General features: G+C 51.3%; 53 protein-coding genes and 1 tRNA gene (2 of these 54 running past the window's edge). 37 read left to right on the forward strand and 17 right to left on the reverse strand.

Annotation, left to right across the window (positions count from 1 at the left end; all coding sequences use genetic code 11):
* A protein-coding gene (locus RIC29_11315) for a Fur family transcriptional regulator (protein ID MEQ8735504.1) crosses the window boundary here: on the reverse strand, positions 1 to 267 show its 5' portion. It extends 165 nt beyond the left edge of the window; only the first 267 of its 432 coding nucleotides appear in the window; the start codon lies at positions 265 to 267; its stop codon lies off the left edge, out of view.
* Between the two features lie 306 nt (positions 268 to 573).
* Here RIC29_11315 and RIC29_11320 point away from each other — a divergent pair, with 306 nt between their 5' ends.
* Positions 574 to 888 (forward strand): hypothetical protein, encoded by a 315-nt coding sequence (locus tag RIC29_11320; GenBank protein MEQ8735505.1) that lies wholly within the window; start codon positions 574 to 576, stop codon positions 886 to 888.
* Between the two features lie 77 nt (positions 889 to 965).
* Positions 966 to 2,120, forward strand: coding sequence for an MFS transporter (locus RIC29_11325; protein MEQ8735506.1), 1,155 nt, complete (start codon positions 966 to 968; stop codon positions 2,118 to 2,120).
* A 6-nt stretch (positions 2,121 to 2,126) separates the two neighbouring features.
* On the opposite strand, the gene RIC29_11330 is transcribed toward RIC29_11325, so the two are convergent.
* The 6 genes from RIC29_11330 to RIC29_11355 form a co-directional block, all read right to left on the reverse strand.
* The gene (locus RIC29_11330) at positions 2,127 to 2,624 is read right to left on the reverse strand and encodes a cold shock domain-containing protein (GenBank protein ID MEQ8735507.1); all 498 of its coding nucleotides are present in this window, start codon (positions 2,622 to 2,624) and stop codon (positions 2,127 to 2,129) included.
* A gap of 197 nt (positions 2,625 to 2,821) precedes the next feature.
* The gene (gene glpK, locus RIC29_11335) at positions 2,822 to 4,315 is read right to left on the reverse strand and encodes a glycerol kinase GlpK (GenBank protein MEQ8735508.1); all 1,494 of its coding nucleotides are present in this window, start codon (positions 4,313 to 4,315) and stop codon (positions 2,822 to 2,824) included.
* 28 nt (positions 4,316 to 4,343) lie between these two features.
* Positions 4,344 to 4,958, reverse strand: a complete 615-nt coding sequence (gene mobA, locus RIC29_11340) for a molybdenum cofactor guanylyltransferase MobA (protein MEQ8735509.1) — start codon at positions 4,956 to 4,958, stop codon at positions 4,344 to 4,346.
* A gap of 84 nt (positions 4,959 to 5,042) precedes the next feature.
* On the reverse strand, positions 5,043 to 7,049 hold the full coding sequence (locus tag RIC29_11345) for a cyclic nucleotide-binding domain-containing protein (protein ID MEQ8735510.1): 2,007 nt from the start codon (positions 7,047 to 7,049) through the stop codon (positions 5,043 to 5,045).
* Positions 7,050 to 7,247: 198 nt separating this feature from the next.
* Entirely contained in the window at positions 7,248 to 7,718 is a 471-nt protein-coding gene (locus tag RIC29_11350) for a MarR family winged helix-turn-helix transcriptional regulator (GenBank protein ID MEQ8735511.1), read from the reverse strand.
* Between the two features lie 54 nt (positions 7,719 to 7,772).
* Positions 7,773 to 8,033 (reverse strand): hypothetical protein, encoded by a 261-nt coding sequence (locus RIC29_11355; GenBank protein MEQ8735512.1) that lies wholly within the window; start codon positions 8,031 to 8,033, stop codon positions 7,773 to 7,775.
* Between the two features lie 169 nt (positions 8,034 to 8,202).
* Here RIC29_11355 and RIC29_11360 point away from each other — a divergent pair, with 169 nt between their 5' ends.
* The 13 genes from RIC29_11360 to RIC29_11420 all read left to right on the forward strand — a co-directional run bounded on the left by RIC29_11360 (position 8,203) and on the right by RIC29_11420 (position 19,662).
* Positions 8,203 to 8,976, forward strand: coding sequence for a hypothetical protein (locus tag RIC29_11360; protein ID MEQ8735513.1), 774 nt, complete (start codon positions 8,203 to 8,205; stop codon positions 8,974 to 8,976).
* 117 nt (positions 8,977 to 9,093) lie between these two features.
* On the forward strand, positions 9,094 to 9,393 hold the full coding sequence (locus RIC29_11365; protein ID MEQ8735514.1) for a DUF1330 domain-containing protein: 300 nt from the start codon (positions 9,094 to 9,096) through the stop codon (positions 9,391 to 9,393).
* A 4-nt stretch (positions 9,394 to 9,397) separates the two neighbouring features.
* Positions 9,398 to 10,426, forward strand: coding sequence for a TRAP transporter substrate-binding protein DctP (dctP, locus tag RIC29_11370; GenBank protein MEQ8735515.1), 1,029 nt, complete (start codon positions 9,398 to 9,400; stop codon positions 10,424 to 10,426).
* A gap of 2 nt (positions 10,427 to 10,428) precedes the next feature.
* Positions 10,429 to 10,827: a RidA family protein gene (locus tag RIC29_11375; protein MEQ8735516.1), complete on the forward strand. Its 399-nt coding sequence runs from the start codon at positions 10,429 to 10,431 to the stop codon at positions 10,825 to 10,827.
* A gap of 64 nt (positions 10,828 to 10,891) precedes the next feature.
* Positions 10,892 to 11,524: a TRAP transporter small permease gene (locus tag RIC29_11380; protein MEQ8735517.1), complete on the forward strand. Its 633-nt coding sequence runs from the start codon at positions 10,892 to 10,894 to the stop codon at positions 11,522 to 11,524.
* A 2-nt stretch (positions 11,525 to 11,526) separates the two neighbouring features.
* Positions 11,527 to 12,843 carry a TRAP transporter large permease gene (locus tag RIC29_11385; GenBank protein MEQ8735518.1) on the forward strand — a complete coding sequence of 439 codons (1,317 nt, stop codon included), beginning with the start codon at positions 11,527 to 11,529 and terminating at the stop codon, positions 12,841 to 12,843.
* 36 nt (positions 12,844 to 12,879) lie between these two features.
* On the forward strand, positions 12,880 to 13,719 hold the full coding sequence (locus RIC29_11390; protein ID MEQ8735519.1) for a fumarylacetoacetate hydrolase family protein: 840 nt from the start codon (positions 12,880 to 12,882) through the stop codon (positions 13,717 to 13,719).
* Between the two features lie 26 nt (positions 13,720 to 13,745).
* Entirely contained in the window at positions 13,746 to 15,341 is a 1,596-nt protein-coding gene (locus RIC29_11395; protein ID MEQ8735520.1) for an ABC transporter substrate-binding protein, read from the forward strand.
* Positions 15,342 to 15,475: 134 nt separating this feature from the next.
* Positions 15,476 to 16,411 carry an oligopeptide ABC transporter permease OppB gene (gene oppB, locus RIC29_11400; protein ID MEQ8735521.1) on the forward strand — a complete coding sequence of 312 codons (936 nt, stop codon included), beginning with the start codon at positions 15,476 to 15,478 and terminating at the stop codon, positions 16,409 to 16,411.
* Complete coding sequence (locus RIC29_11405; GenBank protein ID MEQ8735522.1) at positions 16,404 to 17,339, forward strand: ABC transporter permease subunit; 936 nt, start codon at positions 16,404 to 16,406, stop codon at positions 17,337 to 17,339. Before oppB ends, RIC29_11405 begins: the two co-directional genes overlap by 8 nt.
* Positions 17,340 to 17,344: 5 nt before the next feature.
* A complete protein-coding gene (locus RIC29_11410) occupies positions 17,345 to 18,319 on the forward strand; it encodes an ABC transporter ATP-binding protein (protein MEQ8735523.1) in 975 nt (324 codons plus the stop codon).
* Positions 18,316 to 19,299, forward strand: coding sequence for a dipeptide ABC transporter ATP-binding protein (locus tag RIC29_11415; protein ID MEQ8735524.1), 984 nt, complete (start codon positions 18,316 to 18,318; stop codon positions 19,297 to 19,299). Before RIC29_11410 ends, RIC29_11415 begins: the two co-directional genes overlap by 4 nt.
* Positions 19,300 to 19,323: 24 nt before the next feature.
* On the forward strand, positions 19,324 to 19,662 hold the full coding sequence (locus RIC29_11420; GenBank protein MEQ8735525.1) for a (2Fe-2S) ferredoxin domain-containing protein: 339 nt from the start codon (positions 19,324 to 19,326) through the stop codon (positions 19,660 to 19,662).
* Between the two features lie 10 nt (positions 19,663 to 19,672).
* Here the strand turns inward: RIC29_11420 and RIC29_11425 are convergent, their stop codons facing one another.
* From RIC29_11425 to RIC29_11450, 6 genes are all read right to left on the reverse strand, one after another.
* A complete protein-coding gene (locus tag RIC29_11425) occupies positions 19,673 to 20,149 on the reverse strand; it encodes a hypothetical protein (GenBank protein MEQ8735526.1) in 477 nt (158 codons plus the stop codon).
* Positions 20,149 to 20,622: a nuclear transport factor 2 family protein gene (locus RIC29_11430; protein MEQ8735527.1), complete on the reverse strand. Its 474-nt coding sequence runs from the start codon at positions 20,620 to 20,622 to the stop codon at positions 20,149 to 20,151. The genes RIC29_11425 and RIC29_11430 overlap by 1 nt, the downstream gene beginning before the upstream one ends.
* Positions 20,619 to 22,190 (reverse strand): ABC transporter substrate-binding protein, encoded by a 1,572-nt coding sequence (locus RIC29_11435; protein MEQ8735528.1) that lies wholly within the window; start codon positions 22,188 to 22,190, stop codon positions 20,619 to 20,621. Before RIC29_11435 ends, RIC29_11430 begins: the two co-directional genes overlap by 4 nt.
* 95 nt (positions 22,191 to 22,285) lie before the next feature.
* Positions 22,286 to 24,694, reverse strand: a complete 2,409-nt coding sequence (locus RIC29_11440; GenBank protein MEQ8735529.1) for a patatin-like protein — start codon at positions 24,692 to 24,694, stop codon at positions 22,286 to 22,288.
* A 74-nt stretch (positions 24,695 to 24,768) separates the two neighbouring features.
* On the reverse strand, positions 24,769 to 27,930 hold the full coding sequence (locus tag RIC29_11445) for an efflux RND transporter permease subunit (GenBank protein MEQ8735530.1): 3,162 nt from the start codon (positions 27,928 to 27,930) through the stop codon (positions 24,769 to 24,771).
* 74 nt (positions 27,931 to 28,004) lie between these two features.
* Entirely contained in the window at positions 28,005 to 29,138 is a 1,134-nt protein-coding gene (locus tag RIC29_11450) for an efflux RND transporter periplasmic adaptor subunit (protein MEQ8735531.1), read from the reverse strand.
* Between the two features lie 250 nt (positions 29,139 to 29,388).
* Here RIC29_11450 and RIC29_11455 point away from each other — a divergent pair, with 250 nt between their 5' ends.
* The gene (locus RIC29_11455; protein ID MEQ8735532.1) at positions 29,389 to 30,543 is read left to right on the forward strand and encodes a hypothetical protein; all 1,155 of its coding nucleotides are present in this window, start codon (positions 29,389 to 29,391) and stop codon (positions 30,541 to 30,543) included.
* 8 nt (positions 30,544 to 30,551) lie between these two features.
* On the opposite strand, the gene RIC29_11460 is transcribed toward RIC29_11455, so the two are convergent.
* A complete protein-coding gene (locus RIC29_11460; GenBank protein MEQ8735533.1) occupies positions 30,552 to 31,178 on the reverse strand; it encodes a DUF1007 family protein in 627 nt (208 codons plus the stop codon).
* A 161-nt stretch (positions 31,179 to 31,339) separates the two neighbouring features.
* Between RIC29_11460 and RIC29_11465 the strand changes: the two genes are divergently transcribed.
* On the forward strand, positions 31,340 to 32,491 hold the full coding sequence (locus RIC29_11465; protein MEQ8735534.1) for a class I SAM-dependent methyltransferase: 1,152 nt from the start codon (positions 31,340 to 31,342) through the stop codon (positions 32,489 to 32,491).
* 194 nt (positions 32,492 to 32,685) lie between these two features.
* Here the strand turns inward: RIC29_11465 and pip are convergent, their stop codons facing one another.
* Positions 32,686 to 33,666 carry a prolyl aminopeptidase gene (pip, locus tag RIC29_11470; GenBank protein MEQ8735535.1) on the reverse strand — a complete coding sequence of 327 codons (981 nt, stop codon included), beginning with the start codon at positions 33,664 to 33,666 and terminating at the stop codon, positions 32,686 to 32,688.
* Positions 33,667 to 33,774: 108 nt separating this feature from the next.
* Positions 33,775 to 34,101 (reverse strand): hypothetical protein, encoded by a 327-nt coding sequence (locus tag RIC29_11475; protein ID MEQ8735536.1) that lies wholly within the window; start codon positions 34,099 to 34,101, stop codon positions 33,775 to 33,777.
* Between the two features lie 155 nt (positions 34,102 to 34,256).
* Between RIC29_11475 and RIC29_11480 the strand changes: the two genes are divergently transcribed.
* The 18 genes from RIC29_11480 (at position 34,257) to RIC29_11565 (ending at position 54,823) form a co-directional block, all read left to right on the forward strand.
* A complete protein-coding gene (locus RIC29_11480; GenBank protein MEQ8735537.1) occupies positions 34,257 to 35,420 on the forward strand; it encodes a mechanosensitive ion channel family protein in 1,164 nt (387 codons plus the stop codon).
* Positions 35,421 to 35,501: 81 nt separating this feature from the next.
* On the forward strand, positions 35,502 to 36,680 hold the full coding sequence (locus RIC29_11485; protein MEQ8735538.1) for an MFS transporter: 1,179 nt from the start codon (positions 35,502 to 35,504) through the stop codon (positions 36,678 to 36,680).
* Positions 36,681 to 36,786: 106 nt separating this feature from the next.
* Positions 36,787 to 37,488, forward strand: coding sequence for an ABC transporter ATP-binding protein (locus RIC29_11490; protein MEQ8735539.1), 702 nt, complete (start codon positions 36,787 to 36,789; stop codon positions 37,486 to 37,488).
* A 23-nt stretch (positions 37,489 to 37,511) separates the two neighbouring features.
* Positions 37,512 to 39,047, forward strand: coding sequence for a hypothetical protein (locus RIC29_11495; protein ID MEQ8735540.1), 1,536 nt, complete (start codon positions 37,512 to 37,514; stop codon positions 39,045 to 39,047).
* A gap of 74 nt (positions 39,048 to 39,121) precedes the next feature.
* On the forward strand, positions 39,122 to 40,816 hold the full coding sequence (locus RIC29_11500; protein ID MEQ8735541.1) for an alpha/beta hydrolase: 1,695 nt from the start codon (positions 39,122 to 39,124) through the stop codon (positions 40,814 to 40,816).
* Positions 40,817 to 40,827: 11 nt separating this feature from the next.
* Positions 40,828 to 42,507, forward strand: coding sequence for an alpha/beta hydrolase (locus tag RIC29_11505; protein MEQ8735542.1), 1,680 nt, complete (start codon positions 40,828 to 40,830; stop codon positions 42,505 to 42,507).
* Between the two features lie 139 nt (positions 42,508 to 42,646).
* Positions 42,647 to 43,114, forward strand: a complete 468-nt coding sequence (locus RIC29_11510) for an Hsp20 family protein (protein MEQ8735543.1) — start codon at positions 42,647 to 42,649, stop codon at positions 43,112 to 43,114.
* Positions 43,115 to 43,136: 22 nt separating this feature from the next.
* Entirely contained in the window at positions 43,137 to 43,361 is a 225-nt protein-coding gene (locus RIC29_11515) for a hypothetical protein (GenBank protein MEQ8735544.1), read from the forward strand.
* Positions 43,362 to 43,458: 97 nt separating this feature from the next.
* Positions 43,459 to 43,535, forward strand: a tRNA-Arg gene (locus RIC29_11520).
* A gap of 120 nt (positions 43,536 to 43,655) precedes the next feature.
* On the forward strand, positions 43,656 to 44,534 hold the full coding sequence (locus tag RIC29_11525) for a DUF1838 family protein (protein ID MEQ8735545.1): 879 nt from the start codon (positions 43,656 to 43,658) through the stop codon (positions 44,532 to 44,534).
* 116 nt (positions 44,535 to 44,650) lie between these two features.
* Entirely contained in the window at positions 44,651 to 45,352 is a 702-nt protein-coding gene (locus tag RIC29_11530) for a hypothetical protein (protein MEQ8735546.1), read from the forward strand.
* A 365-nt stretch (positions 45,353 to 45,717) separates the two neighbouring features.
* On the forward strand, positions 45,718 to 47,196 hold the full coding sequence (locus RIC29_11535) for an NAD(P)/FAD-dependent oxidoreductase (GenBank protein ID MEQ8735547.1): 1,479 nt from the start codon (positions 45,718 to 45,720) through the stop codon (positions 47,194 to 47,196).
* Positions 47,193 to 47,777, forward strand: coding sequence for an RNA polymerase sigma factor (locus tag RIC29_11540; GenBank protein ID MEQ8735548.1), 585 nt, complete (start codon positions 47,193 to 47,195; stop codon positions 47,775 to 47,777). The genes RIC29_11535 and RIC29_11540 overlap by 4 nt, the downstream gene beginning before the upstream one ends.
* On the forward strand, positions 47,770 to 48,870 hold the full coding sequence (locus RIC29_11545; GenBank protein ID MEQ8735549.1) for a FecR domain-containing protein: 1,101 nt from the start codon (positions 47,770 to 47,772) through the stop codon (positions 48,868 to 48,870). The genes RIC29_11540 and RIC29_11545 overlap by 8 nt, the downstream gene beginning before the upstream one ends.
* Positions 48,871 to 49,056: 186 nt before the next feature.
* Positions 49,057 to 51,783, forward strand: coding sequence for a TonB-dependent receptor (locus RIC29_11550; protein MEQ8735550.1), 2,727 nt, complete (start codon positions 49,057 to 49,059; stop codon positions 51,781 to 51,783).
* A gap of 327 nt (positions 51,784 to 52,110) precedes the next feature.
* The gene (locus tag RIC29_11555) at positions 52,111 to 53,283 is read left to right on the forward strand and encodes an FAD-dependent monooxygenase (protein MEQ8735551.1); all 1,173 of its coding nucleotides are present in this window, start codon (positions 52,111 to 52,113) and stop codon (positions 53,281 to 53,283) included.
* Positions 53,284 to 53,518: 235 nt separating this feature from the next.
* On the forward strand, positions 53,519 to 53,779 hold the full coding sequence (locus RIC29_11560) for a FliM/FliN family flagellar motor switch protein (protein ID MEQ8735552.1): 261 nt from the start codon (positions 53,519 to 53,521) through the stop codon (positions 53,777 to 53,779).
* A gap of 183 nt (positions 53,780 to 53,962) precedes the next feature.
* Positions 53,963 to 54,823: a universal stress protein gene (locus RIC29_11565; GenBank protein ID MEQ8735553.1), complete on the forward strand. Its 861-nt coding sequence runs from the start codon at positions 53,963 to 53,965 to the stop codon at positions 54,821 to 54,823.
* A 20-nt stretch (positions 54,824 to 54,843) separates the two neighbouring features.
* Here RIC29_11565 and RIC29_11570 read toward each other — a convergent pair whose 3' ends face one another.
* The gene (locus RIC29_11570) at positions 54,844 to 56,043 is read right to left on the reverse strand and encodes a serine hydrolase domain-containing protein (GenBank protein ID MEQ8735554.1); all 1,200 of its coding nucleotides are present in this window, start codon (positions 56,041 to 56,043) and stop codon (positions 54,844 to 54,846) included.
* Positions 56,044 to 56,158: 115 nt separating this feature from the next.
* On the opposite strand from RIC29_11570, the gene RIC29_11575 reads away from it, so the two are divergent.
* Together RIC29_11575 and RIC29_11580 are read left to right on the forward strand one after the other, a co-directional pair.
* The gene (locus RIC29_11575; protein ID MEQ8735555.1) at positions 56,159 to 56,914 is read left to right on the forward strand and encodes a glutathione S-transferase family protein; all 756 of its coding nucleotides are present in this window, start codon (positions 56,159 to 56,161) and stop codon (positions 56,912 to 56,914) included.
* Positions 56,915 to 56,919: 5 nt separating this feature from the next.
* Positions 56,920 to 57,671 carry the 5' portion of an NAD(P)-binding protein gene (locus RIC29_11580; GenBank protein MEQ8735556.1) on the forward strand. The gene runs 1,201 nt beyond the window's last position, so 752 of the gene's 1,953 nt are visible here — the first part of the coding sequence; its start codon is at positions 56,920 to 56,922; its stop codon lies beyond the right edge, outside the window.

The following is a 57,671-nucleotide window of genomic DNA, read 5'->3' on the forward strand; positions in this document are numbered from 1 at the left end:
CCGTGTTGAATCAATTGAGATTTCCCGCAACAACCCCTTTGCGGTGAACGTGTGCAGCGCATTGTAAACTGTGGCCAGGGATACATTTACCCCTTGCGCCACAGCATCCGTATACAGAGTTTCAGCCGTGATATGCCGGTCACCCTGCCGAAACAGGATTTCTGCCAATGCCATACGCTGCCGCGTCGGACGCAGACCAACCTTGCGCAAGTGCAAGGCTAAGTCATTGTCTGAAGGAACAGTCTCTTTTGGGGTCGATTTTGTCATGATGATGAACATCACCTAATTGTGAATTGGAAGCATTCTAACAAATAGGGCCTGAGACATGAAGTGCAAATATGAAGCTTGGTCATTCGCGGGTTTGGTGGGGGTGTAAGGCGACGGATCAGCAACACGCTTGAGGACGGGGGAGGGGAAGAGGGCGCGTGCCACTGATCCGTCTAACTTACCTTACATTCTCATGTAAGCGCTTAATTGTGTCGAATTTCGGGCCAATGCCTAACATAATTGTCATAATCGTTGGTATTGGAGAGTGACTTGCCACACCGGCGGAATCAGGTGTAATCCAACACCATGTACCGAACATCATATATTAAGCGCTTGCTGATAGGTTCCGTGGTCGCCGTTGGAGTCACGGTGGCTCTGACCGTCCTTGTGATGTGGATGAACGGCCTAATCGTTGAAGATAAGCCCAGCCAGATTGCCTACACGCCCTGCGTCTTTGGTGAAAAAGCGAGCGCAGCTCCAAAAAACCCATATGCAAAAGACCCGCTCGTTTTGGATTGTATTCCTCCTGAAGACGCCAAGCCCCTGATTACGCAGTGGTTTGACAGTATTTTGTCGCGCCGCAGTCCGGAAGAGCGTCGCACGGGGCCGTCAGACGGGTGAATGAACCCTCTCACTTAACCCCGGAAACAGTCAGTCCAGCCTCCGATTATTCTCGTGGGCTCCGCTCCGTCCTCGTTCTGACGTTCGCCCAGGCATTGTCAATGACCGGCGCTGGAATCGTCATGTTGGTGACAGCCCTGGCGGGCGACTATCTCGCGACGGACCCGCGTTTGGCGACCTTGCCCCTTGCGATCCAGTTTGTTGCAACCATGCTGGCCACCTTTCCGGCAGCGCTTTGGATGCGCCACGCGGGTCGTCGCCTCGGTTTCACTATCGGGCAATGCATTGGCATTGCTGGTGCCCTGCTAAGTTGTTTTGCACTACTGCAAGGCAGCTTTGGTTGGTTCATTGCTGGGGCTGCTTTGCTGGGCGCGCACAATGCATTCTGGGGCTACTACAGATTTGCGGCGGCGGAAGCGGCGCATCCGGAGCGCCGTGCGCGCGCCATCTCTTGGGTTATGTTGGGGGGAATAGTTTCCGCCTTGCTTGGCCCTGAGTTGGCGAAAGCAACGCGAGATTTATTCTCACCAATTCTATTTGCAGGATGCTACGCCGCTATCGCTGGCTTGTGCGTTTTTACGGCTTGTTTAATTCAGGGCGCATCTTTGCCACCGGCACGTCCGCGCGTCTCAAAGTCTGATGATCAAACACGTCCCTTAAGTGAGATTGTCCGGCAGCCTACCTTTATCGTTGCAGCTGTTGCTGCAATGGTTGGCTACGGCGTTATGATTTTGGTCATGAGTGCAACACCGCTGTCTATGGTGGATTGCGGTTTCGCCTTTGACGATGCCGCCTTTGTTATTCAATGGCACGCGCTCGCCATGTTTGTGCCGAGCTTTTTTACTGGCTCGTTGATTAAACAGTTTGGGCCTTTGAAGATCATACTGACCGGTGTGTTTTTAAATATCGCGTGTATGGCGTTTAATTTGTCTGGCATTGAATTTATCAATTTCTGGCTCGGCCTTGTCGCACTGGGGTTGGGCTGGAACTTTATGTTCATCGGCGGCACGGCGCTATTGACCGAAACATACCGGGAGGGGGAACAGGAAAAAACACAGGCGGCAAATGACTTCCTGGTGTTTGCAGCCATATCCGTTGCAACCTTTTCCTCAGGCGCATTGCAAAACGGTTTTGGGTGGGCTGCTGTTAATGGCGTGATGGTCTTGCCGTTGTCTGCTGCGCTGTTCGCCATCATTTGGCTGAGCTCTAAACAACGGCGTGGCTTAGCTTAGCTCAGCTTAATCTGGTTCAATAATGACTTCGACCTGAGTCGCCATTGGCCCCTTGCTGCCATCCTGGACATGCATACGCACATGCTGGCCAGATTCTAAACGATCTAAGTTCGAGCGTTGCAGAGCGCCGATGCCGATGAAAATATCGTGTCCCCCGCCCATAGGCACACCAAAGCCATAGCCTTTGTCGGCAGCAAAGAATTTGATTTCACCAACGATTACGGTTTCATTACCTTCCGGAACGTCATCGACAACAGTTGAGTTGTCGACCGTTTCTATTTCAGTAACTTGAGGTCCCTTGGGACCGCCACCCAAAGCGCAGACGATCGTTGCGCCTTGGCGCAAGGTTCTTAAATCCGCCTTGTGCACAACAGAGACGTGAAGAAATGCATCCGGGCTTCCGTCTGTCGGGGCAACAAAGCCAAAACCCTTTGCAGGGTTAAACCATTTAACTTTTGCCGTAACACCCGATTTTTCGGTCCCGGCCTGGGAAGACGATTCCATAAACACCCATAACTTTATCGAACCCGGGCCGCGTTCAAATTCTATCCCAAATTATGGAGACCGCCAATTCGGGCGAGGCAAAGGGATTGTTTACAGACACTTATAGGGTTTCAGGTCTTTCAATTGTGCACCGCAATAGCTGTCAAAGCTTGGCGACTCCAAATCTGATCAAAAGACTTTGGGCTTTTTGCCGCGCGCTATGGGCTCGACCGGGTACGCAAAACAGCGTTGGTCCACGTCTCTATTTTGGCAGCGCGCTGGTCAGCAGAAATGGATGGTACAAACACACGCTCAACGCTTCGTAAGGTTTCTAACTCCTCCAAGGAGGAAACAACGCCTGCCCCTAAGCCTGCCAATACTGCGGCCCCCCAGACACTGGCTTCAAGATTAGTTGGCCGTTCAATGGCAACGTCTAGGACGTCGGCCAGGCTTTGCAGAAGCCAATCATTCGCCGCCATGCCACCGTCGACCCGAAGCAGCGAAAGGTGATCACCGGTGTCTGCGTGCATAGCGTCCATAAGGTCTTTTGTTTGAAAGCACACAGCTTCCAATCCGGCGCGCACAATATCAGCCTGTGTTGTGTCGCGCGTCAGACCATATAACGCACCGCGCGCATCCGGGTCCCAATGTGGCGCACCGAGTCCAGTAAATGCGGGCACAAAAACCACCTTATTATTTGTGCTCGCCCGTGCGTGTTTATCTGAGTCGGCCGCATGGTTTAGCCACCCCATTTCGTCGCGCATCCATTGTACAATCGTGCCCGCGTTGAACACGCTGCCTTCAACGGCGTAGGCCGTTTTGTTGTTTAGGCGATACCCAATCGTGGTCAGAAGTTTGTTTTGTGAGAGCGCGGCTTCCTCTCCGGTGTTTAACAACACAAAGGCACCTGTGCCAAAGGTACTTTTTGCGAGACCGGGCTGAAAACAACTCTGGCCCGCCAAGGCACCTTGTTGGTCACCAACCATGGCTGTGATCGGAAGCGCACGCCCAAACAATGAGGGCGCAGTTACACCGAACACGCTGGCTGTGTCTTGCACCTCCGGTAACAAAGAACGAGGAATATTGAAGTGATTGAGTAACTCTTCATCCCACTTTTGCGTGTGAATATTAAACAGCATTGTTCTGGAGGCATTTGTGGCGTCAGTTTTATGTGACTCGCTACCCGTCAGGCGCCAGAGGAGAAAAGTGTCTATGGTGCCGAAGGCGAGTTCGCCGTGTTCAGCGCGTTCCCGAATCTCGCGTGAGGCGTTTAAAATCCATTGAAGCTTCGTTGCAGAGAAATAGGAGTCTGGAATAAGGCCCGTCTTCTGCTGAATGACATCGGCATAACCCGAAGCAAATAAATCACGACAAATATCTGCTCCCCGCCGATCTTGCCAAACAATGGCGTTGCCAATGGGGTCACCACTTTTACGATCCCAGACAACAGTTGTTTCACGTTGATTGGTGATGCCCAGGGTGGCGACGCGGCTCACATCACCGATCTCAGACAACACGGACCGAACACAGTCTTTGACAGTTTGCCAGATCTCTTCCGGATTATGCTCTACCCAGCCATCTTTCGGATAAATCTGCGAGAACGGGCGTTGTGCGGTCGCGATGGGAGATCCATGCAAGTCGAAGACGATGGCGCGGCTGGACGTTGTGCCTTGGTCAATGGCCAGCAAGAGTTTTTCTGAAGACAGAGTCATCGCGACCAAGTCACGGCTTTCGGCGTGGTCATGTTCTTTTTGCCATTATGTTTTTTTCAATATCTTCTGCGGTCGAAAGATCTTGCGGTGTATTGATATTGAAGAACGGGTCAAACGCCGAGGTCTCCCAATTCACGATTGCTACGCCATACCCAGACTGAAAGTCTTGCACAGACTGAGTTCCATTGTTCAAAAAATTCTCCAATGGAGCGCTAAGTGATGGCGTCCATGCTGCGACAGGGTAATGCGTTTGCCTTCCAGAGCTGGCCACCGCCACATCAGCCTCTTGGCCTGTCAGTCTTTCAATCAGATCTGTTGGAATAAAGGGTAAATCCACAGGTGTTGTGATCACCCAGTCCGGTTGCGGGTCTTGTTCGCTGGCCCAGTGTAAGGCCGCCGCAATGCCGCCCAAAGGCCCCATTTTTGGTGACGGGCGATCATAGAGTAGTGGTAAACCATAATCTTTCGCCCAAGAATTTTCTGGCTGCACACTTAGCGCAATGTGCTGGCAGTGCGGTTTAAGAGCGGCAATGCATCTGTCGATCAATCGTCTGCCATGAACAGATATGAGGGCTTTATCGCGACCGCCCAAACGACGCGCCCGACCACCGGCAAGAACAACGGCAACGACAGAGATCTTCATGTCATGAGGATGCGGCTGCGTTGTTCCCGCGTCAACGTTGAAGCCAAATTCAGCGGCGATACAATGGCGTCAGTTATCTAGATATTATGCAACTTGACCGATACCAGCCTCTTCTTCCGAGGTTTCACCGTTGAGGAAGGCATCCCAGTCAAAATCATCTTCCGAGTCTGTAATGTTAAAGCTCTGAGCCCACACGGGATCAAATGTCTGTTTGTCGCTGGCGTCTTTCATCTGCTTTTCCGCCCGCACCAAATTGCGCTCGGTCACCGTGGCCATGCGACCTGCGCCATGCTCACCGTAGACAGTCAAGGCGGCCCGGAAAGCTTCGGATGACTGACGCATGTACTCCCACTCGCCTGTATGCTTGGCCAGCAGAAACAACGCAGAGCCGAGGGTATTCTGAATGGCAGCCCATTGCAGGGGTGCGGTATCTGGGGTGCGCACTTGCAGCGCGCTCACACAGGATCTGACTGAGTGTTGCAGCACCGGCACGCTGCGGACGTTGTCGCCATAGACCTGAAGAATTTGTGCCAGCGTATTCATGATCTCAGACCAGCGAATAGGATGAGCATATTTGTCGAACACTTGGCGTGCGGCTTGGCAGGATTGGATGGCTTCGCGCAAGACTTCGTCATCGCCTTCGGCCATGTCAATTTTGTAAAGCACGCCGCCAAGGCGATACTTCATCATGCCCCACTCAAAGGCTTGAGTGCGCCTGGAAATATGCATCAAGGCTTTGCGGTAGGCGGTCGCCGTATCTTTAAGGGTGTCTAGGTCGTTGTCGCGTTCGGCGACGATTTGTAGCGTCAAACCCAGTTGCTGGTGCAGGTGGCCGAGGGCGCGTTCATCTTCAGAAGGTGTTTTCTCAATTGCCGCGCGCCAACTTTCAATTGCTGTGTGAAACCAGGTGCGATCGCCACTCAGTTGCGCCGCGATCGCTGCCGCATTGCCATAGCAAGATAAAATGCTGGCCTGTTCATGGCTGTCCATTGCCATGGAGGGTTCAAGACCCAATGTGCGTCCGGATGTCGCCAGCGAAGGGAGGGCAGATTTAAGAATGCGGCCTTGTGCGATGCTACGCGGGTCCACCGCGGAGAGCACGACGGACCGGATCAGCGCTGTCCATTCCGTATAAAAATCGACCGGGATTGTCAGGGCGTGATGAGGCTTAAAGCGGCCTGGCCGCTCACCCGGGCTAGAGGCCATGGCGACGAACCGAAGTTGAATTGACCGTCCCGTTTCGTCCACAAAGGCCCAAACCAAAAGGTCTGCATTCTTTTCGGTCAGCCAGCGGCGGCCTTCCCGGGTGGCTCTAACCAGGACATCATCATTTGGTCCGGTTGGGCCACTGTCGGCCAGCCCGGGGACCATGCGGGCCAGATCTCGATCAACAGACTCAACGCGCACTCCAGGAACTTCGCTCAAGGCTTCAACGATCATGCCGTGCTGCATATCTTCGTAATCGTCGTAAACTTTTCCAACCAGAATCAGGATGTCCTGAGGGGGGGGTGCTTTACGGGTTTTCCCTGGGCGGCGAGTCGGATCTTTGACGACAGCATCGACAATGCGTTCGAAGAGATTTGGTTTGCGCTCTCCTACCAGATTAACCGGCATGGGTCGCCCCATACCTGCTGGTCTAATGGCTGGAGCGGACTCTTCAGGGGATGTCACCACGACCGGTAACCGCGCCCCTTGTACCGCAGCTTTAATCGCGTCGCCGCGGGTGAGCGGGTCGTCATTGTTGCGTAGGGTTTTGGCAAGCTTAGACATCACCTTAAAAGCTGTATCCGGCTCTAGCTCGACCCGACGGAGAAACTCTGCCCGTGGAATGGCATGAACGGTGACCTCGGTCTTTGCGCGGGCAGAGTTATGCCGTGGGCTTTTGTCCAGAATTCCCATTTCGCCAAACAGCTCCCCATCACCCAAAATGGCGTGAGTGACCGGGCCTTCAGGTCCTGCACCAAAAAGTTCGACGGTTCCGTTGATAATTTCGAAAGCCCAACGGCTTTCTTCGCCTTCAGAATAAATTATGCTGTTTGCGTTGTATGTTTTGGTAACGGTCTGCACCGCGTCGCCTCCGTGCATGGGCATTTAAGCCCTATCAAGTGTTGGCGACAGTCTCAGGCAAGGGCTGTTAACAAGCCCTTAAATGAAGGCATCAAAATGCCTGAGTCCGTGAGAAAAGTGTTTGGCATTTCGGAATGCTGTTGATTCCCAAGGCAGATTCAGTTTTTGCTAATTACTGTATGTATATGCATCTTAATCTGCATCAATAAGGTTCATTTACCCCTAATCGGGGTTAGCAGGTCCCAGGTAAGAGGCTTTTTCGAGGGCCGTCAGCATGTTCTGGACGGTTTCTCCGCCCAGTTGCTTGGCCACCAGGCTTTGCGCCTGTTGCCATAAGGGTAACGCGTGATCCAAAGCGACCGCACCCTCGACTGTAAGCTCTATGAGCTTAATCCGCCCATCTTCAGGGCTTGGGGATTGTGAAATTAAACCAGACTTTAGAAGCGGTTTAATGGTGCGGGAGATTGTCGTGGAGTCGCTCACCAGGGCATCAGAGAGCTCCCCAATCCGAATCGGCCCACGGCTGTTTACCACCATTAAGAGGCTGAGTTGCGTCGCTTTCAGACCTGTGGGAGCCAGAAGTTTATCGAAGATCTGGGTGATCGCGCGCGACGCTTTGCGGGTGTGAAAGCACAGACAAACCTCAATAGCTTGTAGCGCGAGGTCGGACTTTGGAGTGTTATCGTGGCTCATTTAAGTGCATATACACCTTAAAACACTAAGACGGAACCATTCACCGCTGTTTCATTAGTGATTTGCGACAGTTTCTTGCTTGATGGCGCCTGAGTATAACCGGGCCGTCTTTTCGCCGTGGGTTGCTAAAACGTATGGGTTTCCGTTGGAGTCGGTTTCAAAGGACATTTGAATCTCGCCGGACTCGACAGCAGCAATCGCCTGTCCTTCATCTAATTCAAATGCTTTTGAGATTCCTCCCATAAGAGCAGCAATCTCTTCAAACATTTCTCTGTTCGCTTGGTCTTCGTTTTGCTGATCAATTGTTTCGCTCATCACGACTCCATTTTAGCAGAGTTTATTCAGGCCAGAGAGGTTGCCGCTTAAACGTTGCAGATATTCACCCGCCGGACAGTCCACCCTTTTGATACGCTCTGTTCAATTCAATCCGCACTATATTGAATTTAAACACGATATACAGGTTTCAAACGATACAGGGGAGCGCATGCCTGATACTGTAATAACTCAAGAGTTAAGCGACGTTCTTGGATACCGCGCCAAAGTCGGCATTCTGGTTCCAGCCAGCAATACAATTGTGGAGCCTGAAATGGCGGCCATGCAGCCTCCGGGGGTGACGAATCATGTCTCCCGTATGAGCCGCGTTAACCGCCCCGCCCATGATCTTGAAAAGTATAAAAAGTTCCTTGGCGCTTCCGTCGATATGGATCTCGCGATTGATGTTCTCACGGCTTGCGCGCCAGACGTTATCGTCCATGGCCACTCAGTTGACAGTTTAGCTAAGGGACTCGCCGGGGCTGCGGCCATGCGGGCACACATGGAGGCCCTCAGCGGCGGCATTCCAGCGGTTTTGCCCGCTCATGCTCTGCTCAAGGCCCTCGATGTTCTGGGTCAGCCAAAGAACCTTGGCATTCTGACTCCATGGATGCCACCAGCCGATGAGGCTTGTCAGGCGTTCTTCAATGAGGCGGGCTATAATGTGCTTGCCATCAAAGGCCTTCAGCATCCAACGCCATTGCATATCGCAACGGCGACGCCAAAGACCCTCAACGCGGCTGTGGACGAAATCAACGTCGATGGTGTCGATTGTATCATTAAGGTGGGCACCAACTCTTCGATGTCCTTTCTTGTTGAGGAGATGGAGCAGCGTCTGGGCAAGCCGGTGTTAACGGTGAATGTTGTCACGTACTGGGCTGGTCTGCGTCACATTGGTATTGAGGACCGTCTTAAAGGGTTCGGTCAACTGGCCGCAAACCATTAGCTCTGATACATAGGAAGTCCTTAACGCCCTCTTGTCCAAAAATTTGGGCAAGCACCTTCAAGCTTCGTCCTGTCACATATCCGGCGGGGCGAGGGTATTCTCAGTCAAAGGAGAGACATGATGGCAGGTTACATCGTTGCGGTTGCGCGTATTGATAAAATGACCGATGGACTCAAATCGTACATTGAGAAATCTGCAAAACTGTCGGCTGAATATGGCGCAGAATATGTCGTTCGCGGCCCAGCCAAAGAAGTGGTGGAGGGCGATTACCTGACAGGCCGCAGCGTCGTGGTCTCAAAGTTTGAGACCCTTGAAAAAGCGGAAGCCATGTACAAGTCTGATGCCTATCAAAACGAGATTAAGCCGCTGCGTGAAGGTTCAGGTGTTTACGACATTGCTATCTTTGAAGGGCCGTAAGCCTGTGACACATAGACGACGTTTATCTCTGGGCGCGGCGTGTTTTGTTGTGCTTTCCAGCCTACCCGCAGTTGCAGAAACGCAATGGAATGTCTCAATGTGGGGTGCCAGCCGTGCTGTAACGGTTGCCATAGAATACTTAGCGGATCAGGTTCAAGCGCGTACCGATGGCGATTTCAAAATGGTTGTCCATTTTGGTGAGGCGATTTCTCCTGCCCGTGAAAACATTGATGGTATAGCCATTGGTGCTTTTGAAGCGGCGCATATTTGTCCATCTTATCATCCCGGTAAAACGCCAGCCCTGCTTGCTTTAGAGTTACCGTTCTTGCCCTTTGATACCGTGCGGGCAGCGCACAAGGTGGCTTTAAAAACCCACAGCCATCCAGTTATTGAAGAAGAATTGAGCCAGTTTAATGCCAGGGTTCTCCAGCATGTGATTGCCCCCCGGTATGAGTTCATGGGTCGCGGTGAACCTCCTGAAACTTTCGATGCTTGGCAGGGTATGCGTGTCCGCGCGCCTGGAGCCATTGGTGATGGCGTCCGTGCGCTCGGTGCGCGCCCAACCTCTGTGCCAGCGCCTGAGATTTATACCAGTTTAGAACGTCGTCTGTTCGATGCCGCAGCGTTACCATTTTCCTATACCTTCGCGAGCTATCGCATTCATGAAGTGTCCGATTGGTATACCTTCAATATGAATATCGCGATCCCCAGTTGCGTCATTCTGGTGAGTCGTGATGCCTGGGCCGCCTTGCCCAATGAGTATCAGGTATTGATTGAGGAGATTAACGCTGCAGCATATGAGCTGCAATTTGAGGCGCTGGCAGATGCAGATACTGCTTGGATCCCTGAGTTTGATCAACGCGGTCTGAAGCGGGTGATTTATGATGAGCAGGCGCTGCATGCATTCAAAACCGAAACCGCACAGCCGTTGTGGGCGGATTGGGTCAAGCGCTACAGTCGGCGTTTTGCGTCTCAAGAATATCTGGATTTCATCATCGAAGAAGCCACTCTGGCCAATACGATGGAGAACTGATCTTGCCGCGTCAGTCTATTGGCCCTGTAGGCCAACTCCCTGACGGTGCAACAAATCCTATCAGCCCTGCTGTGCGTGCGGGTGACTTTGTATTCATTTCTGGCCTTATGCCTAAGGGTCCAGATGGTCAGATTGCGCCGGGTGGCATTACAGCACAAACAAAGATCGTCATGGAACGACTCCGTACAGTTCTTGAAACTGTAGACTGTAGTTTTGAGGATGTTGTGAAGTGTACGGTTTGGATTACAGACGCGAAAAATTTTAAAGCGTTTAACAGCCTCTATGAGTCCTACTTCTTAGGTGCGCCACCAGCAAGGTCCGCGGTGCGCTGCGATCTTCTGTTGGAGGGAGCCCTCCTCGAATTGGAAGCGCTCTGCTATAAGCCAGTGTTAACGGATTAAGTTAACGTCTCTTCGACCGCATTCAATTGAGGCGGATTCATCTTAATATAGGAAAGTTAGAGTAGTGCGATCTCAAGAAGTTCCGATCGGTTCTCTTGCCAGTGTTCATCGGCTTTGGTCCCGCCTTGAAGACGTCTGTGCCGCAGCGGCTGGGGTACTGATAGCAATTGCTATGTGCCTCACGGTTGTTGAGGTCCTCAGCCGTAAACTGCTCAATGCCCCACTCCCTGGTGTTATTGATATGTTTGATTTGGGCATGGCGGCCGTTGCGTTCTTGGGCGCGTCCCAGTGTCAAAGATTAGGCGGCCATGTTCGCATGGAGCTCGTTGTCCGCCGTCTGAACGGACGCTCCCTGTGGTGCGTAGAATCACTCACTGCGTTGTTGGCGCTTTGTTTCATCTTAGCTGTCTGTATTGCTAGTTATGAAGCTGTAACGCGAGCATACCGTGTTTCTGATTCGACCATGGATTTGTTGCTTCCGGTCTGGCCAGCCAAACTGCTCGTGTCCATTGCGTTGACGGTGCTGTCAGGCCGCCTCGCTTTGCAGTTTATCGACTCCCTGCGTCTAATCGTAAATCCCGACGCTGTGCCGATTGCCGCGTTGAAAGTTGCCTCTGTTGAAGACCATGCTCGCGAAGAAATAGAAGAAGCGATTGGGCCGCTCGAGTCAGATGCCTCCAACGGCAAGGGACAATAGGCATGGATCCGTTCTTTATTGGCGTGATTGGCGTCCTGATTCTCTTCGTTCTTGTGATCGCTGGAATGCGTGTGGCCTGGGCCTCTGGCATTGTCGGTCTTGGCGGCTTGGTGGTGTTGCGGGGCTGGGACCCGGCTGTTGGTCTTGCCGGTATCCTGACTTATGCGGAAACTGCGCGGTATTCTTTGTCCGTTCTTCCAATGTTTATTCTCATTGGCCTACTCGCCTTTCATGCTGGCCTTACGCAGAAAGCCTTCGCTGCTGCCCGCGCTTGGGCCGGCCGCCTTCCCGGCGGCTTGGCGGTTGCGACCGTGTTTGCAACGGCAGGGTTTGCGGCGGTCTCTGGGGCAAGCACAGCAACGGCCGCCGTCTTTACGCGTGTTTCTGTCCCTGAAATGTTGAAGGCTGGCTATGATCCGAGGCTCGCCGCAGGGGTTGTCGCTGCGGGTGGCACGCTGGCCTCGCTTATTCCTCCCAGTGCCATTCTTGTGCTGTATGGAATTATCGTTGAAGAGTCCATTGGTGCATTGCTCTTGGCCGGTTTCCTCCCGGGCATTCTGTCTGCCGTTTTGTACGCCGGGTTCATTGTTGCGCGGGTAAAAATCAGCCCAGAATTGGGGCCGCCATCAACCGTCGCCATTCCTATGTTGGACAAGTTCAAAGCGCTTGGCCAAGCTTGGGGTATTCTCGCAGTCATCGGGATCGTGATCGTCGGCTTGTACACAGGGTGGATGACCCCGACTGAGGTTGGGGGCATTGGTGCTGCTTTGGTCTTGTTGATGGTGCTGTTCAATCGAGAGTCCAAAAAATCGCAAATCTTTGAGGCATTTGTCGATACCGCACGCTTAACCGCTATGGTGCTGGCTATCGTCTGGTGCGTTCTTGTTTTTGTCAGATTTCTTGGGTTTACCGGTTTGCCTGGAGTCTTGGCAGATTGGATTGGTAATCTAGATGTCCCACGCATTGTCATTCTGCTGGCCATCCTCGGCATCTATATGGTTCTTGGCATGTTTCTGGATGGTCTCGGCATGCTTTTGCTGACCATGCCGGTTGTCTACCCCGTCATCATTTCATTGGGTTACGATCCGATTTGGTTTGGTATATTGGTCGTTAAAATGATCGAGATCGGACTTGTTACACCGCCAATCGGACTTAATTGTTTCATAGTGAACGGCGTCAGGCCTGACATTAGTCTGGAGACGGTTTTTAGGGGCGTAGGTCCTTTCGTTATAATTGATCTGCTCACCGTTGGCGTCTTGATCGCTTTGCCGGACATCGTATTGTGGTTGCCCAGAACCATGAATATGGGCGGTTACTGAGGGGCGGCCTCACAAGAATTGGATGCAAGACACGCGATGAAATTCGTTTCTTACGAATACAATGAAGGCATTAAGTTCGGAGCGATCGTTGAAGACGGCATCATCGATTTATCTGATGCTGGGCCGAGTCTGAAATCTGTTCTGCTGACAGGCCCGCTCGACAATTTGATCGCGGTTGCAGAGAGCCGCTCGCCAACGGTTAAACTCGATCATGTTATTTTGCACCAGGTCATTCCTGATACGACCCGCATTATTTGTGTCGGTAAGAACTATCAAGATCATGCCAAAGAAATGGGCGGTGAGGCTCCGACTAATCCCAATTTATTTATGCGCACCGCGCAGTCCTTAGTTGGCCACCGGCAGTCAATCATCGCTCCTCGTGTTTCGGATCAGTATGACTATGAAGGCGAATTGGCCGTGATTATCGGCCGAGGCGGCCGGCATATTTCGGCTGAGAAAGCGCTGTCTTATGTGGCGGGGTATAGCTGTTTTCTCGATGGAACTCTGAGGGATTATCAGAAGCATTCGTTTACGGCGGGCAAAAACTTCGATTCTTCTGGGGCTTGTGGCCCATGGTTGGTTCCTGCCGCTGAAATCGCCGATCCGCAATCTCTCACGTTGGTTACTCGTGTGAATGGCGAGGTCATGCAGAACGCGAGCACCAAAGATATGATTTTCACAGTCACGGCTCTGATCGAATATGTTTCAGCGTTTACCCATCTGGAGCCCGGCGATGTGCTTGCGACTGGAACGCCAGCAGGCGTGGGGGCGGGACGTTCACCACCTGTTTGGTTGAAGCCAGGCGATGTCGTTGATGTCGAAATTGAAAATATTGGTGTCTTAACCAACACCGTTAAGGCGGAGTCCGAGGTCTGATCTTTCTGCTCCTGATCTCTCAGCGCATGATTTCTCTGCGTCTGGCAGTTATCTGGCTTTTTGTGGCGAGCCAGAGTTTTTTTTCTCCTGCCGCGAGGAGTGAGACACCGCAAAATATTACGGTCTTCGTTAGTTCATCTGTTGAGAGTGTTGATCCACACCATGCAGTGTCGTTTGCGGAACATGCCGTTGTTAACACGCTTCATGTTGGTCTTACAGATTACGGTGAAGATGGCCGACTGCGCCCGGGTTTGGCCAAGAATTGGGTCGTTTCTGAAGATGGCCTGACGTACACTTTTACACTCGAGAAAGATTTAACGTGGTTCGATGGCCAGCGTCTTATCGCACAGGATGTAGTTGCCGGAATCAAGCGGGCTCTTAATCCAGATCGCCTGTCACCCTTCGCGGCAAAGCTGTTTTCCATCACGTCTGCTGAGGTCTATGCCCTGGGACAGATGACGGAGAATGACGTGCTCGGTGTTGCGGCGCTGGATGACGAAACGGTTGCCTTTAACTTAAGCCGCAGAGACTATAACTTTTTGCATGTGCTTGCTCATCCTGTCGCAAAGCCAGCGCCAGTTAACACTCCGGACTCGGTTGCGACAGGTCATATGACGTCCGGCTCGTATAGGGTTGCAGACGATGGAGACATCACGCATCTCGTCAGCCGTGACAAAACACGTACGTTGATCTTTGAAGTTGTTGCGTCAGCCCAAGAGGCTTGGTCTCGCTCTGAAGATGTAGGTCCGTTTGTGACCGCAGAGATGCCCATCATATCAACACCCTCAGTTGGTGAGCGCGCCTCAGACATTAAACCGAGTGGTGGAGAACAACTTTACGCTTATGCCGTCAACATGGCACGCGCGCCTTTGGAATCTCTGGAAGTTCGGCATGCTCTTGCCATGTCGATTGATCGAGCAGCAATCCTTGAGTCTCTTGGGGTTCCCGGTCTTGCGACGGCTACCCAATACGTTCCGAAGACAGCCATGACATATAGCGCCTCTTATAAAGTTCCCTTTGGTTCTCTCACCTTTGAAGAGCGTGAGGCCGTGGCTGCCGCTTTGTTAGCGGAACATGGATATGGCTTGTCTAACAGATTAGCACTTCGTCTCCGCATTCCTTTGGGCGACATACATGCTGATGTTGCCCGGCGTGTCGCAGAGATGTGGGAGATCGCAGGCGTTGATACAGAGATTATTGCTGCGCCTTTTTCAGAGCATTGGCAGGCTTTGGAACAAGGTGACTTTGACGCTGCATTCGCTGCCTGGCCCGGTGCGCGGGATACACCGCGCGCATTCCTTGAACCGTTGAGTCAGTTCGGAGGGCCTTGGAACTTTCCCCAGTATCAATTTCCCGGATTTAGCGAGCGTTTGATGCGCGCGGCTGAGGGGCGGGATGAAGACCCTCGCGCCGGCCAATACCGTGAGGCGGAAAAAGCTCTTATTGAAGACCAAAGTTTGTTGGCTTTGTTCTTTTATAAACCTGCAACCTTTGTCTCGTCTTGGCTTCAGGGGTGGCAAACTAATCCTGCTGGCATCCATCCGTTACATACATTCAGGGTAGTGGAGGAGAGAAAGGTGCTCGGTTTGTCGCCTCCCGCTTTACCAAATACGGCCCCCTAGAATCGTGAAAGTGATTTTTGAATCGTCCTATCATAAGCTTTGTCGGTGCAACTTGGTCTGGTACCAATGAATTAGGCCCGTTATGGTCAGTCCCTAAATTGTCACACGCCGAACTCTGGAACTTTATCTGATCCATGTGGGCTTTTATTCTCCGTCGTATCTTGATTGCCATTCCGACTTTGTTGGTTGTCATTACGGTTGCCTTTTTTCTGATGCGCTTGGCCCCTGGCGGCCCCTTTGATCAGGAAGCGCCTCTGCCGCCCGAAATCATGGCCAATCTCAAAGCGGCGTATGGCTTGGACCAGCCGCTGTGGTGGCAGTACACCAACTATCTCGGCAATCTGCTGCAGGGAGATTTTGGGCCGTCATTCAAATACAAAGACTTCTCGGTTACGGAATTGATCGGCCAAGGCTTGCCCGTAAGTGTGCAGAATGGCTTGGCCGCGTTAATTCTCGCAATCTCTTTGGGGATACCGCTAGGAGCGATGGCCGCGTTGCGTCAGAACAGCGGCGCAGACCACGCGGCGATGACGGTAGCGATGACAGGAATTGTGGTGCCAAATTTTGTTGTCGGTCCGCTGCTGGCATTGGTTTTTGGCATCTGGTTGAAGGAGACGGCTTTTGCATTGCCCGTTGCCGGATGGAACAATGGTGCTTTGCCAAACCGTATTCTTCCGGTTGTTTGTTTGGCGTTACCGTTTATCGCTTATATCGCGCGCATCACCCGTGCCAGCTTGATTGAAACTTTGCGCACCAATTATGTGCGAACAGCCCGTGCCAAAGGCTTGCCCTTTCGGTTGGTGGTCCTGCGCCATGCCTTCAAAAGCGCGATGATTCCGGTTGTCACTTATCTCGGCCCTGCGACAGTATTTCTTCTGACAGGCTCGATGGTAATTGAAACTATTTTTGGGCTTCCGGGGATTGGCCGCTACTTTGTGCAAGGGGCTTTGAACCGGGATTATACGCTCGTCATGGGAGTGACCATTCTCGCGGCATCTATGGTGATTGCGCTCAATCTTATCGTTGATATCGCTTACGCCTGGCTCGACCCAAAGGTGCGCTATGAGTGAGACACCGTTGAGCAAGCCATCTCGTGTTAACCTCAGTGTGCCGCGCGCCGACGCGTTGGATAAAGCCGCAGATGTTGAAGGGCGCAGTCTTTGGCAAGATGCATTTAGTCGCCTGCGGGCCAATCGGGCCTCTATGATTAGTGCGATTATGCTGATTTTGCTTGCCGTTGTCTGCTTTGCAGGACCTTACTTTGTCCCGTGGTCATATGAAGAAATTGATTGGGATATTCTAGAGGCGGCCCCTCCAAATTTTGAGACGGGCCATTATCTGGGCACGGATTCACTTGGGCGTGACATGCTGGCCAGAATTCTGCAAGGAGGACAGGTGTCCTTTCTTGTGGGTATTTTGGCAACGTCCGTGGCCTTGGTTATTGGCGTTACTGTAGGCGCGACGGCAGGCTTTATGGGGGGCAGGGTTGATCAGTTTCTCATGCGCTTTGTTGATGTTATGTATGCTGTGCCGCTGATGTTTTTCATCATCATTCTAATGGTCGTTTTTGGGCGTAATTTTTATTTGATGTTTCTAGCAATCGGCTTTGTTGAGTGGCTAACAATGTCGCGTATTGTGCGCGGTCAAACGTTGACTCTGAAAAACAAAGAATTTGTTGAGGCGGCGCGGGCCTCGGGTGGCTCAACAGCCAGTATTATTATTCGGCATATTGTGCCCAACGTTCTTGGCGTTGTGGTCGTGTATGTCACGCTGACCATTCCCCAAGTTATTTTATTGGAAAGTTTTTTGAGTTTCCTCGGCTTGGGGGTGCAACCGCCGATGACCAGTTGGGGTGCTCTGATCGCGGAAGGAGCGCAAGAAATGGAAATTACACCGAGAACTCTCATTCTCCCGGCAATTTGTCTCTCAACAACGCTCTTCTGTTTTAACTTCCTGGGTGATGGCCTCCGCGACGCGCTCGACCCGAAAGACCGTTAACGCTTATGACTTCAGTGTTAGAAATTGACAAACTCACCGTCGCCTTTAGTACGCCGGATGGAACAGTTGAAGCCGTTAACGATGTGACTCTGTCTGTTGAGGCGGGTGAATGTCTTGGTCTGGTTGGCGAGTCTGGCTCCGGAAAAAGCCAAACCTTTATGGCCGCCATGGGATTGTTGGCTGACAACGGCACGACATCAGGTGAAGTGCGGCTTGATGGTATTGATCTTCTGTCAGCCAATGAAAAAAAGCTGAACACCTTGCGCGGCGAACGCATTGCTATGATCTTTCAGGATCCGATGACGTCGCTGACCCCCCATATGAAAATCGGACGACAATTGTCTGAAGTGCTTATTGAACATCAAGGAGTTGATGCGGCAATGGGACGCGCGCGTGCGCTCGACATGTTGAGCCGTGTGAAAATTCCCGAGGCTGAGCGTCGATTGGATATGTATCCCCATGAACTCTCTGGGGGTTTGCGTCAGCGTGTGATGATCGCTATGGCGTTGATGTGTGAGCCCGAGGTCATCATTGCGGATGAACCGACAACGGCTCTTGATGTGACAGTGCAGGCGCAAATTCTCGACCTTCTGGTTGAGGTTAAAGATAACCTGGGAACGGCGATTGTCTTGATTACGCATGATTTGGGTGTTGTCGCGGGACTGGCTGACCGGGTTGCTGTGATGTACGGTGGACGTATCGTTGAGCAGGGTCAGGTTGCTGAAATTTTTGCATCCCCCATGCATCCGTATACGCAAGGTTTATTGGCGTGCACGCCGCGCTTGGATGTCGATACGGACGCTTTGATCACCATTCCGGGACAGCCCCCAAATTTACAAAATCTACCCACCGGTTGCAGTTTTCATCCGCGTTGCATTCATGCGTTTGATCGCTGCACAGCGGAGCGCCCTGTTCTTAAAGGTGTTTCTGAGACGCGGATGAAGGCCTGCTTCCTTGACATGGCGGAGGCCGCCCAATGAGTGATGCGTTTCTGCAGGTTCGTGATCTTAAAGTCCATTTTCCAGTGCGAACGGGTGGTGTTCTCATAGGCCAATATACGCCGCTCAAAGCTGTGGACGGTGTGAGCTTTGATCTGAATCCGGGTGAAACCTTAGGGGTTGTCGGTGAGTCTGGATGCGGCAAATCCACCCTAGGACGTGCTGTTTTGCAACTCATCGGTGCGACGGATGGTGTTGTCTCTTGGCTTGGCACTGATCTCACATCTCTCAGTAAAAAAGAACTGATCGCCGCGCGCGAAAACCTCCAGATCGTCTTTCAAGACCCGCTGGCCAGCCTCGATCCGCGTATGACCGCTGGTGATATTATCGCAGAACCGTTGCGCAATTACCGCCCCACGCTGACCAAGGCAGACCGTCGCAAAATGGTTGAGGAGATGATGGAACGGGTTGGCCTCCTGCCGCGCATGATCAACCGCTATCCACATGAATTCTCTGGCGGGCAATGTCAGCGTATCGGCATAGCGCGCGCAATGATATTACGCCCTAAATTGGTGGTCTGTGATGAGCCTGTGTCGGCGCTGGATGTTTCAATTCAGGCCCAGGTTGTTAACCTGCTCATGGATCTGCAAAAAGAATTTGGTTTGGCGCTTCTGTTTATCAGTCATGATCTTGCCATTGTCCGTCACATCAGCCATCGGGTAATGGTGCTCTACCTTGGAAAAGTGATGGAGTTGGCAGACAAGGCCGCACTTTATGCCACGCCGCGTCACCCGTATACGCAAGCTCTTTTGTCTGCTGTGCCAATTCCCGATCCGACCAAAGAACGTAACAAAGACCGGATTCTGTTGACAGGCGATTTACCTTCGCCTTTAAGCCCCCCATCCGGTTGTGTCTTTCGCACGCGGTGTTTTAAAGCTACTGAAAAATGTGCCAAGCAGATTCCTATACTGGAAACAGCCGGTAAGGGGCAGCAGGTCGCCTGTCATCACTGGCAAGACTAAACACCATTCCAAGCTGAGTATGATATGTCCGAAATAGACCAGCCCTATTATCGACTGCATGTTTTTTGTTGCACCAATGTGCGGCCGCAGTCACATCTGCGCGGATCATGTGCCCGTAAGAATTCTGTAGCGTTGCGTGATTATATGAAGACTCAGGCAAAGAAGATGGACATCGGGCGTGTGCGCGTTAATGCGGCCGGGTGTCTCGATCGCTGCGAGCTTGGGCCAGTGATGATCATCTATCCGGACGGCGTTTGGTATCATTACGAAAACGAAACGGATGTAGATGAAATTTTAAGCAGCCATATTAAAAACGGCATCGTGGTCGAGCGTCTAAAACTCAAAGTTGAGGATGGACCATAAGCCGTTTGTTTTAACGCGCGCTTTGAAAAAGCTCTTGTGCCCGGCGGGCGTAGGCTGCGCGGGTCATGGCCATCAGATCAACCGGCCCCTCCATAAGGTGGAAAAACCGCCAGCCTTCTGGTTTCTGTCGCAACAACGCTGTAACGCGTACATCTGCTGAAATCGGCTTGCGTGGAATCTCTTTTGGACCAGCGAGTGTTGCAATCCAGCGCATGTCATAGGTCGCCAGCGTAATGTCCGAATCTATTTTTCGAGCGGTGTGGTTGGCGGACTGGCTTTTGAGCGATTCCATAATCATTCGTGATTTGGACCAATAGGCTTCAATGGCCTCCCATCCTACCAATGGGCTATGGGCTTCTTCGGGCATTAGTAAAGGCATCGGATCATCTAGGTCCCACAGGCGCTTCTTGCCGTCAAAGTTCATAGTTTCAGAGCAGGCAACATAGCGCTCAACGAGATCAACAATCGTGGTCAGTAAGTTTGACATCAACATATGCCCCGCTGTGGAATTGCACCTAGGCCGTCGGCTGCTACGCTTTCGTAATAGGCTTGCAACTCTAACAAGGGGGCGAGTGGGGCTTCGGCATAATGGAACAGACGCCATTGGTCCTCGCGGTTCCGCCAGATCGCCGTCACTCGGCACGTGCCACCCATAGGTCCGCGGTCATCGGCAAACATCCAATTAAGCTCATAAAACGAAAGCCCAATGGCAGGGCTAAGGCTTCGCGCCAGAATTCCTTCAGCGCGATGGAGCACGGTGCTGAAATGCTCGCACGTGGTTTCTACATACTCCATTACAGCAACGCTGCCGATTAAAGGTGCGTGTCGTTCGGCAGGTAGGTAGCTGGACTGGGCGTCTTGCTCATCCCATAGCGATAAAATAGTTTCCGTATCTCTATTCGTCCAAGCCTTTATCCAAGCGTTTAAAGCTAACTCTGGAGTTTCGGTCTGATGAGTCACGGAAGTAGATCAATCTCATGATAATTCAGAACAGTGTGGTCTTGCCGGAAATTTATGACCTTAGGTCCAAGCGCCTTAAAGAAGATGATTTCGTGCATCCATATGGCGGCGGCCTCATCATGGTAGCTAGCCATAATGTCCTCCGTGAGACGTGTACGCTCTTCCAAATCTGACGTTGCAAAGGCTTTCTCGATCTTCGCGGTGACCTCTTCATTGCAATACCATGGACTACGATGAATGCAGGAATGCAGTCTTAATGGTCGCAGCGCATCCGTGGTGCGTTCGGCGGAATAATTCATGCCGAAGGCCTCACCACGCCATTCCCCTTCCTGGATGCCACGAATTAATTGCTGGACTGGAATTGTGCGTAAGGACATGACAACGCCAACGTTCAACAAGTCTGCAGAAACTTGTTGATAAGCGGGGGCTAATGATGCCCCGCCACCAATTGTAACTTGGGCTGTAAAAGAAAAGCCGTCGCCATATCCGGCCTCATCTAACAACGCACGCGCTTTGTCTGGGTCGTAGGGGTAAGCCTGAACATCGGAATTGTATCCAACGCTTGCCGCAGTTGTGGGTTGGCTTGCGGCTTTGGTAAGTCCGCCAAAGAGGGCATCGATATAGGCGTTTTTATTGACCGCATAGTTGAGTGCTTGGCGCACACGTTTGTCTTGCAAAGGATGATCTTCAGGAATGCCGGTCAGGATGAACACCACACCCAGCACACTGCTTGATGTGCCAATGTCCCCGCGACCACCGCCCGCTTCAATAGACAAGATGTCATCGCGGCTCATCGCGACTGCGATATCTATTCTGTCGGACAGTATGGCCTGCACCCGGGATGACGCATCGGGTAACGCAATAATTTCGAGTTTATCGACCTTTGGCGGACGCCAGCCCTCGCGATGGGCGTCTAATGTTGCTTTAGCTTCAGTCCATTCAACCAGTTTAAACGGACCTGTGCCGATGGGGTGCTGAGCAAAACCTTCGCGCCCCAATTCTTTCCAATGCTCTGGTTCAACAATCAACAGGGCTTCTGTCAAAGCAGGCAGCAAGGGTGAAGCGACTTCAGTGCGAATGATGACAGTGTGATCATCAACGGCTTCTGCGCTTTCTATTGCACCAAGATCTCGGGCGATGGGTTCTATGCTGGCAGCCGGACTTGTCAGATAATCCACGGCGAACACCACAGCATCGGCTGTGAAAGGTTTGCCATTATGGAAGAGAACATCTTTTCTTAAGTTGAATTGCCACGTCAGATCATCAAGTTTTTCCCATGACGTTGCCAACAAAGGCTCTACGCCACCATCTTCGGTGACAAAGGTCAGGCCTTCGAACATGGCGCGATAGGTGTAGATGGTCGGCACGCCCGTGCCGCGATAGGGGTTGCCTAGCGCTGGCGGCAGGCCAACGACCGCAAGCCGCAAGGTTTTGGGTCCGGGTTGAGGTGCCAGAACTGTTGTCTGTGACGGGTCTAAGGCAATGGGTGTCTCTGATGGTTGTAACAACCAGAAACCACCTAGACCGGCCAGAACAATTAAAACGAGGAGTAAAATTTTACGAGTCACGGCAAAAATCCCTCAGCAAAGTAACGTGGCCCCAAAGTAAAGTACCAACAGACTAACGGGAGTTGGTAGGAAAAGGTCAGCTTTTTTGAATCGGACTAAAGAACCGCGGCCGCGCCCTTTAGCTCCGCAATAAGGGTTTGGCATGTTGGTAAATGATGGCGCTCTGTTTCAAGAATCGCCAAGAATGCGCGGCCTTTAATGCGATTTAAATTTATATTCTCAGCGGCTCCTTCAAGGCTTGCAGCATCAGCTACAATATCAATCAGGCGTTCAGCAGCATGCAGGCGTCCCCAAAGATAATCGTTTTCTCGATACGCGCGGCTGAAGAAGGCTCCAAAGTGATTGAATTGCTGACCTTTTAAACAAGCGGCTGTTCCGCCAGGTCTTAAGGTTTGAGCATCGTCGGGGCTGACACGATCAACAAGTATCTCATTGAACTCGTCTAAGTCGCGCCAATTGGTGACAGAGAATGTAAGGACATCCCAGGCGGCAAACCCAATATAGGATTCCAGAACTTCACGCCGGATGGCCTCAGGTAAGGTTTCAGTCAGTGTTCCGAGAACAGTCTCAGCTTGCTTAGCGTGGTCTTCAAAATTCAATGCTTGGGCGAGATCTGCAAGCACATCCCCCATAATGGTCAGCGCTTCAGACGTTGGCTCAGAGGCTTCTGTTTCTTCAACGATCATTCTGATGCGGTTTTTTAGTTTCTCGGCGATCTGCATCGGAATGTTTTTTAGGGCGCTGTTCAGCGGCGTCATGAAGTCCAAAGTGTCATACAAACCGGCTTTTAACGTATCTAAATCGGCTGTGTTAACATTGCCTGATTCATCGCCTTCGATTTTTACGTAAAGTTGATTGACCGCGCGTATCGCGAACCGAAGACGCCTTTGTCGAAACCTGGCATCAAAATTCAATAAGAACTCAACCCAAATCGGGTTGGTTTGGGCTGTTGTTCCTGTAATCAGTGTTGTGTCGGTTGCCGTGATTCCCTGCACTTCGAACCACTTCACAAGAACGCGATTAATTCGTTTAAGGTTTAGGCTCCCGTTACCGTAGCCACTGAGGTTCAGAATCAGGGATATGAGTTCATCAGCGACACTAGCGAGCTTCAGCCTTAAGTAACCTTCGTAAGCAAAACCGGCTTCTGCCTTTGCTTTAGCATTTGCCGCCAGGCGCAGCCGACCAATAGCTGCGCCATCCAATGGATCCCTGAGTTCCTGACCAGCCACGGCCGATACGATAGCCCTAATGTGGGGACGTGAGGCATCAACGACGGTTTGAAGACGTTGTATTTCTTTATTGTAGGAATTCACCCAAGCTAAGTCTTCGTGGATCGGCTCGTTGCGGGGAATGTCTGATAGGGCCCCCCGCAGAGTCCGTAAAAATCCAGGCACGCGACCCCAGTCATGATTGCGTGGGCCGCGCGGGTGAGGATCAATATACAACAGGCGACGATCTACTTGGCGGTAGGCAGGTCTGCCGGCGATGGCGTTAATCGCCTGAGCAAATGGTTTGTTTACCAGGACGCTACCATCGACAAAGGCTGCGTCTGTTGGGTTAACGCCGTGCTTTAAGTATTGGCCGAAGTTTTCATAAAGAAAATCAACGCGCTTTTTCCAAACGATTCCTTTTGCCTGTATCAGGCGGTCGCATTCCCCAAGCTGTGCTGGTGGAAAGGCGCCAGGGAAAGAGGATGTTGCACGCGCCGCGAACGCCAAGGCTGGAATATTGTCAGTATCAAAATCTGTTTGTTCGTGCCCGGGAGGCCATTGGCGGTAATGAAATTTTATGATCTGACGATGCTCACGTTCAATGACTGATGGAGGGTCGTGTATAGGTGTCTCTTTTGTGAACCCGTAAAAATCTGTCACTGTCACGTATAAGTCTAAGGGTAATCCCTCAGGCAACAAAGAACGTCCCCGCGCCAAAGACTGCCCCATGGCTGATATGCCGTCGAATAAGACTTCTGTGAGTTTTCCACCATTGAAGGGTGGCTTAAACCAACGGGATCGCAAAAAGATAGATAGCTTTTGTCTGAACTCTTTGTCGTTAGCCAAGATCTTACGAAACGACCACATGAACATCCAAACGAACGGGCGAAACAACAGTTTATGCCAGGGCTTTGCCTGAACTTCCTCGGTCATAAGCTCGGTGACGTCGGTTTGTGTCAGCCAGAAGGATCGAACGGGGTCCATGTCCAGATCGTGTGCGAGGGCCCGCCCCAAAATAATCCCATTGATGCCGCCAGCAGAGGCCCCAGCGATAATGTCAACCACGACCCGCAAATCCAAATCCGGCTCAAAAGCGGCGAGAAGTTCCGTGTAGGCGGCTTCGCTGTCACGAACATCCTTACGGTAGGGTGCCGAGTCATCATCGTGGCGTGCGTGACGGTCGCGGGATGCGCGAATCAATTTGTGTATCTCTTTGGTGACGCCATGCATGTATACGGCTAGAGATACCCCGCCGTAGCAAACCAATGCGAGCCTAAGCTCTTTTTCTTTCACCGTATTTTTGTTCCCGGTTCGAAACTAAGACGCGACCGTGCAACGACAACGCACTGTATGCGGAGGCCCGCTGATTATTCTGCAGGTGTTCCGTCACTCACAATATCGTCAGACAGGCGACCCCGGCCAGGGTGTTTTCGTTCTAGGTCTTTAAGATCAGCGGCCACCGCGCCAGGGGACCGTGTGTTCTGCGTCATCAATTGGTAGAACACGGGCACAACCAAAAGCGTAATGAAGCTTGAGAAGGCAACGCCAGTGAAGATAACGACACCGATCGCTTCCCGTCCTTCAGCTCCCGCACCACTGGCTAGCACCAATGGCACGGCTCCCATGCATGTGGCCAGTGCTGTCATCACAATCGGTCGCAAGCGTATGGTTGAAGCTTCTACCAGGGCTTCTCTGAATTCGTAGCCTGCGTCGCGCAGCTGGTTAGCAAACTCGACAATCAGGATACCATTCTTTGCTGCCAAGCCGATCAACACGATGATTCCGATTTGGGAATAAATGTTGAAGCTGATGTCAAACAACCAGAGTCCCGCGAGAGCCCCCATCATGGCCAAAGGTACGGTCATCATAATAACGAGGGGGTGGATAAAACTTTCAAATTGCGCTGCAAGTACTAGAAACACCACCAACAGCGCAAGACCGAAGAATACATACATGGCAGACCCGGATTCCTGATATTCCTGGGCTTGTCCATTCCAGCTAACCCGTGCTGCTTCTGGTAGTTTTTCCGCAGCCACGTTTTCTAGCCAATCAATAGCCTCTCCCATTGGATACCCTGGGGCTGGGGTTGCCATGACGGTGATAGACCGCAAACGGTCGTATCTGTTGCGTGTGCCTGCATCAGTGATTTCATCAATTGTTATAAGATTGGACAGAGGTATCAGTTCGCCTGTTGAGTCAGACCGCACATATATGTTTGTCACGTCTGTCGGTGTGCGTCGGTCTTCATCGCGTCCCTGGAGAATGACGTCATACTCTTCGCCCTTATCGACAAAAGTTGTGGCTCGGCGAGAGCCCAGCATAACAGCCAGTGTTTGACCTACAGAGCCAATGGATACCCCTAAGTCTGCTGCTCTATTTTGATCGATATTGATCCGCATTTGAGGACGGGTTTCATTGTAATTCGAACGCACGCCAAACAATCTCGGGTTCTCAGCCATGGCTTCAAGCATGATATCCCGCCATACAACTAACTCTTCGTAGGTGCTACCCCCAAGGACCATACTTAAGTTTGAGCCAAACCGCCCTTGGCCAAAACTTGGCGCAGGGCTTGGAATGATTTGTGCGCCAGGAATATCACTCAGCAGTGGACGTAATTCGCGTATAATGTCGTGAACACTTTTGTCGCGGTCTTCCCAAGGTTCAAGACGTATGATCACATTGCCCATGTTGGTGGCTTGTCCACTCACACCGGCGCCCATGGGCATGATCTGCAAAACACGTGCTGCGATTCCTGTCTCAACATATTCTTTTAAGATGCGCTTGGTGACCTCTAGTCCCTGGCGGTCAGTGTAATCAAGAGACGCACCTTCGGGTGCGCGGATCATCACATTCACGCTGCCGCGATCTTCCGGTGGAGTGAACTCCTGAGGGATGATAAGAAATATTCCAACACCGCCAGCCAAGATGGCCACGAAGGCTGCAATGACAAGATAAGGCCGATCCAGACCCATATTTAAGCTGCGGGCGTAAAACGCTCTCATCCATTCGAAGGCACGCATTGAACCGCGCGCAACAAGTGTCTCGTCTAACTCGTTTTTTAAGATTTTCGAGCACATCATTGGCGTTAGCGTCAACGCTACGAACATGGAGCAAGCCACCGCCGCCGCCATCGTGACAGCGAATTCTGTAAACAGCCGTCCAACCACGCCTTCGGTCAGCGTGATTGGCACAAACACGGCAATCAGCACCAGGGTTGTCGCGACGATAGCAACCCCAACTTGGCGCGCGCCTCGGTATGCCGCCAATAAAGGTGGCTCGCCTCGTTTGATGCGGCGGTGGATGTTCTCCAGCATGATAATGGCGTCATCAACCACCAACCCAATGGCTAAGACCAAAGCCAAAAGCGTCAAAATGTTCAGCGAATAGCCCAAAGGCCACAACACGATGAATGTTGCCATCAGGGATATTGGGACCGTGACGGCTGGAATAATGACAGCGCGGATCGTGCCTAAGAAAAGATAAATCACAGCAATAACTAGGACGGCTGCAATGCCCATTGCCAGGGCAACTTCACGCAAAGCGGCAGTAATAAAAACGGAAGAATCCTGGTTGATGACGAGGCTCATATCTGAGGGCAACGTTGTTTGAAGGTTTTTGATTTCTTCTCGCAGAGCATCAGAAACCGTCAGAGTGCTTGCGCCGGGACGCTTAACAATGCCAATCCCAACCGAGTTCTTCCCGTCCGTTCTAAAGCTTGTCGCGGTATTTTCAGGTCCGATCTCGACCTTTGCAATTTCACTGAGTCGCACCAGGTAATTGTCAGCACCGCGGGCGATCACCAATCGCTCAAAATCCTCAGGCGTATTAAAATTTCGCGCTGTCCGGAGATTGAAGTCACGGGTTTCAGATTCGAGCAGGCCAGCCCCTAATTCAACATTCTCACGGCGCAATGCATTTTCAACATCAACCACAGTGATGCCTCGCGCGGCCATGGCGCGCCGGTCAAACCATATCCGCAAAGATTTTTTACGTTCGCCGCCAATCCAAGCCGTTGCGACACCTTCAATCGAAGTAAAGCGGTCAATGAGAAAACGGCTGACGTAATCAGACAGTTCTAAACGGTCCATCTGTGGACTGGAGATGTTAAGCCACATAATGGGATCGGCGTCTTGGTCGGCTTTTCGGATCGTTGGCGGGTCGGCATCGTTTGGCAGCGAGCGGCTGGCGCGGCTTAGAACATCACGTATGTCGTTGGCGGCAGCATCAATGTCGCGGCCTAATTCAAACTCAACAATGATCCAACCCATCGCATCGCGCGCAGACGCGTTGATAGATTTAATACCTTCAACGCCACTAATTTGGTCTTCTAGAACTTGAACGACTTTGGTCTCAACAATGGCGGCTGATGCGCCAGGGTAAGTCACGCTTATAGAGACGACAGGTCGCTCAATATCTGGCGTTTCCCGAACCGGCAATTGCAGCATGGCAACGGCACCAAAAACGACCAGCAGTGTGCTGAGCACGGCCGCAAAAACGGGACGTTTGATAGAAAAATCTGAGAGCACCATGGCCAAAGTGTCCTTGTTTTAGTCAATAAGAACTGCGCTCTTTGAGACCGAGCGTTTGTTTTTTCGCGGATTTTTTAACCTTGAGATGGCTGCTTTGATGCTGAGGGAGGGCCGCCACGCACGTCAGCTTCATTCAGCAGGCGTATTTTATTACCGGTACTCAAATCCGTGTTGCCTTCAGTCACGACAAGATCACCTAAAGCCAGACCCTCAAGAATCTCCACGCTTCCGGGGCGGCGGCGTCCAATCGTTACGGGCACGCGCTCAACGGTGTTGTCACCTATGACTACAAAAACAAACTGTTGATTGTCAGAAGGTACCAGGGCTTCTTCCGCGATCATGAGGCTCTCTCTGCGATCTTTAATGAGATCCACAACCATCAGCATACCAGGCCGCAAGCGCCGGTCTTCGTTTAAGATTTCAGCGCGAATGTTGATCGACCGTGTGGTCGGATTAACCCGCGTGTCGATCGATTTGACCACACCCTTAAACACTTCGTTGGTGTAGGCTGCTGTGGTCGCTTCAATGTCCATGCCTTCTTCCAGGGTGGACAAAAAAGTTTCTGGCACTGAAAAATCTAGCTTCATGACGGACAAGTCATCCAGCGTGGTGATCACCGTTCCAGGCGTAACCAATGCGCCGGCACTGATCCGGCGTGTTCCAAGGCGTCCTGCAAAAGGTGCTTGGATGGTATAATCAGCCAGTCGAGCTTGGGCGGCTTGCACATTTGCCTGCGCTTTTTTCACAGCCGCTTGTTGTTCGTCAAACCGTGCTTGAGACGTTGCGTTGGCACGGGCCAAACCCGCAATTCTATCAAATTGCTTGCGTTGCTCTTCCGCGTTGGCTAATTCAACTTGCAACCGCGCTTGCTCTTCATCTTTATCAAACTGGACCAGAGCAGCCCCAGCCTCGACAGTTTCGCCATCTGTAAAATTGATGCTTTCAATGACGCCTTGCACGCGCGCCGTCACGACAATCGATTCATTTGCCTGAAGGGTGCCAATTGCTTCCAAGCGGTCCGCGAAGATTTCTTGCCGGGTTGGCACAGCGAACACGGCTTGCACCGAACCACCAAATCCGCGACCGGGTGACCCACCGGCAGATCCACCTGGGCCGTCTGGGGCGACAAAGGTCGAATATCCAAAATACAATGCAACCGCTAAAACAACGGCGATAATCAGCCCGAAAAAGGGGCGAGATGCGTTCATGTTTGAATCCCAGCCAACACAAAAGGCACCAAAAAATGAAAAGCGCCCTAACAAATCAATGGTTTATAATTTTTAATACAGTGTTTGTTACAGAGATACCACGAAAACGAGGTGACACTTAGTAACAGTCGGGCGCTTCACAGAGTCTTGATATACGCGCAATCTCAGCGAATTGAGGCTCTTGATCTGGAGCGACTATTATCGAGTTTTGCTTCACATATTTTTGGATAAACTCCCTATGATATCCTCTATGATCTCGCTTTCACGTATGATGAGAATTTATTATTTGGATCCCATCAGGACTCTGTCTACTCCATTGTTATTACTGATTTATTTTGCGTTTTTTTCTGTTTCTGCGGCGGCCCAACCGACATCGGAGACGGCCAATCCATTTGGCGTTGGGGGTCCCCAAGCAGAACAGTCTGGAGAATCATCTCAATCGTCATCCACCAGTCCATTTGGGTCTCGGGCGGCAGCTGAACCGCAAAGAACTCCTCCCGCCTTTGTTATGCCAGCGCCTGTGAGAGCGGTTTTTCGTCAGGTGGCGGATTGGCAGCGGAAAATTAATAGGTATTTGGGCCGTCAGTTACAGGCTTCCAGTGACCAAGGGGGCTTGAGCGCTGCGCTGACAGTAATTTTGGCGAGTTTCATTTATGGCGTTTTACATGCGGCCGGGCCGGGGCATGGCAAGTTGGTTGTCGCGTCATACTTCACGGCCAAAAAGGCTCCTCTCAAAACAGGCATATTAATGGGGGGTGTGATTGCCCTCACTCAGGCGATCGTCGCGATCCTCATGGTTGCGGTGTTGGCGATGGTCATGGGCGGCAGTCAGCTTGAGATCATCGATCAGACGACATTGCTCGAGGTGGTCAGTTATGGACTCATTTTAGCGATTGGTCTGTATATGACGTATGGGGCGCTCACCGGCAAAGCGACATGTGGGCATGATCATAACCATGACCATGAAGAACACGGCCACGCTCATCATAATCATCACGGCCATAGCCATGGACCTGATCCAAACGCTCGGGAAACATGGCTGGCGCGCATAGCTGGCAAGTGGCTGGGGCCACGCGGTGAGGTCATTGCCATTGGTCTGGTGTCTGGTGTGCGCCCGTGTACTGGTTCGATCTTGGTGCTTCTGTTTGCTGTAGCCAACGGCGTTTTTGTGCTGGGGATCATCGCCTCTTTTATGATGGCTGCTGGGGTCGCGATTACGATTTCAGCGCTTGGTATTGGGGCGATTGTATTGCGGAACTCTGTGGCAGGTGATGACGCCGCGCCAAAGAGCCCGGCGCGCGCGTTTATTGGCAAAACACTCTCTGTCGCAGGGTCGCTTGCGGTCGCGGTTTTAGGGGGTTTGCTGTTGGGCGGCGCGCTTGAGCGCACCGGCTTTCTTATTTGAAAAGCGCTCTAGCTTCCTGAGCAAGATAGCCAGACTTCTTGCGGCACCATGAAGTAAGACTGGCTTTGCACTTCATCTCCCTGCCGATATTCCAAAGCGCACCCAAGGCCGTCCGCGCCGGCCAACGTGACCGGTGAGTCTCCATCAAGAATAATGTCTACGTAAATCGTTGGGTCGTAAAGACTTAACCCTATTGGTGCTGCTATCGGATTGATCGGGTTACTCAAAATCAGATCAAACTCAAAAATGAGTTCGCCAGCATCTGAACTGATGACAAAGTTTTCCACTCTGTCGAAGGTTTGCTCTGTCTGGGCTCCGTCTGTGCGCAGATGAGTGAAGTATCCAAAATCTTTTAAACTCGTAAAGACTTGGTTTTCCATCGCAAGTGTTTCGGCGTCGTCGAAGCTGCCGTCGCTGTTGGTGTCAAAGTCCGCTCCTAAGACCTGACTGAAGAAGGCGTCAAATTGCCACCGCATTCCCACCTTAACCAAAGCCTGTTGTTCAAACTCAAACGACGCTTCGCCGGTGACCCACACATGCGGGTGGGCGAGGCTGGGAGATGCTGAAAACACGCCCAGACTAATACAAATCCAAAGCCATAAGCGACTGTAACTGTGGTAGAGAATGTATCGCATTTATTCAGTGTACCTAATGGTTTGCAAGGCGTTAAGCGTCTGTTCATATGACGATAATGTGGCCGAATTCGGTTGCTACCAGCCTGACATCATCATATGTCTAATACCAATATGTTCTATAATGACGCGTCAACTTTATTTCGAAGTGAAGGGCCATCACAATGACCAATGACCTTAGTCAAGAAATCAATCTCCACCCAACTCAGGATGAGTTGGCCCGCCAGGCTTTTATTGTGCAGTTCAAACAAAAGGTAAACCTGGACCTTCAGAAAGACATCAAGGCGTATGTCAAAAACAACATTGCGCCCGAACTTCAAAGCGAATTGGGGCAACCCCTGGAAGATTTGAACCGTGATCATCGCAAAGCCCTCAAAAAACGCATTGCTGACGAGCATCTCTTCCAAACATGGGAAACTTTGACGTGGGTCGGTCAAGACATGATGTGGAACTGCGTTGATGAAACTTTGGATCATGATCTGCCACGCATTGAGGCGGCGGCGGCGCAAGTTGTTAATCGTAAAGACAAAGTTGGGTCTTTGAAATTGAACCCAGACTTAGATTTGCCACCCAACATTGCGAAAGTCGAAATCCACCGTCAACCAGGCGGCTTCTGTCTCGAACGAGAAGGTGTTGACTACGATATTATGTCCGGTGCCCGCATGACCGGTGGCGGCATGATTTACGGGGCAGGTAAAGGGCGTTCGGCTGCGTCGGGGTACTCAGCGGCGCACTTTTTGATTTCTGAAATGGAAAAACAGTTCGGCCCGCAGAAGCCAAAACGCATTCTCGATATCGGCTGTGGCACAGGTTTTAACACTGCTACATTTGCGCGTCATTACCCAGACGCAGAAGTTTACGGCATTGATGTTGCTGCTGGCTTGCTGCGGTGGGGTCACGCGCGGTGTGAAAGCGAAGGCGTACCGGTTCATTTTGCTCAAATGAGCACGGCAGACATGGATTTCGAAGATGAGAGTTTTGATCTCGTTGCTTCAACCATTTGGGGACATGAAACCACACCTCAAATTTTAAAAGACTCTGTTGCTGAAATCTGGCGCATTCTCAAGCCAGGCGGCATCTCCTTTCATATGGATGTGACCAATCAACCGGGCTATCAGGACCTTGTCGATCAGGTACTAAACGATTGGCAAATCCGTCACAACGGCGAGCCGTTTTGGATGGGTTGGGCAGATTCTGATCTAAACGCGTTGATGACAGAGGCTGGGTATCCTGCAGAGTGCCAGTTTACTGGGTATCGTCCGCGAACCCAGGGCGCTGGAGATTGGTTTGTCCACGGCGCACGAAAGCCTGACTAATACACTTGAGACGCAAAGCGAAAAAAAACCCCGCCACACTGGGCGGGGTTTAAGTGAGGTTACTGGAACTTGTCAGCAGTCGTCCCACCCAAAAGGGCGCGACACACAAGAAGGATAGTGTCACGCTGCTCGCTCTGGATAACCTGTGCGTTCTGACAGGTTAAGGCGAAATGACCCTGTTAGGTCTGACAGGTCTATTTCAGACTGCGAAACTCGTCAGTGGCGTTAATCAACCCAGATTGGACACCAAGTTCCATTGAAGAATGTCCGGCGTCGGCGATAATCCGATAAGCTGCGCCGTCCCAGGTTTGAGCGAGTTTGTCTGCGGTGATGATGGGACAGACCATATCATAGCGACCTTGAACGATGATGGCTGGATGTTTGGCAAGGACCTTCATGCCTTCTAGCAGTTGGTTCGGCTCAAAAAACCCTTGGTTAATCATGTAGTGCGCCTCCAGGCGCGCCATCGATAGTGCGCCTGTATAGTATGGTGCCTTCTGTCTGGGTCTGGCCGGTGATGGAATGAGGCGAGAGCAGGCATTTTCATAAGCGCACCATGCTGCTGCGGCTGGGCGGTGTGTTTCCGGATTAGGGTCCGTAAGGCGTGCATAATATGCACTTAATAGGTCATGGCGTTCATCAATGGGGATATGGTTGGAAAAAGCACGCCATGCCTCTGGAAAGACACGTCGAATTTCATGCAAAAACCAGTCGACTTCTTCATCGGAGAACAAAAAGATTCCGCGGAGAATAAAACCGATGCAGCGATCTGGGTGAGCTTGCCCATAGGCCAAAGCCAGAGTCGAACCCCAGGATCCGCCAAAGATAACCCAACGTTCAATGCTTAAGTGCTCACGCAAAAGCTCTAAATCTGCAACAAGGTGCGCTGTCGTGTTCTCCCGTACTTCGGCTTCTGGCGTGGACCGCCCCGCCCCGCGTTGATCCATGAGAACGATGCGGTAGTGGTTGGGGTCAAAAAAACGCCGAAAGGCGGGGGCAGTACCGGCCCCAGGCCCACCATGCAGAAAGATGACGGGCACACCGTTCGGGTTTCCACTTTCCTCCCAATATAAGGTGTGTAGTGGCCCCGCCCGAAGGAAACCGGACTTCCGCGCCTCAATTGCGGGGTAAAGTGTGCGACCATCACTTTTGCTCGGCGTGACTTTAGAGGCCATGATTTCTGGTGGCGAAATAAAGCGCGCTCCTGTTTTGAAAGGCCAGTTCTGTTGGTGAAAAGCGTAATAAATACATATTATACGAACAACTAACAGCTCAAGGGTTGCTTACCCTACGTCAGCTTCATCAAGGTATGCTTCAATCAGTTTAAACAACTGCTCTGAATGATCTTCCGGTGAAATCACTAGATTGCAATGTTCACCATATATATTGAGTACATAACCCCGCGCATCACAGACGGTCACAAGCGATTGAATAAAAGGTGTGATTACCTGGGCGTTTAAATCTTCTGCCGTTTGACATTTCTCCATCGTGGCTTGAAGAGACTTTGCCATATCTTTTTGCGATCCATTTTTAGAGCCACGTTTGGATGTATGTTTGGAGCCATGGCGACCGGCATTTGAGCGTGTATCTGTCTTTTTGGGTGCATTCATCCTTAGTCTCCTTATGCGGCTTTTTAAGCTCTACTATTTTGAGGCTCACTTTAGAGCATATTTTATGGCAACGGACAGGCCCACACAGACTTTGATTTCCTGACCTGCAAGCCTTATGACCTCAGCCTATTGTTTCGTTTATAAGGTGACTGCACATGGAACGGTCAAAGCAACAACTGAGCGATTTCTGGAGCGTTGTTCTCGATGTCTGGACGACAGGCGTCGTCGGTGTTGATTTTGGCCGCATATTAATTGCACTCGGCATCGTCCTGTTTTTCATGGTGATCCGAGGTTTGTTTACCCGCTTCGTGCTGGGTGCGCTCCAACGCCTCACCGCCAAAACTGAAACCACGATCGATGATAAAATTTTTGACGCTTTACGGGGGCCAATACGGCTCATTCCTGTAATTCTAGGCATTTTTATAGCTTTGGATTATCTAGAATTGCCTGAGAAGTACGACAACATCGGCGCTTTAGTTATACGGACTCTTGTTGTTTTTGATATATTTTGGGGCCTTTACCAAATCACTGGGCCAGTTAGCTCTTCGATCAAACGGCTGGAAACGCTTCTAACGCGTGAGATGGTCGACTGGCTGATCAATTTTCTGCACCTGGCCGTCGTGTTTATTGGCGTTGCAACTGTGCTTGAAATTTGGGGTATTAAAGTTGGCCCCATTCTCGCCGGTCTTGGGCTCTTTGGCGTCGCCGTTGCCTTGGGCGCACAAGACCTTTTCAAAAACCTGATCGCCGGAATACTTGTTATTGCCGAAAAGCGCATGCGGGTCGGCGACTGGATTATGGTGGATGGCGTCGTCGAAGGGACGGTTGAAACGATTGGTTTTCGCTCAACCCACGTTCGCCGTTTCGATAAAGCTTCTGTTTATGTTCCCAATGCAAAGTTGTCTGATAATGCGGTCACGAATTTCAGTGAGATGACCCACCGTCGGATTAAGTGGATGATCGGTGTTGAGTACGGCACAACCATTGAACAGTTACGCGTTATCCGCGACAAAATTGAAGCCTATATTTTTGAAAACCCGGATTTTGCCCCTCCCTCTGAAGTCTCCACCTTTGTTCGGATCGACAGTTTTAATGACTCCTCTATTGATATCCTGCTGTATTGCTTCACCAAGACGACAAAGTGGGGGGAATGGCTCAAGGTCAAAGAGACTCTTGCGTATAAAATAAAAGATATTGTTGAGTCTGAGGGCTCCGCTTTCGCTTTCCCAAGCCGGTCGCTTTACGTTGAATCTATACCCTCTGATGCTGCCGAAGTGTTTATGCCGCCATCCACACAATCAGGATTAAAATCAGAATAAGATAAGAAGTGTTATTCGATTTTGCTGTTACTATAACGGCATGACCCATATCCGCGCAGCTTAAGTTGTATCGGCGTCCCCATGTCTCCAATGATGATTCTATTTCTTATCGTATTTGTCGATTTGATTGGCTTCGGCATTATGGTACCGCTGCTGCCGTTTTATGTTGAACGCGTTGGCGCAGGTGCAGAAGTCATTACCATCACGCTTGGTCTGTACTCTCTATTCCAATTTATGGCCGCCCCTCTTTGGGGAAGACTGAGCGACCGTTATGGCCGCAAGCCTATCCTCGCCTGGACCCTCTGCGGTTTTGTTATTTCTTATGTGGTTCTGGGCTTAGCAGAAAGCCTATGGTTGGTGGTTGTGGCACGCATATTTGGCGGGCTTATGGCCGGAAATATTTCTACGGCGTTTGCCTACGTTTCTGACATTACGACCCCTGAAAACCGGGCCAAAGGCATGGGCCTGCTTGGTGCGGCGTTCGGTTTGGGGTTTATCTTTGGTCCAGTTATTGGCGGTTTGCTCGCAGGCTCGGAAACATCAACAGCAAATTTTCTATTGCCAGCTTTGGTGGCCGCTTCCTTAACCACAACGGCGCTGCTAGGCGTGGTTTTTATCTTACCTGAATCTTTGAGTCAGGATGTTCGCGATCAAATTCGCAATAAGCCAAAAACGTCACTCAAAACAAAACTCCATACGGCTTTTGGTCGGCGCGCGTTGATACTACTGGTAGTGGTTGGCTTCATCTTAACTATGGCGTGGGCCTTGTTGGAGGTCACTTTGGCCTTGTGGGTTAACCGTGTTCTGAGTTTCGGTCCGCGAGATATCGGGCTCACGCTCGCTTATGTTGGCGTGGTCGGCGTTATCATCCAGGGTGGCCTTATTGGTCCGCTGACAAAAAAGTTTGGCGAACGCTTACTTGTTGCTGGTGCGATCGTATTCTTGTTGAGTGGGTATGTTATCCTCGCTGCTGCCAGCGATATTTATATCCTCGTTGCTGCGATGACTTTTCTGGCGATTGGCAATGGCTTATCCAACCCCTCCCTGTCCAGTCTTGTGTCTAAAGAAGCCAGCGAAACCGAACGCGGCTCTGTGCTTGGCGTTTACCAGGGGGCCGCCAGTCTCGCCCGGTTTGTTGGACCGCTTTATGCCGGGGTTGTCTTTGCTCAACTGGGTCCGGCCTATCCATTTGTTATTGCAGCAGCCTGTATGGCACCTGCTCTGATATTTGTATTTTTATTACCCCGACATCAAGCTTAACACTACGGCTAGATCTTGCGATTAAGTCTTGGCGTTACGTGGGAATAAACTTAGGGTGAGGCCCCATATATTTTAGGGTGAGACCCTATATTTAAGGTGGCGACTAATGCTGGAAGCGTTCGACTTACAAAAATCGTATGGAGATCATCAGGCCCTGAAAGGGTTGAACCTCTCTGTGAAGTCGGGCGACATTTATTGTCTTTTGGGCGCCAACGGTGCCGGCAAAACAACCACCATCAATCTTTTTCTTAATTTCATCAGCCCGACCGGTGGTAAAGCCCAGGTCAATGGCATCGATGTTTCTGAAAATCCGATCGAGACCAAAAAGCATCTCGCGTACATTCCTGAACAAGTCATGCTGTACCCCAACCTTACAGGCTTGGAAAATATTGAGTACTTTGCGCGCCTAGGGGGGCATGAGGATTACAACGATGATGATTTACGAGGTTTTTTACTCCGTTGTGGGCTGCAGTCAGAGGCAGCAGACCGGCGTATTTCAACCTATTCAAAGGGGATGCGTCAGAAAGTTGGTGTTGCCATTGCGCTTGCCAAACAGGCCAAAGCATTGTTGCTAGATGAGCCTACCTCTGGCCTAGATCCAAAAGCATCCAATGAGTTTTCAGAGCTTTTGAAGCATCTACAAAGCGAAGGTGCCGCCATTCTTATGGCGACCCACGATTTATTCCGCGCCAAAGAAACCGGCACACGGATCGGCATTATGCGCGAGGGAAATTTGATGCAAGAGTTGAGCACGGGCGAAGTTTCTCATGCTGACGTCGAACGGATTTATCTCGAACATATGCACTAAAAAACTCCCGTAAGGAGGGCGATATGCTCAAGCTGATCAAACGTGTGACCATTGCACTGGTTGTTGTCGGCGTGGGCATCGCGGCTGCTGGTTACGGCACGTTCCGGTATATGAACGGAACGCCACCGCAGCTCAAAGAGCCAAACTATTTTCGCATTTACAAAGAACAACTGGCCAGTGAAGAAGCGATGACGCCCGAGGGTGAGGTTGCCATCTTCATGTCAGGCCTCATCATGCCCGAGAACTTTCGTCTTCCGGATTTTTACAATCTGGCTCTAAAGCCAAGCCAGTATATTCCATGGCCAATTCGCAGTCGAGCAATGGCTGATCCAGGCGTTATTCTGTTGGACACAGAGCGGTATTATGAATTCGAAGCGTTTGTGCCCACCAATCTTGTTGATGCTTATGGCTCGACCTTAGATGTGGATGGCACGCCATGGGTTGAGAGATACCACAACGGAGAGCTGAGATGGGTTGACCCCAGTCCGACCCAGCATCTTGATCACGGGTATTTTATATACGAAGGCCGTAAGGGCGGTATGCCCGGGCCAGCTCAGAAGCTCATCAACAAGGCGCGGGTCTACTATTATGGTAAGGGTAAAGGTTTTCTGAACGGTAAAGTACCCCATGAAGCCGGAACGTGGGCGCTGATTGAGGCCACAATGCGCAAGATCAGCGCGAAGTATGGCGATGTGCCCTACCGTTGGGTGACCGCTGAAGATTTTCATTTGGCACGAAGCGCGATGTTTGAATTGCTTGACGGTGGTGCTGATACCATCGTCCTAGCCGCACCACGCCCATTATATTCCCATCACGAAGAGTTCAACGGGTCTATTAAGCATGCGATGCACTACATTCATGAATGGGAAGACGCCAACGATAAAAAAATCAAAACTATTATCACCGAGAATCTGGCAAATTTTCCGATCATTCATGACACTTACGCCAATATGTTGCGCGATCGTCTTGATCAACTGCCTCGCGGTGCAGATGTCAAAATCGTGGCGTCTGTACATGGCATGGCGTGGGACGTGGTCCCGAATGAAGCTTGGATTGAGTTGGCGCCGAGCTATATCGAGCCCGTCATGGCAAAGCTGAAAGCTGTTTTATCTGAGTATGATTTTGGTCGCACAGAAGTGGTGCAGTCACAGGATCACTTTGCTGATCCTTATAACAACCCCGAGGGCAAGTACCTTTCCACCAACACGGCGTTCTGGGAGGGTGTTAACGACAACTATGATTACGTCATTAACTTACCGATCGAATTCTTCGCGGAAAACACAGACACGGTGTTTTCTCATGCCATGTACAACTTTGAAGGTTTTCCCGGCTATAACATCTACGATCCGGTTGACTACAGTGATTGGTCGGTGCCCTATACGCGGACGTTCGATGTCGACGGGACGCAGATCGTCTACAATGGCTTGCCGATCGGTAAGTACAACAAGCCCATTGTTGAAGCCTTTTTTCAGGCTTTGGACTCTGTTTTGTCACGCACACAAACAGCCGCGTGGTCGGCAAGTGATGCTGCTGCGAACATGAACGAGCGTCTGGATTGAGTGCGACCATTTGCTGCCTTGCTGACCTTCCCTGGCATCGATAAAACAATGAACTTAAGCCGAGGGGAACTCTCATGCAGCGTCTATTCGTACCAATAGGAGATATGCAGCTTCACGTCAGGCGCGCTGGAAGCGGTCCTCCCGTAATCCTGTTGCACCCGTCTCCGCAGTCGAGCGTGTTTTCCGTGCCGATGGTAACGCGGTTGGCCAAGAATTTTACAGCCATTGCGGTTGATACCCCTGGATATGGGTTGTCTGACCCCATTCCTGGCGGCGTGAAAGGTCCGGCGCTGGAAGATTATGTGCAGCCGTTGGTCGCATTGCTTGATTCTCTGGGTATTCAAAAAGCAGCGTTTTATGGCAACGCCACCGGTGCCGAGATTGCTCATATATTTGCGGCGGCACATCCAGAACGTGTCGCCGTGTGCATGTTAGATACGGCGGGTGATGTCTCCGACGAGCATGTCGATGTTCTCACCAAAGGCTACTTTCCAGATGTGACTCCCCGTCGAGATGGCGGTCATCTTCTGACCCACTGGGATATGGTGCGTTCGCTCAATCTGTTTGCCCCTTGGCAGTTTACGACCAAGGCGGCGCGTTTGCCTGTTGATATGCCAGCTCCTGAGAAGATTCAGGAAAAGCTGCTCGACTATTTACGCGCGGGTGAAAATTACGCTGATGCCTATAGGCCCGCTTTCTATACCGCCAAGCATCATCTCATCAGTCGACTTACGGTTCCGACGACACTCACGCGTTGGGAAGCGAAACCAGACCTGACCGAAGTTGATGATCTGATCGCCAAGGGTCTGCCCAACAACTTTACGGTTTTGCACGCTGGGCCGACCATGGACGAACGTCTTGCGGTCAGTGAGCAATATCTCATCGACAATTATTTACCTTCAGATACGCCAGCGCCGCCACATCCTGTTCAGATAGACGAGACGGCACCTCGCCTCCAGAAAATGTTTATCTCTATTGAGGGTGGGCAAGTGATGGCACGGGTCTGTATGGCTGGCGAAGGTCGGCCCATTCTCGGTCTACATGACCCTGCTGGGTCTTCAAAGCGCTTGGCCGACCTGCTGAGCCCTTATCTTGGACATCGTCCTGTCATTGCCGTTGATAATCCAGGTAATGGCGAATCAGACAAATTGATTGATCGTGATGATATCACTACTGAAACTTACGCCCAGTCGGCAATCGCAGTGCTTGAGGCTTTGGGGGTTGCAGAGGTTGATGTGATTGGTCGTTACTCGGGCGGTCAAGTTGCGATTGAAATGGCAGCGCTGCGCCCTGGCTTGGTGAAACACATTGTTCAAGCCGGCGTGCAAATTTTTACGGATGCGGAACGCGAAGATCTCTTGAAAAATTATACACCGTCCATCGCGCCTCGGTGGGATGGCGGGCATTTGCTGACGGCCTGGTCAATTGTCCGGGATATGGGCCTCTTTTGGCCCTGGTACAATCGCACCAAGGACGGTGTCATTCAGCGCGATGCAAATTTGGATCCCGACTTTCTTGATGGCCGTACACAAGACCTTCTTAAAGTTGGTGATGCTTATCAAAACGCTTACGCTGCCTCCTTTACTTATTCCATGGCCGAGAAATTGGCAGCCTTGGAGGTGCCTTGTTTGCTGATGGATTGGCCGGGGGCTGCCTCCTATGACCGTCTTGCGATGGCCAAGCAGGTTGCACCCCAAGTTGTTGTCACAGATATGCCAGAGGACATAACTCAGCTTCTGTCAGTCCTTGACCCATTTTTCGCCAGCTAGGTCATACTCCTATGAATATCACCCGCCGGTTCCTAACCTTGCCCGATGGTAATCAGGTTCACTTTCGCACCGCCGGACGTGGCCCGGCGATGATTTTGATGCATCCATCGCCGATTTCATCTGCGGCTTTGATTCCGGCCGTGACGGCTTTTTCTGAGAAATTTACCTGTATCGCCTTAGACACCCCGGGTTATGGCTTATCAGACGATTTCGTGACCGATAAAACTGACCTGATTGGTTACGCCGATGCCGTGGCGCAGATCTTAGATGCACTCGGTCTTGAATCTGCAGTGATTTACGGGGCAGCTACAGGCGCACAAATCGGAACGCAGTTTGCCTGTCGTTATCCCAAACGCACACGGCTTCTCATTCTCGATGGCGCAGGTCATTTTACAGATGAAGATCGCGCTCAATTTGCGGATGGATATTTTGTAGACCTCACGCCAAGGCGTGACGGCACGCATCTCTTAGCAGCATGGGATGCCAGCCGTCACCTGTCCGTGTTCTTCCCATGGATGTCCAACCGTTTGGATCAACGTGTTCAGGCCGACACCCAATCCCCAGAAGCCATTCAGCTCCATGTCGATGATATGCTTCGGGCCGGCCCGAAGTACAAAGAGGCTTATTGGGAGGCTATGCGGTATGAGGATCATAGTGCGACCGTTAAAGTGAAGGTGCCTACACTGCTTTCATATAACGCGGGCAGTATGATGCGTTCACATACGGAAGCGCTCATCAACAAAGGATTGCCCGATAACTTTACGGTTGTCCCTTGTGACCCCAAAACCCGCTACACGGCGTTACGCACTGCGGCGGCTGATTTTGCAAGTGCACCTCCCTATGCAGATTTTCCTGCACAAACAGATCGCGCTTCAACTATACAAAATATAATGGTCGATGTGCCCGGCGGGCAACTGCGCGCACGCGTCTGTCTTGAGGGTGAGGGACTTCCTCTCATGGCCATTCACGATCCGGCGGGCTCAAGTCTTCTCGTTGAACCCATGTTAAAACCCTATATCGGTCGTCGGCCTGTGATCGCCTTTGATAACCCGGGAAACGGAGAATCTGAAGCGGCGATCAACCGCATTGATTCCGAAAACTATGCAAAGGTCTTGCACGCAGCGCTCGACAGCCTAGGCGTTGATCAGTTGGACGTTATTGGGCGCTATTCGGGTGGCCCAGTGGCGATGGAAATGAGTTTTCAGAAGTCACAGCGCATTCGTCATATCGTTCAGGCAGGTGTGTCCTTGTATGAAGGCGAGGAGCAAGCACGCCTTATTGAAAACTATACGCCGTCCGTGGCGCCGCGCTGGGATGGTCGGCACCTCATGACAGCCTGGTCCGTCATGCGCGATCAAAGTCTTTATTGGCCATGGTTTAACCAAACCAAAGAGGGGGTCATCTGGGAAGACGGTGCCATTGATGTTGCCATGACGGATTTGCGCACCCGCGAGTTGCTCAAATGCGGTGATCGCTATCAGGATGCGTACAACGCGATGTGGCGTTATCCCATGCGCGAGAAGCTACCTAAGCTCAATGTACCCTGCTTGCTGTGTCACCCTTCGTGGGAGCCTGTGGGTTATACAACAGCCATGGCTCAGGCGATTGATCCGCGGTGTCAATCAGCAGAACTGCCACCCGCCATGGCCGATTGGCACACGTCCCTGGACGCCTTTTTCGACGCATCTTAGAGGTTGCGCTCTTGACGGTAGCTGTAAGAGACCCAAAATAGGACTTACGTCGCGCCAGGATAGGGCGACGTCAACCATTGGTGCCTGTTATGGGCCACAACCAGTCTCGCTCGCTGAGGAGACAGGAGGAAAAACAGATATGACACGTATGTCCGTGTTCTCCAGCCCCTTATTGCTGGGTTTTGATCACATCGAGCGGGTGCTTGATCGCGTCAACAAATCCTCTGGAGAAGGGTATCCCCCTTACAACATCGAGCAGACTGGCGAGCATGCCCTGCGCATTACGCTGGCCGTTGCAGGCTTTTCTGACGATGATTTGTCCGTGACGGTTGAAGATAACCAATTGGTTATTCGGGGGCGTGCCTCAGAAGACACCAGCAATCGTATTTTCCTGCATCGTGGTATTGCGGCCCGCCAGTTCAGCCGCAGTTTTGTTTTGGCGGAAGGTATAGAGATTAAAAATGCAGAGCTTGATAAAGGCCTCCTGCATATCGATATGCAACGCCCTGTGCCTGAACCAAAGGTGACGGAAATCAAAATCTCGACGTCCACGCCAGCGAAATCGAAACCAAAAACCATCGATGTTGATCCAACATCTGTTGGATAAGTGATTTATCAGGAGGCCAACTATGGCAAACATTATGCAAAACAATAGCGTTCTTGCATCCACGCAGATCAATCTCGCTGAACTCGGTCTTGATCAACTTGCGTATGTCCGATCATCCGTGATCGATAACCAACAGGTCTGGTCCATTCATAACGCCGCGGGTGCACCGGTCGGGGCTGCTCCCACGCGCGAGCAAGCGGTCGGAGCCATCTTGCAGCATAATCTCACCCCACATTTCGTAAATTAACGCAGCGTCAGTAGATCTCTGCTGATCTTTCACTGATATACAGATTTCTGCATGATCTGTTATATACGCATCATTGCGCTTTTCGTGCCTGCCCTGGGTCCCCGTAGCTCAGCAGGATAGAGCACCAGATTCCTAATCTGGGGGCCGTGAGTTCGAATCTCGCCGGGGACACCATATCTTTCGCGATATCGCAGACAGCTTAGAACACTGAAAAATTGTTTATTCATGCTGATAGTTTACCTTCTAAGATAAGGCTGGATGAGCTTTGTTGGGTGACCTAAGGGGACGAATGAAATGACTTTAGATAACTTATCTGTCATCTCGCGCCGGGAAATACTGGGGGCGTCAGCCGCACTGGGTGGTTTTGGTGTGTTTACAATGATGACCAAAAACGTCAGCGCTTCAACGGGAGCGGATACAAAAATTGACCCCGTTACCATGCATCGTAAATTACGGTTCCGCACTGACCCAGGTCTTGTTTTTTGGTGGTTGCAGGGTGTGAAATACGGTCAAGTTGGCACAACACTCACGCCGCTTTACACGAACCTTGTTGGTACAATTCAGCGTATTGTGCCGACCGATGATGGTGGGTTCGATATGACGATGTTGGAAATGGTGATTATTCTAGATGTGGATGGTCACGCGCCTTTAAGCGAATGGACAAACCCTTATACGGGTGAAGTACTGCCAGTTAATTTTCGTCCAGTCGGACCAACAACCGTACGTTACCGGGCAGATGACTCTCGGGTGACCCCGAAAGAGCTTGGTGGTGCCAGGCTCGAATCAGAGGCCAGCATCCATCCGCCTGTCATCGTCGGCGACGATGTATTTATGTCGGAAGTCATTCGAGCCCGTGTGTATCGTCCTGAGCGTGAAGCACCCTTCGAGGTCAATGATATGTCTCATTATCACGGCAGCCTGAGTGAGTTGATCAATCCCGACATTACAATGGCATCCGCGACGGTCTCTTTCGCTGAAGTCACAGGCTGGCAAAGCTGGATGAAGATGGGTTCTCAGCCAGGCAACCTGACGTCGCGCACCTTTGGCCGCAAGGTCTCCAGCTTCGATATGATGCCGGAGAAATGGCGCACTCTATTGGCACAGAAAGCACCTGAGATCGCAGCTGATCCGGTTGCCAGCCTAAACAAACCTGCTGCTGAGTTTATTCGATAATAGGGTCGTTCCAGACTAAGGTGTAATCTAAACCGATCTAAAATTACTGGCCCTTCAAGACTGGTGCACGTGCATCAGCTTCAATATAAAGTGGGGCTGTCTTTAGGGGGAAATCCATGACCGAATTCGCTTACGACCTCTTTCTTATTCTGCATATCTTGGGCTTTGTTTATTGGCTCGGCGGCGATGTAGGTGTCTTTTATTCAAGCGGATTCGTCATAAATCCCAAATATTCACCCGAAACACGTTTGATCGCATCGAAGATCATGATGGATCTCGATCTCATCCCGAGAATCTGCATGACACTCATGCTAACCATCGGCGGCACGTTGGCCACGATGCAGGGTGTTGATCATTATCCGGGACAGATGCTCGCCCTCTGGATCCTCGCCCCGATCTGGTTGTTTATGGTGTTGTACATGCACTTTCGTCACGGTAGCCCGCTATCCAAAACTTTGGCGACCGTCGATTTCTGGCTGCGTCGTGTTCTGATCGTCGGCATTGCGGCTTCTGTAATCTATACGCTCTACAGCGGCCGACTTGATGGCACACCGTGGTTGACGGCAAAGGTGGGTTTGTTTGGCGTGTTGATTCTGTGTGGCGTCATGATCCGTAAACACTTGCCCGATTATATCGCTGGCATTCAAGCCCTTGCGAAGGGCTCGATTAACGATGAGCAAAATAATAAAATGGCGGCCAGTCTGAATAAAGCGCGGCCCTGGGTATTGTTTATTTGGTTGATCGTATTTCTTGAAGCCGTGTTGGGTATCGTTAAGCCTGGCAACGAATTAGCGCTGAAATTTACAGCTTTATTTTAGGATCGACACATCGTAAAGCGTCAGGATCATCACCCGTTTTCCGATGACGCTCCTGCAAACTCGAGCTGCCCACTCTATGCTATTGTAAAAGCTGTTCCGCTTTTTGCACACGGGTAACCAGTATTGCCGCGCACTCAGGTAAATAATCTTAGCTGGCGACTGGTGGATTCGTTTACTGTCACGTACTCTTTAAATAGGGCTGGTTCTTTGACCCTCGTGCGAGGACTTTGTGCTCAAGCTAAAATAAAACGGCAACTTATCCGCAGCCTTTGTTTTAAGTTCACAATCCAATTTAAGCCTCGGCAATCCCCAATATCGAGAGGTCGTTGATTTCAGAAGGCAGCGGGCAAGGAGAATTTAGGCGAATGGTGAAACATCTTAGCAGACGTCGTTTTAACACAGTAGCCGCTGCATCTTCTCTTGCGGTCGCGGCACCCTTTATTCACAGTAAACGTGCGCGCGCTCAAGACACAGTTGATGTGCTTGTTATAGGGTCCGGCTTATCGGGTTTAAATGCGGCCTGGAACCTGAGTGATGCGGGATTAAACACGCTCGTGCTCGAGGGTAGCAATCGCATTGGCGGGCGCGTTTGGTCTGCCGAGGAAACCTGGGAGACCAATGCGGGCGACGTCCCTATAGAATTGGGGGCCTCTCAGGTTGGTCCCTCCTATGCGCGTGTCCGCGATGCCATTGACCGGCTGCAATTGCCCACTGTGAATCAAGATCGCGATTTGCTGTCCTTCTCTTATCATATCGGCGGTCAGCATGTTTCAGCGTCGGAGTGGCCGGACTCTCCTGTCAACCAAACGGTCGGCGACGAACGTGAAATTCTGCCGGAGCGGTTTGGATCACGTCTATTGTCCAGATTGAATCCGCTGAAGGAGTTGGATGACTGGCTGAACCCTAAATTTTCCGACTTTGATGTCTCCCTCTATGAACTCTATAAGCGCAACGGCGTGTCAGAGGCCGGTATTCGTGTTGCCAGCATCGGTGGTGTAAACGACATCCACGGTGTTTCTGCCCTGCGCATGTTGCAGGAAACGACCCGAGGTGCCTTGGAGCTGGAATTTCTCGGACCTCTCGACGAGAATGGAAACCCCGTCGAGTACTGGCCGAAAAACATTGTTGGCGGCACCATTGCCTTGCCAAACGCTATGGCTGGCCAATTACGCAATGAGGTGCGGGTCAATCAGCAGGTCACCAGCATTGAGTTGGAAGACGATGGCGTAGAAGTGCGCACGCTTGACGGCAATCGTTACCGGGCACGATTTGTGATCTCCACCCTGCCGTTCTCGGTGCTCACGTTTGTTCAAATCTGGCCGCAACCGCCCGCGCCACAATCCACGGCAATCCGGCAGCTTAAATACTCAGAAACAACGCGCGCGTTCTGTCGCATTAAAGAGCCCTTTTGGCAGGAAGACGGCAAGGGCGCTTCGCTTATTTCCGATGGCGGCACGGGCGCCTTCTGGGCCATTAATAACGGCACCGGTGAGGGCGAACATCGCGGCATGTTTGTGCTTACCAGCCTCATCGGAAGCCAAGTATCGGCCCGTCCTGACGAGGCCGCAGCACAATACCTCATAGACGAAATGGCACGTATTCGGCCCGCATCACGAGGGCAAATCGAAATCCTCAAATACCACACGTGGGAACGTCAGCCATTGCAACGCGGTTGCAGCCCCATGTTTGCACCGGGGCAAGTCACAGCATTTGCGAACGAAATGATTGCCCCCCATGGCCGGTTACATTTTGCCGGAGAGCACACACGCCGGCTGGACTACGGCATGGAAGCGGCTATGGAGTCTGGAGAAAGAGCAGCGTTTGAAGTGCTCGACCGTGCATGAGTAAGAGGAACCCAAATTCCCGTATTTTCGGTATATTCCAAGCCAATAAAGGTTTGATTGCCAGCGTGTTGCGGCGTTATGCGCTGCAACAAGTTGATATTGCGGATATTACCCAGGAAACAATACTCCGCGCTCTTGAAGCTGAAAAGCGGACAAAAATCAGAGAGCCTAAAGGCTTCTTGGTTGGCATCGCAAAAAACATTGCGCGCTCCGAACTTCAGCGCCGCTCAAAAATGATGACCGCCTTGCTAGATGATTTTGATCCTGAAACATACGTGATAGATGAACCGGCCGTGGATGAGGTTGTGGACTCACGTCAGCGCATGAGGTTTTTTGGTCAAGCTGTCGCTATGCTACCACCCCAATGCCAGAAAGTGTTTGTGTTGAAGCATGTTCACGGAGCATCCCATCAAGAGATAGCGGCAAAACTTGATATTGCGATTAGCACGGTTGAGAAGCACGTTGCGCTAGGTCTCAAGCGGTGCAGAGAAGTTATGGTGGAAAAATTGGGTGCTGGCCATAAAGAGCATTTCCAGGGAAGCAAAGTAGAGGTTCTGAAAAAAAAGCGAACCAATGACTAATGTTCCAAACCATATAGACGCAGATGGCGAGATCATCGCAGAGGCCTGTGCGTGGGTCGCTCAATTGGAGTCCGGCAAGTTAACGGGGTCTGATCTAGCGGCGCTCCAAGAGTGGATGGCGCGCAGCCCTGCCCACAAAAAAGAGATTCGCATTATTGCAGAATTGAACAATCAACTCAGTAGTCTCACGGAGTTGGCCGAACCTATTAGAAGTGCGTCAGCGGCCGCCAGCGCTCTCCGCAAGAGGAGTTGGGTTCCGGCCTTTGCAAAACCGGGCTTTGTTATGCTCGGTGCCCTTGTGTCGGCTGTGGCGCTTGTCGCGCTGTTCATTTCTACGGACCTCTTTATCGAGCCAGTGGAAATCTATCGCACATCAGTTGGCCAATATCAGACGATAGAGCTTTCTGATGGAACAGCCGTTAAGCTGAACACTGACAGTCAAATCGAAGTTGATTATTCTTCAAAAAATAGACGCATACGTTTGATTCACGGCGAGGCGTTCTTCGATGTTGCGAAGAATCCCCTGCGGCCATTCGTGGTTTATTCTGACCAAGCCAAAGCCGAGGCGCTGGGAACGTCATTTGTTGTTAGGCTGCGTGATTCATTAACAGAAATTGCAGTTATTGAGGGCGTGGTCGCTTTCTCTAAACTCACAGAAATTTCTTCCGTGACTGAAGATGCCAATCAGGTTGATATAGACGGAAGTGTAGAAGTGACAACGGTCGCGGCCCGACAAGTGATTATCAATGCGGGCCAGGTGATTACATCCCGTGACATAACGAATGGCTTGTCTTCCGATGTGGCTTTTGAAGTTCCGACATTGACCTCCCGTGAAATCCAAAGAAAAATATCGTGGACAGAAGGCCTTTTCGATTTTTCTGAAACAAGGCTTGAAGAGGTCGTGCGAGAAATATCAAGGCACAACAATGTGACTATAGAGATCGCAGACCCAAGCTTAAAAGATGTAGAGTTTGGCGGCATGTTCAGAACGGGCGATGTTGACTCTTTGCTTGAAGCGCTTGAAGGTTTGAATATTGACGTTGTTCGTGATGACCATGGTGTCATCCAACTCCATAAGAATGATAATATCTAACCTGCGAGCTTCCTGCATTTCTGCAAACTCCCGAAGGCCTGCAGAAGTGTTGCCCTATCGCAACACATCTACCTCGAACTAAAATTTATGCGCATTCAACTAGCGGATTTTTTTGCCCCTGGGCACCTCTTACTAAGGCCGTCGCGTTTTAAAGCGTCGATGTGTGTGGTCTTGGGTTTAATTGGGATGAGGTCTGCTGTTCGACGCGTGCTAATTTTAACAATTTTGATGACCCTTTCTTTGCCCGTGTTCGCCGAGCAGCTTACACAAGCACAGAAAGAGGTCACGGTTTCAATCCCGCGTCAGAATGCGGAAGAGGGACTTAAGTTGTTGGCGCGGGCGTTTAGCAGATCCGTTCTTTTCCAAACCGAAGACGTTGCTGAAGTGCAAACAAACGCGATTGAAGGTGATTTTTCCTTAAATCGCGCCCTTAGCATCATGCTTGAGGGAACGCAGTTGACCGGCGGCCTGACAGAAAGCGGGGTGATTACAATTTCCCGCGCTTTAAATGTTGAATTGCGCCAACCGGGGGAACCTATGCCTAAAACTGATTTGCTAAAAAATGAACGGAATCGTCCATCACTAGCCAGCAGATTACTGGCGTCTGCGGCGGCTGTTTTTTCCGCTTTTACGGTTACGCAACCCTCTGATGCCGCAGCGCAACAGGTGGCGCTGGAAGAAATTATAGTCACAGCGCGTAAAACAGAGGAGCGATTACAAGATACGCCACTGACTGTGACAGCGTTCACGGGCAGCGATTTGGAAAATGCCGGTATTAGTGATTTGCGTGATCTTCAGAAATTCACGCCGGGGCTAAACTTTTTCTCAAATATTGATCGCGGTTTTGGTCAAGTTTTGTTTCGCGGCATGAATAACGCTGTCCCGGTCGGTGATACGACACGTGAAATCGGCTCCATGTTTATTGATGGAGTCTACTATGTTGGTACTCCAAATTTTATCGGTTTTGATGACTTGGAACGCGTCGAGGTAGTTAAGGGGCCTCAGTCAGCATTTTTTGGACGGGCGACATTTGGCGGGGCTATTAACTTTGTCACGCGGACTCCGGGCGAAGAGCTTCGTGGCAAAGTTCGGGTCAAAGGAGCGGAAGATGATGATTATGAAGTATCTGCTAGTTTAGAAGGTGCGGTTGTTCCAGGAAAGTTGACGGCCCGTATATCTGGTTCGTTCCGTGACTTCGGTGGTCAGTATAGAAATGCGCTTGATGGGGAAAAACTCGGGGCTGAGGAAGACACAAATATAAGCGGTACATTATATGCCACTCCGACTGACAATCTAACAATCAAGGCGCGTGCCTTGTACCAGAAAAACGATGACGGTCCGGCTGCGAGTCAATTGTTGGGTAGACTCCCAAATCACAATTGTGGACCTTTTGGCGGCACTAACCGCGGCGGACCGGCAACACTGCAATGCGGTATCATCAAATATACAGGCGACCGGAACTCGCTGGAGTTGAACAATGTTACGACGGGAGATGCAGCTACTCAATTCGGACAGGACTTTGGTATCGGCAGGGATTTCTTTTTCTCATCTCTGGCCGTTGATTATGATTTTTCAAACGGTTGGATCGTGTCGTCGCTCTCTGGATACACTGATGAAGATCAACAAACCCTTTTCGATTTTGAACGAACTGGTGATGACGTTTATGGGGCTAAAACTCTGAGGCTGCAGGAATCTTACAGTCAAGAATTTCGACTTGCCTCGCCAGTGGAAAATCGGCTACGTGGACTGGTCGGTTTGTACTATCTTTGGCAGAATAATGAGACTGCCGGGAACTTTTATACTGGGGTAGACAATCCTTTCGGGGCTTTTGGCACCCCTGCGGGTACTATTTTCCCCTCACTACCTAACGTAAAAACGATTGATAATCGGGCTGTCTTTGGCGCAATTAGCTATGATGTCAGCGACGAAGTTACGGTGTCACTTGAGGGTCGTTACCAAAGAGATAAAGTGACATCTAAACTCCAGGGTGCACCTGACCTTGCAGCATCGACAAAGAAGTTTCTTCCACGCTTGATTGTCGACTACAAGCCGTCTGAAGATATTACCCTGTATGCAAATATCGCGAAGGGTAATAAGCCCACTCAAGTAAACCAGGAAATCGCTGATCAGCCCGAAGCCAAACAACAGATTCTTGCCGATCAGTTCCAGGCTTTTGACGTCGCGCCAGAAGAGACCATCTGGAACTACGAGATCGGAGCCAAGACTACGTTTGCTGGCGGGCGTGGCTTGTTTAACATTGCTGCATACTACGCAGACTGGAAAGACAAACAGTCCGTTAACAGCGTGCAGTTTGATTCAAACGGAAACGGCATTATCGACCAAGGTGCTACAGGTGATGATCGGGAGCAATTTAATGCTGTCGTGTTGCCTGCCGGGAACGTTAATCTGATGGGCGTTGAAATAGAGACCAGCTATGCCGCGACACAAAACCTAACGGTAGGAGGTACTCTTGCATACAATGACAATAACATTACTGAGTTGGATGAAGACCTTCACTTCCGGTACTTTGGCACACTTGACGCAAGCGACAAGGAAGAGCCGCGCGTTTCAATTTGGAGCGCGACCGCTAACGCCACATATACTGCAGCACTTACCAATGAGCTAGATTGGTTTGTGAGAGCGGATGGTCTTTACAGCAGCTCTAGATGGGCATCGATTCTAAATCTCGGTGAAACAGGCGATGAAGTGAAGTTCAACTTCAAGGCTGGCGTCGAGAATGAAAAGTACAATGTGACGTTCTTTGTCGATAATGCTTTCAACGACAAAACCCTGTCATCTTTGCGAGCCCAAGGTGATTCAGCGTCTGATCCATTCCTATTCTTGCTCGCTGCGTATGAGGCTTCATTGCCAAGGCTACGTCAATTTGGCGTAACCGCGTCGATAAACTTCTAAAACAGTTTGAGCCTGGGCCATGCAGTATAATCTGGGCCATGCAGTATAATAACTGAAAAACAGTATTATCCGTTTATGATCAAAATAGTTTTCTGTTAGCACGTTAAGTCGCCAACCATAAAAGCCGAATCCGAGTTCGCCATAGTTCTTAAATCTCTATAGAAGTAATTGTGTCCAATTCTGTAACGGCTGTTCTGCCCAATAAAGAGCGCGGCAAAGTAAAAACCCCACCATGTCTCTCCTGGTGGGGTTTTTCCGTATCTCCTATTGAATAGCCCAAGCCTGAACTTCAAGCTGTGCACCAATGCTAACTTAAGGATGAGTGTATTGGCTCAGAGCTTGAAAATCGGAATTGTCGGCGCGGGCATTGGTGGCATGACAGCGGCTGTTGCACTGCAGCAGCGCGGCTTTGATGTTGTGGTTTACGAACAGTCACCTGAAATCGGCGAAATTGGTGCGGGTCTCACCGTTGGGCCTACCGCCAGCCGTGTCTTTGCCGGTTTGGGGCTGGAGGATGAGTTGGAACGCTTGGCTCGTCCGACCCCGCATGTTGGCACTCTTGACCATAAAACTGGGGAAACCCTGTCTTACGAAAAACGCGGGCGGGATAAATTTATCAATCTTTACGGTGCTGTCTCCCGCCTCATACACCGCGCGGATGTTCACGCCGTGTTGCAGCGTGCTTTCAAGGCAGGCAACGATGCACTGAAGCTGAATCACAAACTCATTCAGATTGAGCAAGACGATTCACACGTGACTCTTCATTTTGCCAACGGCGCGAGACAACGCCACGATATCGTCATTGCCTGTGACGGCTTAAAATCGACTGTGCGCGATGCGTTGTTCGAGAACGCGCCCCCTAAGTTTACCGGGTTTGTGGCGTGGCGCGGATTGGTGGATCGCTCACGGGTGCCGGATATCAGCTTGGACCCTCATTTTGCGGCTTATACAGCGGAAGGCAAAATGTTTGCCCGCTATCCCGTTCGCAACGGCTCGGTGATTAACTATGTTGCCAATGCAAAAAAGGAGGGCCTCACGTCAGAAAGCTGGAAAACGCAAGTCGATATATCTGTGGTCCTGGAGGAGTTTGAAGGCTGGCATGAAGACGTTCTGAAGATCATCCGGGCAACGTCTGGTGGGCGCTGTAATCTATGGGCGTTGCACAGTCGCGATCCACTTGAGAGCTGGAGCAGCGGTCGAGTGTGTTTGCTCGGCGATGCGGCCCATCCCATGACGCCGTTCTATGGCGTCGGCGCGGCTATGGCCATGGAAGATGCCGCCGTTCTGGCGCGATGCTTTGCAGCAGCGGGCGATGATTGGTCGTCCGCCTTGCAGCGTTATCAAGATGCCCGCATTGGGCGGGCGAATAAATTCCACAGAGGATCTTTGGAGCGCGGTAAAACCTATATGAGTTCTGATCGCTCTGCGCGTGGGCAAATGCCAAATGCAGGTGTCGATGAAGATGACATGTTGTATGATGCCATGCGTGTCGCCATCTGAGACTCTTAGGTTTATGGCGCGATATAGCGATATATACGTAAATCCGACATGACGCACGTGTTTACCCAACGTGATTTTCACGTTTGTCGTACATGATTCTCACGTTTGCCGTACATGATTCTCATGCCAGTCACACTATGTTAAGCTTTGCGTCTTAGACAGAGTCTGACGCATCATGAGCGTCAAATGCTGTATGACTATGCGGGGCCAGCGGAAGAGGGACCAAGACAGTTAAATGTCTGATTTCGATGAAGATTATGCCGTTAATGACGTCGTTGTTGAGATCGTTGTTGTCCTAGGGGCGTCAACTTTGCGGCTCAATCAAATCCTGCAGCTTGGTCGTGGGGCTGTGGTTGAGCTGGAAAGCGGCCCGAACGATCAGGTCGAAGTCTATGCCAATGATATTCTGATAGCCAAGGGCGAAGTGGTTATTACGGGCGGTGATGTGCTTGGCGTTGCCATTACTGAAGTGCTTAAGTCGGTTTATACCAAATAGTCCTTAATAGGCTTCCTGTCTTGATTTCACAGCGCGCTATATTTCTAAATATTAAGTTTTTCACACATAAAATTTTCCACACATAAAACGACTCAACATGACTTTAATCAAAGCCATGCGGTATGCTTTTGGCCAAATTGCTAAAAGGGATGAATTTCTCAACCGCAGGAAGGGATACGGACCATGTTTATGAAGTCGATTTATCTCGCGCTGAGTGGCGAAGCGCAGGCGGAGTCGGTCGCAGATGCGGCTTTTACGTTGGCACAGGCGTTCAAGGCGCACCTCATTGGCAGCGATACAGTCTCAGAAACCGGTCCTTTTCTAGACCAAACGGGCGTTGGCATGATGGCCACGTATTACGACGAACTCTATCAAACGGCGGAGAAGGTGCAGGCCCATAAACGCACCGCCGCTGCCAATGTTTTCGAAGCGGCCCGCGAAAAACATGGAATCCCCCTGACGGCGACTCCAACTGCAGAGGCGGCGACATGCTATTGGCACGCCCATGATGGCGACGTCGATGTGGTTGCGCGGCTCGGGCGTCTCGCAGATGTCATTGTGATCGCCTGCCCGGGTGAACGTAGCTCGTATGCAGACCTCCGCACGCTGGAGCAGGCTGTGTTTGATGCCAAGCGCCCTGTAATTATGGTGCCGCAAGGAGCCAAAATTGATCCAAAGTCACCTGTGTTGGTGGCCTGGAACGGCAGTGCAGAGGCCGCTCGCGCGTTGATCAATGCCGTGCCCCTGATGGTCAAAAGCAGCAAAGTTAGGGTTGTTCAGATCGGTGATCTTGATCCAGGCATGACCGCCCTCACCGAGGCGGATGCGTACTTAAAACTTCATGGCATTACGGCAACCACAAAGACGATCGAAAAGGGCAAGCAATCTGTTTCTGATATTCTCGCACGTGAAGCGGGTGAGATCGAAGCTGGCTGCGTGGTTATGGGGGCATATACCCATAACCCATGGCGTGAGATGGTGCTTGGCGGTGTCACACAGCACATGATTAAAAATGCCAGTCTACCGGTTCTGTTTGCTCACTAGGTTTTCATGCCATTAGGCATTCAGGTTTTTGCAGATGCCAAAGTGGCTTCAACCAGAGGCAGGCCGCATGGTCCCGGCCCCAGGCCCTGATGCATGAGGTTGTGACCGTAGCCGAAGCCAAGTTTTAGCTCGGGATCGGCAAAGGCGAATGATCCGCCAGCGCCGATGTAACCGAAAGCGCTCTTGCTGGTACCCATCGGCGTGACTGGCGGGCAATTCATTTCAAAACCTGTTGAAAAACGCATCTCAATGCCATTCACGGCGCAGATCTCGCGCACACTTTCTGTGCTGGCCATGTTCAACATTTTTTCGGAGAGCACCTTAAAGCTGTCTAAAGCCCCGCCCCGAGCCAGCGCGCCATAGAGTTTTGCCATGGCCCGGGCGTTGGTATGACTTGTCCCCGCTCCGTTTTCAGCCTTGCGCCAGCTCAGGCTGTTATAAGTCTCTGCCGGATCACGTCCCTTCATGCTTTTTGCAAAAACACTATCCGGATTTTTTTCAATGATACGGGTAAAAGTGCCCGCATCAATTTGATATACCGTCGCGAGCCGGGATAGATCTTCGTCAGGTATTGCAAAATGCCAGTCCAGTGAAAATGGTTCCGCTAATTCTTCGCGCAGAAACTGAGCAAGTCTTCGTCCACCGTTCACCTGATAACATAACCCGCCCAGCAGGTAGCCTTGGGTTTGGTTGAGGTATCCCAATTGCGTTCCGGCCTCCCAATTGGGTGCGGTTTGTTCCAGGGCCGCAATCATCGTCTCCCAGTCATTCGCCGCGCTAGGTTTTAAAGTCGCGTCCACAAAAGAGACTCCTGCAGTATGATCCAGAAGGTGGCGCACCAAGATTCGCTCTTTGCCATGAGCCCCAAATGCTGGCCAATAGGCAGCAACGGGGGTGTCGAGACCAAGCCGTCCTTGATCAACAAGGCGTAGCGCTAAAACCGCGCCTATTGTTTTAGAGACGGACCAGCAGCAACACAGCGTGTCTTCTTGCCAGGTTTTGCCCTGTTCAACATCGGCATAACCACCCCATAAATCCACAACCAGTTCACCGTCAATCATCACAGCACAGGTGGCACCCACATCGCCATCCGCACCGCGTTGGGTCAGGTTTTGTTCAAAGACATCTGCCACGTGCTGAAACTTGGGATCGCAGCGACCAGATACATCAGGTTTCTGATCGTTCAAAAATGGACTGAGTCCTTTGGTTGTCGTCGTCATAATGCCAGCACCTCGTGTTTCAACTTGCATGGGGATGGGGCGAACGGGCTATGTTAGCCTCAATCAATAACAACGGGCTACGTTAGCCCTCATCAATAAACAGAGGGGTGCCAACATGACTATGAAGTTATTTTATTCACCGATTCACGGGTTCATTCACAAAGTGCTGGTGACGGCCCATGAAGTTGGCGTGTGGGGCCAACTTGAATTTGTGCCGGTTTATCCAATATCTGACGGTTATTCCATTGCCGCCATCAACCCGTTGCACAAAGTGCCAACCCTGGCCCTGGAAGATGGCACGGTCCTGTATGGCAGTCAGACAGTTGTGGAGTATCTGGATTCTCTTTCGACCACCGGTCACCATCTTTATCCTGCAGCTGGCCCGGCACGGTGGGATGCGCTGCGCCGCTTGGCACTGGCGGATACGCTGTTTGAAGTCACCGTTGTCATGGCACTTGAGAAATTGGAGAAGCCCCACCGTGAGGTCGTGTTCAAATGGAACTGGGCTAAGGTCGTGCGGGCAGTGGATCAAATGGAAGAAGACGCGGCCAAGGGCTTTGATAGTTTTGACATTGGCCAAGCGTCTGCTTTGCACGGCTTGTCTTACCTGGATCGTCAAACCACCAAGGGTCTGCGTCCTCCGGTACCCGAAGGCTGGAACTGGCGCGATGGCCGTCCAGCCCTGACGGCGTGGTGGGATCAGGCTATTCAACGTCCATCGGTTTTGTCTCATTTTAACAAAGAATACGAAGGCGAAGACAGTGCAGAGTACTGTCAGACAAAGGTCGCTGAAGTTTTGCGGGCGCAAGGCAAGCCCGCGCCGGATAAGCCTGTGCCGGTGCCTGTCGATTTTGTACCGCCGGAGGACTAAGTGCGGTGACGGCGAAGGTTTATCCTCTTTTATCGTCGTCTTTTAAACTTGGCCCGGTTGAGCTTCGTAATCGCGTTGTCATTCCTGGGCACTCCATGGTCCATGGCGATTCCACGGGCCGCGTCACTGAAAAGTATCGCGCCTACTTGATCGCACGTGCCAAGGGAGGTGCGGCTCTGGTCGGTCTTGAATCCGCCCCGGTTCATCCGCACTCGAAAACCTGGACCGGACAGGTTGAAGTGTGGCGGGATGACATTACCGGCTCTCTGGCGCAGGCCGCCAATGACATTCACGCGGCGGGTGCAAAAGCCTCGATCATTCTTTGGCATGGAGGGCGCAATGTGTCCTATCGGCGCGGTGCGCCGGCCATGGCGCCCTCTGTCATTCCGTCCGTCCAGGTTGGCGAGATACCGCGCGCCATGACAGTTGCGGACATCAAAGATTTGATCCCGTACTACGTGGCAGCAGCCCAAAGATGCATCACAGCTGGCATTGATGTGCTGGAGTTGCAAACGTCCAGTGATTATTTGCTCGGCTCGTTTTTAAGCCCACAACTCAATCATCGTACGGATGAGTACGGCGACTCTGTAGAAAACCGCTGCCGCATTGTCCTCGAAGTTTTAGAGGCTATGCGCGCGCTGCTCCCGGCTCATATGGCGTTGGGATTGCGCACGTCGATTTATCATGCGATCCCCGGTGAACCAGAGGGCTACACCATCGCGCACTCATTGCCGGCCATGGCGCACATCTCAAAGTC

This window comes from Rhodospirillaceae bacterium (assembly GCA_040219235.1).
Classification (GTDB): domain Bacteria; phylum Pseudomonadota; class Alphaproteobacteria; order Rhodospirillales; family Rhodospirillaceae; genus WLXB01.

Coding starts and splice junctions, on each gene's coding strand:
- RIC29_11320 (MEQ8735505.1), top strand. CDS start 574: ATGTACCGAACATCATATATTAAGCGCTTGCTGATAGGTTCCGTGGTC.
- RIC29_11330 (MEQ8735507.1), bottom strand. CDS start 2,624: ATGGAATCGTCTTCCCAGGCCGGGACCGAAAAATCGGGTGTTACGGCA.
- glpK (MEQ8735508.1), bottom strand. CDS start 4,315: ATGACTCTGTCTTCAGAAAAACTCTTGCTGGCCATTGACCAAGGCACA.
- mobA (MEQ8735509.1), bottom strand. CDS start 4,958: ATGAAGATCTCTGTCGTTGCCGTTGTTCTTGCCGGTGGTCGGGCGCGT.
- RIC29_11345 (MEQ8735510.1), bottom strand. CDS start 7,049: ATGCCCATGCACGGAGGCGACGCGGTGCAGACCGTTACCAAAACATAC.
- RIC29_11350 (MEQ8735511.1), bottom strand. CDS start 7,718: ATGAGCCACGATAACACTCCAAAGTCCGACCTCGCGCTACAAGCTATT.
- RIC29_11355 (MEQ8735512.1), bottom strand. CDS start 8,033: ATGAGCGAAACAATTGATCAGCAAAACGAAGACCAAGCGAACAGAGAA.
- RIC29_11360 (MEQ8735513.1), top strand. CDS start 8,203: ATGCCTGATACTGTAATAACTCAAGAGTTAAGCGACGTTCTTGGATAC.
- RIC29_11365 (MEQ8735514.1), top strand. CDS start 9,094: ATGATGGCAGGTTACATCGTTGCGGTTGCGCGTATTGATAAAATGACC.
- RIC29_11385 (MEQ8735518.1), top strand. CDS start 11,527: ATGGATCCGTTCTTTATTGGCGTGATTGGCGTCCTGATTCTCTTCGTT.
- RIC29_11390 (MEQ8735519.1), top strand. CDS start 12,880: ATGAAATTCGTTTCTTACGAATACAATGAAGGCATTAAGTTCGGAGCG.
- RIC29_11395 (MEQ8735520.1), top strand. CDS start 13,746: ATGATTTCTCTGCGTCTGGCAGTTATCTGGCTTTTTGTGGCGAGCCAG.
- oppB (MEQ8735521.1), top strand. CDS start 15,476: ATGTGGGCTTTTATTCTCCGTCGTATCTTGATTGCCATTCCGACTTTG.
- RIC29_11405 (MEQ8735522.1), top strand. CDS start 16,404: ATGAGTGAGACACCGTTGAGCAAGCCATCTCGTGTTAACCTCAGTGTG.
- RIC29_11410 (MEQ8735523.1), top strand. CDS start 17,345: ATGACTTCAGTGTTAGAAATTGACAAACTCACCGTCGCCTTTAGTACG.
- RIC29_11415 (MEQ8735524.1), top strand. CDS start 18,316: ATGAGTGATGCGTTTCTGCAGGTTCGTGATCTTAAAGTCCATTTTCCA.
- RIC29_11420 (MEQ8735525.1), top strand. CDS start 19,324: ATGTCCGAAATAGACCAGCCCTATTATCGACTGCATGTTTTTTGTTGC.
- RIC29_11425 (MEQ8735526.1), bottom strand. CDS start 20,149: ATGTCAAACTTACTGACCACGATTGTTGATCTCGTTGAGCGCTATGTT.
- RIC29_11445 (MEQ8735530.1), bottom strand. CDS start 27,930: ATGGTGCTCTCAGATTTTTCTATCAAACGTCCCGTTTTTGCGGCCGTG.
- RIC29_11450 (MEQ8735531.1), bottom strand. CDS start 29,138: ATGAACGCATCTCGCCCCTTTTTCGGGCTGATTATCGCCGTTGTTTTA.
- RIC29_11455 (MEQ8735532.1), top strand. CDS start 29,389: ATGATCTCGCTTTCACGTATGATGAGAATTTATTATTTGGATCCCATC.
- RIC29_11460 (MEQ8735533.1), bottom strand. CDS start 31,178: ATGCGATACATTCTCTACCACAGTTACAGTCGCTTATGGCTTTGGATT.
- RIC29_11465 (MEQ8735534.1), top strand. CDS start 31,340: ATGACCAATGACCTTAGTCAAGAAATCAATCTCCACCCAACTCAGGAT.
- pip (MEQ8735535.1), bottom strand. CDS start 33,666: ATGGCCTCTAAAGTCACGCCGAGCAAAAGTGATGGTCGCACACTTTAC.
- RIC29_11475 (MEQ8735536.1), bottom strand. CDS start 34,101: ATGAATGCACCCAAAAAGACAGATACACGCTCAAATGCCGGTCGCCAT.
- RIC29_11480 (MEQ8735537.1), top strand. CDS start 34,257: ATGGAACGGTCAAAGCAACAACTGAGCGATTTCTGGAGCGTTGTTCTC.
- RIC29_11485 (MEQ8735538.1), top strand. CDS start 35,502: ATGTCTCCAATGATGATTCTATTTCTTATCGTATTTGTCGATTTGATT.
- RIC29_11490 (MEQ8735539.1), top strand. CDS start 36,787: ATGCTGGAAGCGTTCGACTTACAAAAATCGTATGGAGATCATCAGGCC.
- RIC29_11495 (MEQ8735540.1), top strand. CDS start 37,512: ATGCTCAAGCTGATCAAACGTGTGACCATTGCACTGGTTGTTGTCGGC.
- RIC29_11500 (MEQ8735541.1), top strand. CDS start 39,122: ATGCAGCGTCTATTCGTACCAATAGGAGATATGCAGCTTCACGTCAGG.
- RIC29_11505 (MEQ8735542.1), top strand. CDS start 40,828: ATGAATATCACCCGCCGGTTCCTAACCTTGCCCGATGGTAATCAGGTT.
- RIC29_11510 (MEQ8735543.1), top strand. CDS start 42,647: ATGACACGTATGTCCGTGTTCTCCAGCCCCTTATTGCTGGGTTTTGAT.
- RIC29_11515 (MEQ8735544.1), top strand. CDS start 43,137: ATGGCAAACATTATGCAAAACAATAGCGTTCTTGCATCCACGCAGATC.
- RIC29_11525 (MEQ8735545.1), top strand. CDS start 43,656: ATGACTTTAGATAACTTATCTGTCATCTCGCGCCGGGAAATACTGGGG.
- RIC29_11530 (MEQ8735546.1), top strand. CDS start 44,651: ATGACCGAATTCGCTTACGACCTCTTTCTTATTCTGCATATCTTGGGC.
- RIC29_11535 (MEQ8735547.1), top strand. CDS start 45,718: ATGGTGAAACATCTTAGCAGACGTCGTTTTAACACAGTAGCCGCTGCA.
- RIC29_11540 (MEQ8735548.1), top strand. CDS start 47,193: ATGAGTAAGAGGAACCCAAATTCCCGTATTTTCGGTATATTCCAAGCC.
- RIC29_11545 (MEQ8735549.1), top strand. CDS start 47,770: ATGACTAATGTTCCAAACCATATAGACGCAGATGGCGAGATCATCGCA.
- RIC29_11550 (MEQ8735550.1), top strand. CDS start 49,057: ATGAGGTCTGCTGTTCGACGCGTGCTAATTTTAACAATTTTGATGACC.
- RIC29_11560 (MEQ8735552.1), top strand. CDS start 53,519: ATGTCTGATTTCGATGAAGATTATGCCGTTAATGACGTCGTTGTTGAG.
- RIC29_11565 (MEQ8735553.1), top strand. CDS start 53,963: ATGTTTATGAAGTCGATTTATCTCGCGCTGAGTGGCGAAGCGCAGGCG.
- RIC29_11570 (MEQ8735554.1), bottom strand. CDS start 56,043: ATGACGACGACAACCAAAGGACTCAGTCCATTTTTGAACGATCAGAAA.
- RIC29_11575 (MEQ8735555.1), top strand. CDS start 56,159: ATGACTATGAAGTTATTTTATTCACCGATTCACGGGTTCATTCACAAA.